The 42,802-nt window shown below is 69.7% G+C and carries 33 protein-coding genes and 3 pseudogenes; 10 read left to right on the top strand and 26 right to left on the bottom strand.

Annotation, left to right across the window (positions count from 1 at the left end; translation table 11 throughout):
• Positions 1-558, bottom strand: a 558-nt coding sequence (locus GA0115254_RS26840; protein ID WP_305137739.1) for a formyltransferase family protein, incomplete at its 3' end; no start/stop codon positions are given.
• A 592-nt stretch (positions 559-1,150) separates the two neighbouring features.
• Here GA0115254_RS26840 and GA0115254_RS26835 point away from each other — a divergent pair.
• Both GA0115254_RS26835 and GA0115254_RS26830 read left to right on the top strand, forming a co-directional pair.
• Complete coding sequence (locus tag GA0115254_RS26835; protein WP_093897867.1) at positions 1,151-3,184, top strand: transglycosylase domain-containing protein; 2,034 nt, start codon at positions 1,151-1,153, stop codon at positions 3,182-3,184.
• Between the two features lie 44 nt (positions 3,185-3,228).
• The gene (locus GA0115254_RS26830; RefSeq protein WP_256102790.1) at positions 3,229-4,482 is read left to right on the top strand and encodes a polysaccharide deacetylase family protein; all 1,254 of its coding nucleotides are present in this window, start codon (positions 3,229-3,231) and stop codon (positions 4,480-4,482) included.
• A gap of 111 nt (positions 4,483-4,593) precedes the next feature.
• Here the strand turns inward: GA0115254_RS26830 and GA0115254_RS26825 are convergent, their stop codons facing one another.
• The 3 genes from GA0115254_RS26825 to GA0115254_RS26815 are packed head-to-tail and all read right to left on the bottom strand — an operon-like array spanning position 4,594 to position 7,354.
• Positions 4,594-5,631 (bottom strand): ABC transporter substrate-binding protein, encoded by a 1,038-nt coding sequence (locus tag GA0115254_RS26825; protein ID WP_093897865.1) that lies wholly within the window; start codon positions 5,629-5,631, stop codon positions 4,594-4,596.
• Positions 5,632-5,685: 54 nt separating this feature from the next.
• Complete coding sequence (locus GA0115254_RS26820) at positions 5,686-6,549, bottom strand: ABC transporter permease (RefSeq protein WP_093897864.1); 864 nt, start codon at positions 6,547-6,549, stop codon at positions 5,686-5,688.
• Entirely contained in the window at positions 6,539-7,354 is an 816-nt protein-coding gene (locus GA0115254_RS26815) for an ABC transporter ATP-binding protein (RefSeq protein WP_093897863.1), read from the bottom strand. Before GA0115254_RS26815 ends, GA0115254_RS26820 begins: the two co-directional genes overlap by 11 nt.
• Before the next feature lie 218 nt (positions 7,355-7,572).
• Between GA0115254_RS26815 and GA0115254_RS26810 the strand changes: the two genes are divergently transcribed.
• The 3 genes from GA0115254_RS26810 (at position 7,573) to GA0115254_RS26800 (ending at position 10,527) form a co-directional block, all read left to right on the top strand.
• Complete coding sequence (locus GA0115254_RS26810) at positions 7,573-9,171, top strand: ATP-binding protein (RefSeq protein ID WP_093897862.1); 1,599 nt, start codon at positions 7,573-7,575, stop codon at positions 9,169-9,171.
• Complete coding sequence (locus GA0115254_RS26805; protein WP_093897861.1) at positions 9,168-9,866, top strand: response regulator; 699 nt, start codon at positions 9,168-9,170, stop codon at positions 9,864-9,866. Before GA0115254_RS26810 ends, GA0115254_RS26805 begins: the two co-directional genes overlap by 4 nt.
• Before the next feature lie 322 nt (positions 9,867-10,188).
• Entirely contained in the window at positions 10,189-10,527 is a 339-nt protein-coding gene (locus GA0115254_RS26800) for a DUF779 domain-containing protein (RefSeq protein ID WP_256102789.1), read from the top strand.
• Between the two features lie 519 nt (positions 10,528-11,046).
• Here GA0115254_RS26800 and GA0115254_RS26795 read toward each other — a convergent pair.
• The 3 genes from GA0115254_RS26795 to GA0115254_RS26785 form a co-directional block, all read right to left on the bottom strand.
• Positions 11,047-11,241 (bottom strand): hypothetical protein, encoded by a 195-nt coding sequence (locus GA0115254_RS26795; protein ID WP_093897859.1) that lies wholly within the window; start codon positions 11,239-11,241, stop codon positions 11,047-11,049.
• Positions 11,242-11,380: 139 nt separating this feature from the next.
• Entirely contained in the window at positions 11,381-12,298 is a 918-nt protein-coding gene (locus GA0115254_RS26790; RefSeq protein ID WP_093897870.1) for a phosphatidylinositol-specific phospholipase C/glycerophosphodiester phosphodiesterase family protein, read from the bottom strand.
• A 464-nt stretch (positions 12,299-12,762) separates the two neighbouring features.
• Positions 12,763-12,975, bottom strand: coding sequence for a transposase (locus GA0115254_RS26785; RefSeq protein ID WP_093897858.1), 213 nt, complete (start codon positions 12,973-12,975; stop codon positions 12,763-12,765).
• A 425-nt stretch (positions 12,976-13,400) separates the two neighbouring features.
• Here GA0115254_RS26785 and helR point away from each other — a divergent pair, with 425 nt between their 5' ends.
• Positions 13,401-15,548, top strand: coding sequence for an RNA polymerase recycling motor ATPase HelR (helR, locus tag GA0115254_RS26780; protein WP_093897857.1), 2,148 nt, complete (start codon positions 13,401-13,403; stop codon positions 15,546-15,548).
• 224 nt (positions 15,549-15,772) lie between these two features.
• Here the strand turns inward: helR and GA0115254_RS26770 are convergent, their stop codons facing one another.
• From GA0115254_RS26770 to GA0115254_RS46495, 12 genes and pseudogenes are all read right to left on the bottom strand, one after another.
• A complete protein-coding gene (locus tag GA0115254_RS26770) occupies positions 15,773-16,465 on the bottom strand; it encodes an ABC transporter ATP-binding protein (RefSeq protein ID WP_093897856.1) in 693 nt (230 codons plus the stop codon).
• The gene (locus GA0115254_RS26765) at positions 16,458-17,375 is read right to left on the bottom strand and encodes an ABC transporter ATP-binding protein (RefSeq protein WP_093897869.1); all 918 of its coding nucleotides are present in this window, start codon (positions 17,373-17,375) and stop codon (positions 16,458-16,460) included. Before GA0115254_RS26765 ends, GA0115254_RS26770 begins: the two co-directional genes overlap by 8 nt.
• A 92-nt stretch (positions 17,376-17,467) precedes the next feature.
• The gene (locus GA0115254_RS26760) at positions 17,468-18,325 is read right to left on the bottom strand and encodes an ABC transporter permease (RefSeq protein WP_093897855.1); all 858 of its coding nucleotides are present in this window, start codon (positions 18,323-18,325) and stop codon (positions 17,468-17,470) included.
• Complete coding sequence (locus GA0115254_RS26755; RefSeq protein WP_176740300.1) at positions 18,318-19,283, bottom strand: ABC transporter permease; 966 nt, start codon at positions 19,281-19,283, stop codon at positions 18,318-18,320. Before GA0115254_RS26755 ends, GA0115254_RS26760 begins: the two co-directional genes overlap by 8 nt.
• A 23-nt stretch (positions 19,284-19,306) precedes the next feature.
• The gene (locus GA0115254_RS26750) at positions 19,307-20,911 is read right to left on the bottom strand and encodes an ABC transporter substrate-binding protein (RefSeq protein WP_093897853.1); all 1,605 of its coding nucleotides are present in this window, start codon (positions 20,909-20,911) and stop codon (positions 19,307-19,309) included.
• Between the two features lie 174 nt (positions 20,912-21,085).
• Complete coding sequence (locus GA0115254_RS26745) at positions 21,086-22,216, bottom strand: acyl-CoA dehydrogenase family protein (protein WP_093897852.1); 1,131 nt, start codon at positions 22,214-22,216, stop codon at positions 21,086-21,088.
• Positions 22,213-23,400 (bottom strand): acyl-CoA dehydrogenase family protein, encoded by a 1,188-nt coding sequence (locus tag GA0115254_RS26740; protein WP_093897851.1) that lies wholly within the window; start codon positions 23,398-23,400, stop codon positions 22,213-22,215. Before GA0115254_RS26740 ends, GA0115254_RS26745 begins: the two co-directional genes overlap by 4 nt.
• The gene (locus GA0115254_RS26735; protein ID WP_093897850.1) at positions 23,397-24,365 is read right to left on the bottom strand and encodes an NADPH:quinone oxidoreductase family protein; all 969 of its coding nucleotides are present in this window, start codon (positions 24,363-24,365) and stop codon (positions 23,397-23,399) included. Before GA0115254_RS26735 ends, GA0115254_RS26740 begins: the two co-directional genes overlap by 4 nt.
• 226 nt (positions 24,366-24,591) lie before the next feature.
• A complete protein-coding gene (locus GA0115254_RS26730) occupies positions 24,592-27,273 on the bottom strand; it encodes a beta-N-acetylglucosaminidase domain-containing protein (RefSeq protein ID WP_093897849.1) in 2,682 nt (893 codons plus the stop codon).
• A gap of 207 nt (positions 27,274-27,480) precedes the next feature.
• Positions 27,481-28,018 (bottom strand): annotated as a pseudogene (locus tag GA0115254_RS26725) (PIG-L deacetylase family protein); the annotation flags it as partial.
• A 966-nt stretch (positions 28,019-28,984) separates the two neighbouring features.
• Positions 28,985-29,221: pseudogene (locus GA0115254_RS46500) on the bottom strand (IS630 family transposase); the annotation flags it as partial.
• A 129-nt stretch (positions 29,222-29,350) separates the two neighbouring features.
• Positions 29,351-29,473 (bottom strand): annotated as a pseudogene (locus GA0115254_RS46495) (transposase); the annotation flags it as partial.
• A 171-nt stretch (positions 29,474-29,644) separates the two neighbouring features.
• Between GA0115254_RS46495 and GA0115254_RS44715 the strand changes: the two are divergent.
• Positions 29,645-29,815, top strand: coding sequence for a hypothetical protein (locus GA0115254_RS44715; protein ID WP_176740299.1), 171 nt, complete (start codon positions 29,645-29,647; stop codon positions 29,813-29,815).
• Here GA0115254_RS44715 and GA0115254_RS26715 read toward each other — a convergent pair.
• From GA0115254_RS26715 to GA0115254_RS26700, 4 genes are all read right to left on the bottom strand, one after another.
• Positions 29,805-30,521, bottom strand: coding sequence for a zf-HC2 domain-containing protein (locus tag GA0115254_RS26715; protein ID WP_093897847.1), 717 nt, complete (start codon positions 30,519-30,521; stop codon positions 29,805-29,807). The genes GA0115254_RS44715 and GA0115254_RS26715 overlap by 11 nt on opposite strands.
• Complete coding sequence (locus GA0115254_RS26710) at positions 30,518-31,090, bottom strand: sigma-70 family RNA polymerase sigma factor (RefSeq protein WP_093897846.1); 573 nt, start codon at positions 31,088-31,090, stop codon at positions 30,518-30,520. The genes GA0115254_RS26715 and GA0115254_RS26710 overlap by 4 nt, the downstream gene beginning before the upstream one ends.
• A 121-nt stretch (positions 31,091-31,211) precedes the next feature.
• Positions 31,212-32,210, bottom strand: a complete 999-nt coding sequence (locus tag GA0115254_RS26705; RefSeq protein WP_256102787.1) for a DUF1996 domain-containing protein — start codon at positions 32,208-32,210, stop codon at positions 31,212-31,214.
• Positions 32,211-32,297: 87 nt separating this feature from the next.
• The gene (locus GA0115254_RS26700) at positions 32,298-33,236 is read right to left on the bottom strand and encodes a CHRD domain-containing protein (protein WP_093897845.1); all 939 of its coding nucleotides are present in this window, start codon (positions 33,234-33,236) and stop codon (positions 32,298-32,300) included.
• A gap of 206 nt (positions 33,237-33,442) precedes the next feature.
• Between GA0115254_RS26700 and GA0115254_RS26695 the strand changes: the two genes are divergently transcribed.
• The 3 genes from GA0115254_RS26695 to GA0115254_RS26685 all read left to right on the top strand — a co-directional run bounded on the left by GA0115254_RS26695 (position 33,443) and on the right by GA0115254_RS26685 (position 35,121).
• On the top strand, positions 33,443-33,937 hold the full coding sequence (locus GA0115254_RS26695) for a COG4315 family predicted lipoprotein (RefSeq protein ID WP_093897844.1): 495 nt from the start codon (positions 33,443-33,445) through the stop codon (positions 33,935-33,937).
• Between the two features lie 141 nt (positions 33,938-34,078).
• The gene (locus tag GA0115254_RS26690; RefSeq protein ID WP_093897843.1) at positions 34,079-34,414 is read left to right on the top strand and encodes a hypothetical protein; all 336 of its coding nucleotides are present in this window, start codon (positions 34,079-34,081) and stop codon (positions 34,412-34,414) included.
• A gap of 80 nt (positions 34,415-34,494) precedes the next feature.
• Positions 34,495-35,121: a hypothetical protein gene (locus GA0115254_RS26685; protein ID WP_093897842.1), complete on the top strand. Its 627-nt coding sequence runs from the start codon at positions 34,495-34,497 to the stop codon at positions 35,119-35,121.
• A 197-nt stretch (positions 35,122-35,318) separates the two neighbouring features.
• Here GA0115254_RS26685 and GA0115254_RS26680 read toward each other — a convergent pair whose 3' ends face one another.
• The 3 genes from GA0115254_RS26680 to GA0115254_RS44710 all read right to left on the bottom strand — a co-directional run.
• On the bottom strand, positions 35,319-39,713 hold the full coding sequence (locus GA0115254_RS26680; protein ID WP_093897841.1) for an FtsK/SpoIIIE domain-containing protein: 4,395 nt from the start codon (positions 39,711-39,713) through the stop codon (positions 35,319-35,321).
• 96 nt (positions 39,714-39,809) lie between these two features.
• Complete coding sequence (locus GA0115254_RS26675) at positions 39,810-40,106, bottom strand: WXG100 family type VII secretion target (protein WP_093897840.1); 297 nt, start codon at positions 40,104-40,106, stop codon at positions 39,810-39,812.
• A 97-nt stretch (positions 40,107-40,203) separates the two neighbouring features.
• A partial coding sequence (locus tag GA0115254_RS44710; RefSeq protein WP_176740298.1) for a beta strand repeat-containing protein occupies positions 40,204-42,802 on the bottom strand: 2,599 nt, incomplete at its 5' end.

Below are 42,802 nucleotides of genomic sequence, written 5' to 3'. Positions count from 1 at the left end.
GATGCGACGGTGCTCCTGGCGCAGGTACGGCCGCGTACGGATGCGCGACTCCTCATCCCCGCCGGTCTGCGGTCGAGGAACGTACGTACCGGACGAGAAGCGCTCGACGGCGAGGTGCACGGCCTGCAACGCGGCATCGGAGACTTCGTTGCGGTACAGGTCGCTCTTGCCCACCGGGGGCACCGGGAAGGTGGCCGATGCCCAGATGTCCCCGGCATCCATCTCCTCGTCGGCCTGCAGGACCGTCACGCCCCATGTGTCCACGCCCTCCTGGATGGCCCAGTCGAGAGAGGAGGGCCCGCGGTCGCCCGGGGGGCCGGGATGGACGACGAGGCAGGTGTGCGCCGCCCAGACATCCCGGGGGATGGCGGTCTTCAGCAGCGGGGCCAGAATGAGGTCGGGCGCGAACTCGCGCACAGCCCGCCGCAGCGACTCGTCGCGCACGGATGGCTCCGGAGCTGCGAGTTCCACGGCCACGGTGTGGCCCCGGTCCCTCAGTTCCGCATGAACACGCTGAGTAAGGCTGTTGAATGCGCTCGCCATGAGCAGGATCTGCACAACGATCTCCCAACGCCGGCCGGATCCGGCTGGTTGCGATGGTGGGGCACTGCGGGCGGAGCTCCAGCGGCAACCGGCCGCGAAGTCACCCGAAAGCGAACACACCGGCGACCACTCAGTGGAACCCGTGCAGCAAGCCCCGCGCCCAGCGGATCGCAATGAACCGAGCAGCGACATGACGCGGAGCCGGGCATTCGATACGAGCCCGACTACGCATCCCACCGAAGCTGGTCGGCGCCGGTCGGCGTGATCCGCTCCGGCGGCCTGTTATCTTTACGTGACTTCGCGCCGCAACTCTCGGTCACGCTTTGGCCTTTGCTGTGGTGGAGTCGGCGAGGGGGAAGCGTGTGGCCGCCGTCTGGGCGTTTCGGTCCGATCAGCAGCCGCACGGCCTGAACTGAACCTGGGGATGCACATGCCATACACCGGCCGAGACGAATGACTCCGCCGCCCGCCTGACGCGGGCAGACGTCCGCAGGGCCCCGGGAGGGCCGGCCGAAATGGAGTGTGGCGGCGGACGAGCAATGACCACTACACGTGTACGGGCACGGTCGTAGTCTGCGGCCGGCCCGGCCTGTCATGGCTGGATGGAATGACACAGCACAACTTATTCAGCAGAACGGCGCACGCCGCTCGGTCTGCACTGCGCCCCGGGACGGGACGCCGGAATCAGGCGAAGCGACCGCGCCTGCGCCTGCCGCGCAAACCGGACTATCCGCGCACGGGCCGGCGCGGCTGGCGAAGATGGGTGCCCTCGTGGCGGCTGGTCGTGGGGTCGTTCCTGATGTTCATCGCAACGCTCACGACCGTGGTGGGCATCGCCTACGCGCGCACGGACATTCCCAAGGACCTCAACGCGTTCGCCACCCAGCAGGACACCGTCTACTACTGGGCCGACGGGACCCCCATGGCCCGCACGGGCTGGGTGAGCCGCCAGGAGATGCCCCTGTCGAAGATTCCCGATGATGTCCGGTGGGCCGTACTGGCGGCCGAGAACGCCGACTTCTACTCGGACCACGGCATATCGACGCAGGGAATCACCCGCGCGCTGTGGCGCACGGTCGGCGAGGGAGACACCCAGGGCGGATCGACCATCACCCAGCAGTACGTGAAGAACGTCTACCTCTCGCAGGACCAGTCCTTCTCCCGCAAGTTCACCGAGATGCTGCTCGCGGTCAAACTCGACCGCCATGTGAGCAAGGACGAGATCCTCGAGGAGTATCTGAACACCAGCTGGTTCGGCCGTGGCACCTACGGCCTCCAGCGCGCGGCCCAGGCCTACTACGGCAAGGAGGTCACCCAACTCAACGCCAGCGAGGGCGCGTTCCTCGCCTCGCTTCTCAAGGGGGCCTCGCTCTACGATCCCGCCATCAACCCCCGCAACCACGACCGCGCCGTCAAACGGTGGAAGTGGACGCTGGACCGCATGGTGGAGATCGGCAAGCTGAGCCCGGCCGAGCGTGCCCGGTACACCACCTTTCCCGAGCCCAAGCCCCCTCACAAGCCGAACGGCACCGCGGGGCAGGACGGTTACCTCGTCCAGCTCGCCGAGGCGTACGCCAAGCGTGCCGCACACATCTCCGACGCACGCTTCGACCTCGGCGGCTACCAGATCTACACGACGTTCGAGAAGCCGCGGATGACCGCCCTCACCCGGGCCGTGAAGGAAGCGCGCGACACGCTCGATCCCAAGCAGCGCAAGGCCGACCGCCATGTCCGGTTCGGGGCCTCGTCCGTCGCTCCGGACGGCCGGATCCTCGCCGTGTACGGCGGACCGGACTTCGAGCGGCAGGCCTTCAACGAATCCAACGCGGGCACCGTCCCGGCCGGTTCGGCGTTCACCCCGTTCGTCTACGCTGCCGGCCTGGAGCACGGCATCGCACGCGAGCGCAATGGCCCCCGGACCAGCGTGACGCCCTCGACCGTGTACGACGGTGACGACGACATTCCGGTCATGACGCCCGAAGGTCCCTACTGGGACCGCAGCGGCAAGATGGTCAAGGGCCAGAACGACGGCGACCACTCCTACGGCCGCATCAGTCTGCACGACGCCATGGCGAAGGCCGTGAACTCCCCGTTCCTCCAACTCGGTATGGACGCGGGACTGAAACAGGTACGCAGTACGGCCGAGGCATCCGGGCTGCTCCCATCCAGCTTCGGTCCACCCGTTCCCGCGTTCTCGATGGGCAACTCCACACCGAGCGCCATCCGCATGGCCGACGCGTACGGCATGTTCGCGGCTCACGGCATGCACACAGATCCGTACTCGGTACGAAAGGTCACGCGCAACGGCGAGCCGATCCGGCTGAATCTGCCGCAGGCGAAGCGTGCCGTACGGCCCGCCGTCGCCGACGAGGTCACCGCATCGCTCGCCCGGCCCGGTGGGGCGAGCGGCGTCGCCCTTGCCTCGCCGGTCGCCGCCAAGGCCGGAACCACCGAGGACGACACCGCGCGCTGGTACGTCGGCTACAACCAGGCAGCGTCCACGGCCGTCGTGGTGTATCGCATGGACCTGACGAAGAGTCTGGCGCCGCTGCCGCTGAAGGGGCTCGGCGGCGATTCGGCCGCTGGCGAGAAGCTCTCGTCCCAGATCTGGAACACATACACGGAAGCCATGACGAAGTGACAGTTACCGGAGAAAAATCTGCCGTTCGCCGAATACGGGCCCGCTTGACGCCCCGTATCGTCCTGGGGCTCGCGGCATGTGTGGTCGCGTCGGGTTCCGCCGCGCTCATCCCGCTGGCGTCCGACGGATCGGACAGCCGGACCCCTCAGCAGGGCACGAGCACCGTGGCCGCGCCGACGCCCACCGCCCGGGAACATCGCGCGGGTGACGGAAAGAAGACGGAAGAGGAGAAGTGGGACGGGAAGGTCAGGATTCTGGGAGACGGTTCCACGTCCTACACCGGGCCTCAGCCCGGCCAGTTGAAGCCCGAGCGACTCAAGCCGGGTGAGAAGCCTCCCCAGTTCGTGGTGTTCTCGTGGGACGGTGCGCTCGAAAGCGACGATCGCATGTTCTCGCGCTTCCGCCGTGCGGCGAAGGAGAGCAATGCACACATGACGTTCTTCCTCACCGGTATCTACCTGCTCCCGAAGGAGAAGAGAAACCTCTACGAGCCGCCCCAGCACAAGCCCGGAGCGGCCGCGATCTCCTATCCGACGCGCGAGCACATCCGCATGACGCTGGAACAACTCGGCGACGCCTGGCGGGAGGGCAACGAGATCGGGTCCCACTTCAACGGCCACTTCTGCGAGAAGAAGGGTGGCGGGGACTGGAGTACGGACGAATGGATCAGCGAGATCAACCAGTTCTACTCCTTCGTACAGAACTGGAAGACGAACACAGGCTTCAAGGACCTCGACCCGCTGCCTTTCGACCCCACGCGCGAGGTCGTCGGCGGGCGGGCCCCCTGCCTCGAAGGCCAGAAGACCCTTCTGTCGGCGACCAAGCCCTTCGGCTGGCGATACGACGCGAGTTCCCCGGGAGACTTCCAGATCTGGCCCTCCAAGAAGAACGGCATCTGGGACCTCCCGCTGCAGATGCTGCCGTTCCCCGGCAAGGACTTCCAGGTGCTGTCCATGGACTTCAACTTCCTCTACAACCAGTCGGAAGGCAGCACCGAGGGCGACCCCGCGCAGTACCGGACGTGGCGCAAGGAGGCACGGGATTCCTATGTCGCCGGATTCGATCGGGTGTTCAACGGCAGCCGGGCACCGCTGTTCATCGGTAATCACTTCGAGGACTGGAACGGCGGGATCTACATGGATGCCGCCGAGGAAACCATGCGGGAGGTCTGCCCGCGCAAGGAGGTGCGCTGTGTGTCCTTCCGCGAACTGACCGACTGGCTCGATGCGCAGGACCCCAAGGTCCTCGCGCAGTGGCGGACACTCGATCCCGCCCAGCCGCCGAACTGGAAGCACTAGGCGGATGAACGCGGAAAGCGGAGCTCCGGCTGAACAGCTCGTACGACTTGACGAATCGTTCAGGCCGGGGCTCCGCGGTCCGGTGTGCCCGGGCGTCGTCGACGCCCCCCGTCAGCCCGCCTTCTTGACGAACTCCGTGGTGAACGTCTTGGCGAGGTCCACCTTCGCGTTCTGCAGGTTCGGGTTGAAGGCCTTCAGGACCCGCTCGACGGTGGCGGGGCCGTCCGCGGGCATGACGCCGTCCGTGGTGAACATGGGCAGGGTGCTCTTGATGGCCTGTGCGTAGAGCGCCTTCCCGCCGCCCTGGGCGTAGTCGGCAGGCATCTTCGCGGCGATCTCGTCGGCGCTGTGCGTGGACATCCACTTCAGCGTCTTGACGAAGGCGTTGGCCAGCTTCTGGACGGTTTCCTTGTGGCTGTTGACCCACTCGGTCTGCATGTAGAGGCTGGAGGACGGGTAGAGCCCGCCGAGCGCCTGCTTGGAGCCCTCAGGGGTCCGCATGTCGATGAGGATCTTGCCGAGCTTCTTGTCCAGGATGGTGGCGACGGTCGGGTCGGTGGTCATACCTCCCTGGATGGACCCCTGCTGAAGGGCGGAGATGAACGTCTGTCCCGCTCCGACCGCCACGGGCGTGAATTCGCTGGTCTTCACATCGTTGCTCACGGCGAGGTACTTCGTCAGGAAGTCGGTCGACGAACCGATGCCGGTCACGCCGAGCTTCTTGCCCTTGAAGTCCTTGGCCGACTTCATGTCGCCCGCCGCCTGGTTGGAGACGATCTCGACCTCGCCGGGAGCCTGGGAGAACTGGACGACCGACTCGACCTGCTTGCCCTTGACCTGAAGGTCGAGGGTGTGGTCGTAGAAGCCGACCGTGCCCTGGACGTCCCCGGAGACCAGTGCCGTCTCGGCCTGGACGCCCGCGGGCTCGGTCAGGAGCTGGACCGACACTCCCTCCTCCTTGAAGTAGCCGAGCCGCTCGGTCAGCATCGCAGGCAGGTAGATGACCTTGTCCAGGCCCCCGACCATGATCTTGACCTTGTCGTCCTTGCCACCGGAGGCCGAGGTGGAGTCGCCGCCACAGGCGGTCAGGGTGGTCAGGGCGAGCGCCCCTGCGACAGCGACGGCCGAGATCCGGGTGGATGTGCGCATCTGATTCACGTCCTTGTGAAGAAAGAAATCGGGTGTACGGGTGTGCGGCGGGCGTCAGCGGGCGGTGTCGGCGTCGGCCGGTTTCCAGCGGAAGAGCCGCTTTTCGAGGAAGGTCAGCAGGCCTTCGGCCAGCAGCGCGACGATCGCGAGGATGACCATTGCGGCGTAGACACCGGCGGCGTTGAACGTGCCCTGGGAGGCGGCGACCAACAGTCCGAGCCCCTTGGTGGCACCGATGTACTCACCGACAATGGCGCCGATGAGCGCGAAGCCGAAGCTCACATGCAGGCTGGTGAAGATCCACGACGTGGCCGAGGGGATGACCACCTGAAGGGTGACCTGCCGGTTACTGGCGCCCAGGATGCGGGAGTTGGCGACGAGGTTGCGGTCGACCTCCCTGGCTCCCTGGAAGGCGTTGAAGAAGACGGGGAAGAACACGAGGACGACCGCGGAGGCGACCTTCGAGGCCGGCCCGAGGCCGAACCAGATGAGGAAGATCGGCGCGAGCACGATACGCGGCAGGGCGTTGAGCACCTTGATGTACGGGCCGAGGACATCGGCGGCGAACCGGACACGACCCAGCGCGATTCCGAGCAGCACACCGGCGATCACACCGATGACCCAGCCGAGCAGCGCCTCGTAGAGGGTGTACCAGATCTGCTCCCACAGGGAGCCCTGGGCGGTGCCGTCGACGACCCAGGTGCGGATCTGGTCCCAGATCTTCGACGGCATGGAGAAGTTGAACGGGTCGATGACCGCGGTCCGGGCCAGCCACTCCCACAGTCCGATGACCACGAGGAGCACCGCGACCCGGCTGCCGAGCACCAGGTACTTGCGGTTCCGGGCGGCCCGCGCCCGGGCCTGGGAGCGCTCGGTCTTGGTGACGGCGGCATTCATGGTGATGGTCTCAGGCGACATCGAGAGCACCCCTCTCGCGGGTGATGCGGACCTCTTCGCCGAGCGAGGACCAGATCTCCCGGTAGATCTCGACGAACCGGGGCTCCAGACGCACCTGCTCGACCTTGCGGGGGCGGGGAAGGTCGATCTCGAAGACCTCCTTGACCGTGGCCGGCCCCGCGGTCATGACCACGACCTTGTCGGCCAGCGCGATGGATTCCTCCAGGTCATGGGTGACGAAGACGACGGAGGAGCCGGTGCCGGCCCACAGTTCCAGGAGTTCGTCCGACATCAGGGCCCTGGTCTGCACATCGAGCGCGGAGAAGGGTTCGTCCATGAGCAGGATCTCGGGGTCGTTGACGAAGGTGGCCGCGAGGGCGACCCTCTTGCGCTGACCGCCGGACAGCTGGTGGGGATAACGGTCCTCGAAGGAGGAAAGACCGACCCGGGCGAGCCATTCCCTGGCCCGCTCCTTCGCCTCGGGCTTCGGCACGCCACGGAAGCGGGGCCCAGCCATCACGTTGGAAAGCACGGTCCGCCACGGGAAGACCGCGTCCTGCTGGAAGACGAAGCCGACCTTGTCGCCGATGCCGCGCACCGGCTCGCCGCCGACCAGCACCTCCCCCTCGGTGGGCTCTTCCAGACCGCTGACCAGGGTCAGCGTGGTCGACTTGCCGCATCCGGTGGGGCCGACCACGGCGACGAACTCGCCGCGCCCGATCGTGAGGTCCAGATCCCGTACGGCGGTGTGGAGCGTCCCCGACGGAGTCCGGAACGCTTTGCTCGCCCCCCGCAGCTCGATGGCGGGGCTCGTTTCGCTGTTCATGGAGCGGGACGCTAAGGGCGGCCCGGGGACGTGGGCACCCTTGCGCCCACAACTCCTGCTTCTGCCCATAACCCGCGGTTCTGCTCGTTCTGCTCTCACTGCGGCAACGAATGCGCCACGAGGACTGGTCATCGGCGTCGGCGACGTTTACGTTGCGTTCACACAAGGACGAAACGGAGCATCAGGTTCCTGGCCGGCGGAAGGCAGAGAGCAAGCACATGCGGATTCACTGGCCCCGTCGTGTCTTCGCCCAGGTGCTCCTCACCCAGGTGGCCATCACCACCGGCGTGATCATGCTCGTGACAGGTCTCTTCCTCGCCCCCCTCAGCCATCAGCTCGACGACCAGGCGATGCACCAGGCGCTGTCCATCGCCCAGACCGCCGCCGCCGAACCCGGTCTGGTGCACAACCTGACCAGTACCGACCCCAGCCCCACCGGGCCGGTGCAGGCCGAGGCGGAACGGATCCGGCGGGCCACCGGAGCGCTCTACATCGTGGTCATGGACACCCGCGGGGTGCGCTGGTCGCACACCGACACCGCGCAGATCAGCAGACACGTCTCGACCGATCCCAGCACGGCTCTGGGCGGCCGCGAGATCATGCAGATCGACAACGGAACCCTGGGCCGCTCGGCACGCGCGAAGGTTCCTCTGCGCGACAGGGACGGGACCATCGTGGGTGCCGTCTCGGTGGGTATCGCCTACGACAGCGTCCATGAGCGGCTGCTCGGGGCCATTCCCGGTCTGCTGCTCTACTCCGGAGCCGCGCTCGCCGCAGGCGTGCTGGCCGCCCTGGCCGTCTCGCGGAGGCTGCAGCGCAGCACCCATGGACTCGCCTTCGCCGACATCTCCGCGCTGCTGGACGAGCGCGAGGCCATGCTGCACAGCATTCGCGAGGCCGTTCTCGCCCTCGACGCCCAGGGCCGGATCCGGTTGCTCAACGACGAGGCACAGCGTCTGCTGGAGCTGGACCAGGACGCCGTCGGACGGGCGCTGGGCGAGGTGCTGCCGCCGGGCCGTACCACGGAGGTGCTGGTGGGGCGGGTCGACGGGGACAACCTGCTCACCGTCTGCAATGGACGCGTGCTGATCGCCAACCGTATGCCCACCGGTGACGGCGGAGCCGTCGTCACCCTGCGCGACCGTACCGAGCTGGAGCTGCTCGGCCGTGAACTGGACTCCACTCACGGCCTGCTGGATGCGATGCGCGCCCAGGACCACGAGCACGCCAACCGGCTGCACACCCTGCTCGGGCTGTTGGAACTCGGTAGGCACGATGCCGCGGTGGAGTTCGTCGCGGAGGTGGCCAATGGCCACCGGGCCTCGGCGGAGCAGGTCGCGGAACGCGTCAACGATCCTCTGCTGTCGGCGCTGTTGGTGGGCAAGTCGGCCATCGCGGCGGAGCGGGGCGCCTCCTTGCACATCTCACCGGCCACCCGGCTCCCGGACGTGGTGGTGGACCCGCGCGATCTGGTGACCGTCCTCGGCAACCTCATCGACAACGCGCTGGACGTCGCCTCGTTCATCGAGGTCGAGCTTCTCGCCGAGGGCACCACCGCGGTCCTGCGGGTCAGCGACAACGGTCCCGGGGTACCTCCCGGCATGCGCGAGCAGATCTTCACCGAGGGCTGGTCCACCAAGGAGTCACCCGCGCATCGCGGACGCGGTCTGGGGCTGGCGCTGGTGCGCCGGCTGGCCGAGCGCTACGGTGGCGCGGCTCGTGTCACGGCCCGGGCCGGTGGCGGCGCGGTCTTCACCGTCGTCCTGCCAGAGGCACTCAGTGTCCGGCCGCTGTCCGAAGTAGGAGAGTTGCGATGATCGATGTCCTGGTGGTGGACGACGACTTCCGGGTTGCCGAGATCAATGCCGCATATGTCGCCAAGGTCCCCGGCTTCCGTGTCATCTCGCGCGCACACACCGCCGCGCAGGCGCTCGCCTTCCTGGAGCGAGACCATGTCGACCTCGTTCTTCTCGATCACTATCTACCGGACGAGACGGGGCTGACACTTGTACGACGGCTGCGCCAGCTGGGCCACCCGGCCGATGTGATCATGGTGACCGCGGCCCGTGATGTGTCGACCGTCCAGACCGCCATGCGGTACGGCGCCCTGCAGTACCTGGTCAAGCCGTTCAGCTTCGCCGGTCTGCGGTCCAAACTGGAGAGTTACGCGGCCCTGCGCCGCACCCTCGAAGGCATGGGAAACGGCCGCGGCGAGGCGGGACAGGAACAGGTCGACCAGATCTTCGGCGCCCTTCGCACCGCGGATTCCGGTCCCGCGGCAACCCTGCCCAAGGGCCACTCCGCACCCACGGCCGACGTCATCCGCCATGTGCTGTCGGCTGCCGACGAGCCACTGTCCGCCCATGAGGTCGCCGCCCGGGCCGGGCTGAGCCGCTCCACCGCCCAGCGATACCTCAAGTACCTGGAGGGCGCGGGCCGCATCAGCCTCAGCCTCAAGTACGGCGACACCGGTCGGCCCGAACACCGTTACGCGTGGGCGAAGGCGAGCTGATCAGCGTACGGGCGCACTCGTAGCGATGTGACCTCCGCGCCCGGCGCCCGGCACTCCGCGCTCGGCGCACTCCCCCCGTGATCACCGATACCTGCGGCGAACGGGGGCTGCTGATCGGACCGCTGCGTTCGCACACCTCTTGCTGAACGGAACCGGACTGGTAGCGTTCGCCCATATCGTCCCAGCCGACCGGTGCGCCATCCGATGCGACAAGGGCTGATGCATGATGCGAGATGAGACGAAGAATCCGCTCCCTGGCCAACTGCGAGCCGATGAGCCGCCGTTCGGGACATCCGGGACGAGTCCGCAGGACGCGCCGCTCGTGGAGTTCACCCCTGCGGCCGCCGATCTGGTGCGTCGACTGCGGGACACCCACGGTCCGTTGATGTTCCACCAGTCGGGTGGCTGCTGCGACGGAAGTGCGCCCATGTGTTACCAGTACGGGGAATTCCGTACCGGCGGCTCCGACGTGCTGCTGGCCTCGCTCGATGTCGACGGAGTGGCGGAGAGTGTCCCGTTCTGGATGTCGAGGAGTCAGTTCGAGCTGTGGGCGCACACCCGCCTGATCGTCGATGTGGTGGAGGGTCGGGGCAGTGGTTTCTCTCTGGAGGCTCCGGAGGGGGTGCGGTTCCTGATCCGGTCCCGGCTCGTCGGACCTTGAGGCGGCACCGCACAACGCGGGTTTGCCGTAACGGCAGGAATCCTTGTCGGCGGGATGGCGGTGGCCGAATGATCGGGACACAGGTGGCACCGATGGACGAGTCCCGGGATCGACCGTACCCACTCTGCCGAGCCGGGTCGCCCACCAGATGCGTCCCTGCCAGTCGGGCATCACGGAGGTGCCGGGGTCGCAGATGCCGTCATGCCCGCTTCACGGCATCTGCGACACGGTGCGTCGCGCCACGGCCGGCCAGGTACGGGACCGAGGCCGTGGCGTCGCCCACGGTCGCGGTGGTCGAGCATCGCCCGTCGGATCTCGGCGGCCGAGGCCCGTGCGTGGTCCGAAGTGACGGCCGGTCGGCGGCCGGGGGAATCGAAGCGATGCTCAGGCCTTCGGCATTGCGTACATGCGGTGCAGGTGGTGACGAGACAGCCGCCCTCGCACTGCCATCCGGTATCCGGGCAGTCCGCGTGACCGTGCCCGCCCCTGGGGCCCCGGTCACCGAACGGGCTGCGAAGGTCAGGGCTTGAGGCTGCTGACGACGTCGGCCGTGGCCGTCAGGCCGTTCTGAATGGTCGGCGCCATGCTCGTACCCGCCAGGAAGAATCCGAGCATGGCGCAGACCAGCGCATGCGAGATCTTCAGCCCCCCGTTGCGGAGGTAGATCACCGCAAGGATCAGCAGAAGCAGCACCAGTGAGATCGAAATGGCCATGGCCAACCTCCTCCGCCGCGCCGGAATGCGGCATTCGGCGGCCAGTGTGGCGTAGCGGAGAGGCCATCCGGCGGACTGGCATGTCCGCCATATGGGTGTTGACTGGCTGTCACGGTCCGGACGGTGTGCCCGCGTCCGGTCAGCGGTCGAAGCGAGCGGCCTCGGTCCTGGCGTCCCTGTCATGTGTGCGCAGGAACTGTTCAAGCCCTGCCAGGTCGTCGGTGTTGAGATGGTCGACCCCGGCGGCCAGCAGTTCGGTCCATACGGCGTCCCGCTCCGGTCCCGCGACATCGGGCGTGGCCCAGAAGCGGACGCGTTGGCCGCTTCGGTGGGCCGTAGCGACGAGCGAGCGCAGTTTGTCCCGTTCGGCCACGGGGAAGGGCCCCGCGCCCAGCCAGCTGAAGTTGTCGCTCCAGCTGCTGCTGATGAGCGGGATGAACGAGGCGGTGGCTGCGGTCCCGAGGTCGTCCGGCCGGCCGTCGTAGAACGCGTATCGCGTGCGCTGCGCCTCCATCGGGACGCGAGCGGCGCGGTCGCCGGAGATGACGGGCGTGATCGCGCCGGGCCGCACCCGGCCGTGGTGGTACGCCGTCAGCATCTGCCGGTATCGCCCGAGCTGCCGGTCGAGTTCGAGGTAGGCGGCGGCCCCGTCGGTCTTGATGTCGATCAGTAGCTGGACGGGTTCGCGGTAGCCGGGGTGGACCGCGCCGTGGTTGGCCCGGACCCTGGCCAGCAGCGGGTCGAGGTAGAGCGAAGCAAGGGTTCGGGTGGGGTCGAGGTCGGTGGCCTCATGGGCGACCAGCAGTTCCCCGTCCACAAGGAAGATGTCTGCCTCGACGCTGGTGAAGCCGTGGGCGAGCGCGTCGTGGAGGGGGTGCGTGTGCAGGTAGTCGTTGTGCGCGTGGGCCCGGCGCAGCGGGCGCGGACGGTGGCGGCCTGCGACCGAGGGCGCGGCGAACGCCTCGGACGCGACGGCCGTCTGCAGGGACAGCACTGTGCCGGCGGCGACAGTGGCGAGCGCGGTGGTGACGACGCTTCGGCGGGTCGGGAACGCCATGGATTCTCCCGGGAGCGAGGGGCGGATCGGACGGTCGGACGCGTCCGAGTATGCGGCCGTGATCGCTTCAACGGGCAGGCTCTTCACAAGAGTTGATCGGATTGTCGTCCGCTCGTCGGCTGCCGTTCCCCTTGCCGGGCCGGCATCGGTCCAGCGGTGGTGGACGCCGCCACTGCCGGCGTCGGTGCCGGGCGGGCATCGTCGGCGCAACGGCGCGCAGGTGGTACGCGCAGCACCTGTCGCCGAGCAGGGCGTCGGGGCGCCTGCGCGGACGGCCACGACGACCGGAGATCGGCGGTTGTCGACCAGGACGAGGGTCGGGGAGACATCGTTGACGTTGACCGCGGTGGTGATGACCTTGAGCAATTTGCCGCGTCCGTCACAGATCAGGTGGTGCCTGCTGCCTGTCTTCCGGCGGCCGACCGGCGACGGACCGGTGTCGGCACCCCTCCTTCGCGCGGACGTCAGACCCGTCCACGCACGTCCCTGCGGCGTCGGCAGATCTGTCCGGAGCCGAACCCGGGCTCGGGTGGCAGCAGTTGCCAGGCGATGTCGTTGTGCGGGACGTGCAGGATGCCCTGCGTGCGGAGCCGGCCCGCCGCCGGCCGGGTCCCGGAGCCTTGTCCGGCCAGGCCGGTGACAACGGCTCGATCAATCGCCCACAGGTCATCGTCCACGATCCACGGCTGCCTACTCGCAGCATGCGAACGACCGGATCGTCACACCGATCACGCCCCGCCAGGACACTCCTACAAGATCTTGTGGGAGAACCTCCTGGACCGGTGGTACCGGCGTACGCGGCGCGCCGCCACTTCGCGAGGAGATTGTCCGTCCACAGCGGACGAGAGAGGAGGGAAAGGGGAGTACCCACTCCTTTCCACTCTCAACTTATAGCGCATGGGGGGCCTTGCGGCAAGACCCGGGTCATGCCGCAGAATCGTCGGCCGAGGCCAGAGCCGGAGGACCGACAACCGGGTGCTGTGGGACCTGGACGCCCAGAGCAGGCGGTGCGCTGCTCGCCATGGCCACCGTGTTCGTCCCGCCGGTCCCGACGCCTTGCCGCGCGCGATGGTTGCAAGCGGCCTCTATTCGGAGTGATGACGTGAACCCCCTGACCACCAGCGCATTCAACCTTCCCCACAGCCTCTCCCCCAAGGCCGACCCGACGCTGATCGCCGGCGATGAGCAGCACTTCGCGGCCATCGCGGAGTGCCTCGGGCAGTCGATCGCCGAACTGTCCGACCGCCTCGATGCCGAGCGCAGGGCGCCCGGCGGCATCGGCCGGCAGGCGATGGACCGGGACATGGAGATCCACCGGCTGACCGCTCGCCTGCGCGCACTGCGTCGCTTCGGTCTGGACCTGTGCCTCGGACACATGGTCGGCGCGGACAGCTCCGAGCCCGTGTACATCGGACGACTCGGCCTGACGGACAGCGCGGGTCGTCGGCTGCTGCTCGACTGGCGCTCTCCCGCGGCTGAGCCGTTCTTCGGAGCCACCCACGGCAACCCGATGGGGCTGGCAAGCCGCCGCAGGTATCGCTGGACCCGCGGCCGGATCAGCGACTACTGGGACGAGGTGTTCGCCGCGGACGGGTTTGCCGGGCACGCCGCACTCGACGACCAGTCCGCCTTCATCGCCGGCCTGGGCAGCAACCGGTCACCACGGATGCAAGACGTGCTCGGCACCATCCAGGCCGACCAGGACGCCATCATCCGCGCGGGATCCCGCGGCGCTCTCGTCGTCGACGGCGGTCCGGGTACGGGGAAGACCGTCGTCGCTCTGCACCGCTCCGCCTACCTCCTCTACTCCGACCCTCGCCTCGGTCACCGCCGGGGCGGCGTGCTGTTCGTCGGTCCGCACCAGCCCTACCTGGGCTACGTCGCCGATGTCCTGCCCAGCCTCGGAGAGGAGGGCGTACAGACCTGCACCCTGCGCGACCTCGTCGCCGAGGGAGCCGCAGCAACGCTCGAGGCCGACCCGCACGTGGCCCTGCTGAAGTCGTCCGCGAACCTGGTGAAGGCGATCGAGACGGCCGTCAGGTTCTACGAGGAGCCGCCCACCGAGGGGATGAGGATCACGACCCAGTGGTCCGACATCTGGCTGAGCGCCGACGATTGGGCCGTGGCGTTCGAATCAGCAGGACCCGGTGCTCCGCACAACGAGTCGCGCGACCAGGTCTGGGAGGAGCTGCTCACGATCCTGGTGGACAAGCACGACGGCGAGGTCTCGGCCGACCTGCTCCGCAAGTCGCTTCTGCAGAACAGGGAGCTGCTCATGGCCTTCGACCGCGCGTGGCCGCTGCTCGAAGCGGCCGACCTCGTCGGAGACCTGTGGTCGGTGCCCGCCTATCTGCGGAAGTGCGCTCCCTGGCTCAGCCCCGATGACGTGTCGCAGCTGCAGCGCGTGGACGCCCAGGCCTGGACGGTGTCCGACCTGCCGATCCTGGACGCAGCACGGCAGCGGGTCGGCGACCCGGAGGCGTCGCGCCGTAGGCGTCGGCACAACGCCTCTGTCGCCGCCGAACGCGAGCACATGGCCAACGTCATCGATGCCCTGCTCGAGGCCGATGACGACGGTGAAGGTGCGGTGACGATGCTGCGCGGACAGGACATTCAGGACACACTGGTCGACGGGACGGCATCGCCCGGCACCGAACCGGACCTGCTGGCCGGCCCGTTCGCGCACATCGTCGTGGACGAGGCTCAGGAACTGACCGACGCCGAGTGGCAGATGTTGCTGCTCCGGTGCCCGTCCCGGAGCTTCACCATCGTCGGGGATCGTGCCCAGGCCAGGCACGGGTTCACGGAGTCGTGGCAGGAGCGGCTCGAGCGGATCGGGCTCGACCGGATCAACCTGGCTTCTCTGAGCATCAACTACCGGACGCCGGAGGAAATCATGGCGGAGGCGGAGCCGGTCATCCGGGCCGTGCTCCCGGACGCCAACGTGCCGACCTCCATCCGCAGCAGCGACGTCCCCGTCGTACACGGATCCGCTTCGGATCTGAGCTCGATCCTGGACACCTGGCTCACAGCACATGCGGACGGGGTCGCCTGCGTCATCGGCGATCCCGCATTCCGGGCGACGTCCCGCGTCCGGTCGCTGACCCCGGAGCTGTCGAAAGGGCTCGAGTTCGACCTGGTCGTCCTCATCGACCCGGAGGCGTTCGGCAAGGGCATCGAAGGAGCGGTCGACCGCTATGTCGCGATGACCCGGGCGACCCGGCAACTCGTCATCCTCACAAGCTCCTGACGTCGGCCGGACGCGTCGCTGATCGGCTCCACCTGCATACCGGTAGAGCTCGCCCCCTTCCGGAATGTCGGCGGCAGCTCCTTGTTCAACTCGTACAAGGTGCGGCACCGTTCCGGCGTATCACCCAATTCGGCAAGGGTGGTCGGCCGGATGCCGCCGACGCGACACCTCGTCGCGTACTTGCCCCAGGACCCTCATCGTCGAGTGCGCCAAGGGCATGGGCCTCATCCGGTCGGACTCGTGGACTCCTGCGTCGCGACGCAACCGGAGATTTCCTGCCAGCCGACTGTACGGTCGCACCAGCGTTCCAGCAGCACCCGGTCGTGGCCGACGGCCAGCAGCCCGGCCCCGGAGTCGCGTCGGTAGGTCTCGACCACCGCGACCAGAGCGGCGGTCGTCGACGCGTCGAGCATCGCGGTCATCTCGTCACAGATCAGCCAGCCAGGCCGCAGGACCAGCGCCCTGGCCAGACAGGCGCGCTGCAACTGGCCGTCGCTCACCTCGTGGGGACGCCGGTTCAGCAGTTCGGCCGTGAGACCGACGGCCGGTGCCAGCTCGGCCACCCGGTCCGGCACCTCCGCGCGCCGCCCTGTCGCCCGCAGCGGCTGGGCGATGAGTTCGCGCAGGCTGAGCCGGGGGTCGGCCGAGAGCCGGGGCTGTTGGAAGACGACGCCGACCGCGGTCCGCTGCGCCCGCGGGGCGCGGTGCCGCCAGCCCCGTACCGGCCGGCCGTCGAGTACGACCGTGCCCGCGTCCGGGCGATGCAGCAGGGCGGCGACCTTGGCCAGGGTGGACTTGCCGCAGCCGCTCGGGCCGAGCAGTCCGACGGATTCCCCCGGCGCGATCGTCAGGGACGCATCGCGGACGACGGGGTCGCGGGGGTCGTATCCGGCGGTGATGCGGGTGAGTTCAAGCATGGGCGGACTCCTCCGCGCCTGCCCGCGCACCGTGGTGGCACGCGAGATGGCCGTCGAACGGGGGTGGTACGGAGCACCGGTCGTCGGCGCGGCTGCAGCGGGCCGCGAACGCGCACCCGTCGGGGAGGGCGCCGAGCTCCGGCGGCATTCCCGGGATGGGGGCGAAGGCGCGCTCGGGCAGGGCGTCGAGGAGGCCGCGCGCGTACGGATGGCGTGGCCCCGGCTCTCCGAAGAACCGGTCGGCGTCGGCGAGTTCGACGATGCGGCCCGCGTACATCACGGCGACGCGGTCGGCGATCCGCTCGGCCGCGGCCAGATCGTGGGTGATGATCAGCAGCGCCCTGCCCCCGTCGGTGTGGCGGCGCAGTTCGTCGACGGTTCGCTCGACCAGGTCGCGGTCGAGTCCGGTGGTCGGCTCGTCGGCCAGGAGGAGAGGTGCGTCGCCGATCAGGGCGAGCGCGGTTGCGGCGCGCTGGGCGAGACCGCCGGAGAGCTCGTGCGGATACCGGTCCAGGTGGCCGGCCGGGAAAGCTGCGCGCGCGGCGGCTTGCTCCGCCGCGGCGCGCAGCGTGGGCTTTCGGATGCCGGTCAGTTCACGCAGGGTCTCCTCCAGTTGGGCGCGCACCGTTCGGACGGGGGTGAGATGGGCTGCGGGGCTCTGCGGTACGAGTCCGACGCGGCGGCCTCGTACCGTCCGGGCGAGGGTCCGTTCATCGGCGGTGAGGAGATCGGTCCCGTCAGCGAGCAACGCCGAACCCTCGGTCTGTGCATTGCCGGGCAGCAGCCCCAGCAGCGCCGAGGCGAGTACGGATTTGCCGCAGCCGCTCTCACCGACCAGGGCCAGGCACTCCCCCGCAGCGAGGTCGAAGCGTGCGTCGCTGACGGCCGCGATGTGCCGCCCGCCGCCCATCCGGAAGCGGACGGAGAGCCCACGGACGGAGAGGACCGGGGTCTGCGGGTTCGGGGTCTGCGGGTCCGGGGTCTGCGGGTCCGGGGTGGGCTTCACAGCATCAGCTCCGATCGGCGACGCGGGTTGATCCGTTCCCGCCAGGCGCCGGCGAGGCCCGCCAGAGCGAGTGTCGGGATGATCAGGAACAGGCCCGGGAAGAGCGTCGGCCACCAGTCCCCGGCAAGCAGCGAACCGCGCGCGGTCTGCACGAGGTTGCCGAGGCTCGCCTGGTGGGTGGGGAGTCCGAGTCCCAGGAAGGAGAGCGCGGACTCGTGCCACATGGCGTGGGGCACCATGAGCACCGCGGCGAGGCCCGCCTGCGGAAGCACGGCGGGCAGCAGATGCCGGACGATGACCCGCCCGCGCGAGGCGCCGCCGGAGATCGCCGCGTCGATGAACGGGCGCGAGCGCAGCGACAGCACTTCGGAGCGGACGATCCGGGCCGTCGAGAGCCAGTGGGTGAGGGCTACGGACACGATCACGGGGCCGACGCCGGGCCGGAACATGGCGACGATGAAGATGCCGAGCAGCAGATGCGGTACGGACGAGAAGGTGTCCACGAGCCGCATGACGATCCGGTCGGTCCAGCCCCCGAACGCGGCGGCGAGCGCGCCGACGGCGGTCCCGATGACGGTGGCGGTGAGCCCGGCGACGATACCGACGAGCAGTGAGACGCGGAGCCCGTAGACACAGCGCAGCAGCAGGTCACGGCCGACGTCGTCGGTACCGAAGGGGTGTTCCCAGGAGGGTGGTCGGAGTTTGGCCGCGAGGTCGACGGCCTGCTGGTCGAGCTGGACCAGCGGCGGTACGAGGAGCACCGCGAGGAGCACCGCGGCGACGATCCCGGCGGAGCTGACCAGGCGGATACGGCGGGACATGCGGCGGGCAGGTCCGAGGACGAGTTCAGCCATCGAAGCCCACCCTCGGGTCGGCGATCGCGTACAGCAGATCGGAGAGGAGGTTGCCGAGGACGACCGCGGCGGTGGCGAGCACCGTGAGCGCCGCGAGCAGCGGGAAGTCGACCGAAGTTGCGGCCTGCACGGTGGCCGCGGCGATGCCGGGCCAGCTGAAGACCGTCTCGACGAGCAGGGCGCCGGTGATGAGTTCGGGGACGCGGGAGCCGATGAGGGTGAGCATCGGCAGCATCCCGCAGCGCAGTGCGTGGCCGAGCAGCACGGTGCGTTCGCGCAGTCCACGGGCGCGTGCGCCGCGCACCGGGTCCTCGTCCAGTGCGTCGGCGACGCCCTGGCGTACGTAGAGGAAGAACCACGGTAGCTGGGAGATCCCGAGCACGGCCGCCGGGAGCACCAGATGGGTGGCGACCTGGCCGAAGGTGACCGTGTCGCTGGCCGCGTCGGTGAGGCCGCCGGCCGGGAGCACATCGAGTTTCAGGGCGAAGAACCAGATGGCGAGCAGGCCGAGCCAGAAGGCGGGTGCGGCTTCGAGCGTGTAGGCGGCGGAGCTGACGCACCGGTCGAGCAGGCCGCCGGGCCTGCGTGCGGCCAGCACACCGAGGCCCGTACCCAGGACGACGGCGACGCCGAAGGCGCTCGCGGCGAGCAGCACGGACCAGCCCAGGCGTTCGCCGATGACATCGGCGACCGGCTGGCGCATCACACTGGAGTCGCCGAGGTCGCCGCTGAGCGCGGAGGTCAGCCAGTTCCACCAGCGGGTCACCAGGGGCTGGTCGACACCGAGGTTGACCCGCAGCTGGTCGAGGTTCTCCTGCGAGGCGGTGAGGCCGGCGGTGCCCGCGTACGCCTTGACCGGGTCGAAGGGGGAGGCGGCGGCGACGGCGAAGACACCGAACGTCACGGCGGCCAGGACGGGGACGGCGAGCAGCGCCCGCCGTCCCGCCATCCTGCCCATCGGCCCCCAGGGGAGGCGGTGGTTCACTTCTTCGGCGTCCAGTCCTCGACGTTCCACCACGGGCCGGATGCCAGACCGTGGTCGTGCGGTTCCACCTGGGTGGTGAGCGCACCGAAACGGTCCTTCACGACGTAGAGATGGTCGATGTGGGTGAGGAAGGTATAGCCGGGGTTCTTCACCAGTTCGCGCTGGACGGTGTCGTAGGCGGCCTTGCGCTCGGCCGTGTCACCGCTCCTGCGGCCCGCTTCGAGGGCCTGGTCCACGGCCTTGTTGTCGTACCACGCCATGTTGTTGAAGCCGTCGCCCGCGAGCGAGGACTTCAGCAGGGTGTACTGGTCGAAGTCGGGGTCGGCGGGCGATCCGCCGCCGGCGAGGACCGCGTCCTGCTCCATCCGGGGTTCGATGACCTCCCAGGTGCCGGCCTCGGTGGTGATGTCTATGCCGGCCTTCTTGGCGTCGGAGGCGTAGGCGAGCGCGTGGTCCTGACGGAGCTTGTCGCCGGTGAGGTACCAGAGCGGGAACGCGGCGCGTACGCCGTCCTTGGCGCGGATGCCGTCCTTGCCGGGCTTCCACCCGGCGTCGTCGAGGATCTTCTTCGCGGCGTCGAGGTCGTGGGTGCGTTCGGTGCCCTTGGCGAACCACTCGCTGTCGGTGGGGACGGGGCCATAGGCGGCCCTGCCCTCGCCGTTGAGTATGGAGTCGACCATGGCCTGCCGGTCGACGGCGACATCGAGAGCGCGCCGGATCGCGGTGTCGCCCGCGACCACGTTGTGGGTGGGCAGGGTCACGGTGCGGTAGTCGTACGTCGTGGCGGCGTACGTGCGCGTGCCGCTGTCGCGGGCGAAACCCTTGGCCAGGTTGGGGGGCAGGATCGCGCCGTCGAGCTCGCCGGAGCGCAGCCGGGTGACGCGTACGTCGTCGTCCTTGATGATCGCCATGGTGAACTTCTTCACCTTCGGTGCGCCGCCCCAGTAGTCGGGGTTGGCCTTGAAGCTCAGCTTCTCGCCCTTGGACCACTTGGTGAGAACGTAGGGTCCGGTGCCGATGGGGTGGGTGGTGAAGGCGCCGGTGTTGACGTCCTGCCTGCCCGCGACGTGTTCGGGGGCGATGGGCAGGACGGTGCGCTGGGCGAAGGGCGCGTAGGGGTACTTGAGCGTGAAGACGACGGTGTCGTCGCCGGACGCTTCGACGCTCTTCACCGCGTCGAGTTCGGTCCGGGACGCGTTGTTGGTCTTCTCGTCCAGGATGGTGCGGTAGGTGAAGACGACGTCCTCGGCGCCGAACGGCTTCCCGTCACTGAATTTCACGCCGCGGCGGAGCTTGTACGTGTACGTCAGTCCGTCGTCGCTCACCTCGGGCAGGGCGGTGGCGAGCGCGGGCCGCAGCTTCATGTTCCCGTCGAGGGCGAGCAGCCCGTCGAAGATCTTGGAGTTGCCGTCCTTGCCGTAGCCGAGGAGCGGGCTGAGGCTGTCGGGCTCGTAGGCGATACCGACCACCGCCGTGTCCCCGGCGCCCGAACCGGAGTTGCTGCCGTCCGAGCCACCCGGTTGTGAGCAGGCTGCCGCGGTCAAGGACAGCACGGTCGCCATTGTCGCGGCGGCCGCTCCCCGTATCGATCGGGCCGTCATACTCTGCACATCCCTTATTGAAGATCGACTGTTATTGCGAGTTAGTCGCAATTAAACAACAGGTAAAGGGATGCTCGGTACCCCGCCGGGCGAGGAAACGGCGGAGCGGAGGTGCGTGAACACGCACCTCCGCTCCCAAGTCCCGCTGTGTCGCGGGGCGTTCCCCGCGTCCGGTTACGGTGCGGGCAGTTCCACGAGTTCGGCAATGGCCTCGCGATGGTGTCCGGCCGTGCCGTACGCGATCGAGTCGGCCTTGGCGCGCTTGAGGTACAGGTGCGCCGGGTGCTCCCAGGTCATGCCGATGCCGCCGTGCAGCTGGATGCACTCCTCCGCCGCGTGCACCGCGACCTTCGAGCAGTACGCCTGCGCGACGGCCACCGCCAACGGCGTGTCGGGACTGCCGGTCGCGAGGGCGTCCGCGGCGTTTCGCGCGGCGGCGCGGGCCGACACGACCTCCAGCCAGAGCTGCGCCATGCGGTGCTTGAGGGACTGGAACGAACCGACGGGCCGGTTGAACTGGTGTCGTTCACGGGTGTAGCGGACCGTCTCGGTCAGGCACCACTCGGCGAGTCCGAGCTGTTCGGAGGCGAGCAGTCCAGCGCCCGCCAGCAGCCCTCGGCGCACGGCGGAGACCGCGGACGCACCGTCGGCCAGGCGGGTTCCGGCCGCTCCGGCGAGGTTGACAGTGGCGAGCGGGCGGGTCAGATCGAGCGAAACGAGCGGCTCGACGGTGACACCGGCGGAGCCGGTCTCCACCGCGTACAGACCGTCGGTCGTCGGCACCAGCAGCACATCGGCCGCGGCCGCGTCGGCAACCCCGGTCACCATCCCCTGCACCGCGCCGGCCACGACACCGGCCGGTTGCGCCGCGGCGGGCGCCGGGGCGGCGAACGGCACGGCGAGGACCGCGATCCTGCGTCCGGTGGCGAGGTCGCCGAGGAGTTCGACGACCGGTCCGTCCAGCGCCGCAAGCGCGAGGAGCGTCTCGGTGGCGACGACCGCGCTCGTCAGATACGGCGCGGGGGCGACGCTGCGGCCCAGCTCCTCCAGCACCACCGCGGCCTCCCGGTGTCCTGCACCCTGCCCGCCCAGCTTCTCCGGCACCAGCAGCCCGGCGGTGCCGATGCCGGCGGCGAGGGCTCTCCAGAGCTGCGGGTCGTACGGCGTGTCGGACTCGACGCGGGCGAGCACCGTCGGCGCGTCGCACCGACCGGCGAGCAGCGAACGCACCGCTGCCCGCAGATCGTCCTCGGCCTCCGAGTACAGCAGATCGGGTGCCTGGGTCTCTTCGGTCGGTGCGCTCATCGGGCCAGGTCCTTCCAGGCGACGTCCTTGTCGTTGCGCGGCTCGACGGGCAGGCCGAGGACGCGCTCGGCAACGATGTTGAGCAGCACCTCACTGGTGCCGCCCTCGATGGAGTTGCCCTTGGAACGGAGGTAGCGGTAGCCGGCATCACGTCCGGTGAAGTCGACGAGCTCCGGGCGGCGCATGGTCCAGTCGCTGTACAACAGACCTTCCTGGCCGAGGAGTTCGACTTCCAGGCCGCTGATCTCCTGGTTGAGGCGGGCGAAGGCGAGCTTCATACCGGAGCCTTCGGGACCGGGCTGTCCGGCGACGAGCTGCTGGCGCAGCCTGGTGCCGGTGAGCCTGGCCACCTCGGCCTCGACCCAGAGGGTCAACAGTCGCTGATGGAGGTCGTGGGTGCGCAGTTCGGGACGCGCGCGCCAGGTGCGGGCCACCGGGCCGATCATGCCGCCCTCGCGTGGGATGCGTGCTCCGCCGATGGAGACCCGCTCGTTCATCAGGGTGGTCCGGGCGACCTTCCAGCCTTCGCCGACCGGGCCGAGGCGCCTGCTGTCCGGGATGCGCACGCCGGTCAGAAAGACCTCGTTGAACTCGGCCTCGCCGGTGATCTGGCGCAGCGGCCTGACCTCGACGCCGGGGTCGGTCATGTCGCAGATGAAGTAGCTGATGCCGCGGTGCTTGGGCTGGTCCGGGTCGGTGCGGGCGATGAGGATCGCCCAGCGGGCCAGATGGGCGCTGGACGTCCAGACCTTCTGTCCGTCGACCACCCAGTCCTCGCCGTCGCGTACGGCCCGGGTGCCGAGTGCGGCGAGGTCGGAACCGGCGCCCGGTTCACTGAAGAGCTGGCACCAGACCTCCTCGCCGACCCACAACGGGCGCAGGAAGCGCTGCTTCTGCTCGTCCGTGCCGTAGCCGAGGATGGTGGGGGCGGCCATGCCGAGGCCGATGCCGATCCGGCGCGGATCGTTGTCGGGGGCGCCCGCGGCGGCGAGTTCGGCGTCCACGACGGGCTGCAGGGAGCGCGGCGCGTCGAGGCCGCCGAGGCCGGCCGGATAGTGCACCCAGGCGAGTCCGGCGTCGAAGCGGGCCTTGAGGAACTCGGTGCGGTCGGTGGTGACCGGGGGGTGCGCGGCCAGCAGGTCCTGGGTACGGCGGCGGATTTCGTCCGCGTCAGGGGTTGTCATCGGGCGGCTCCTGTCGGGAGGACGACGATCCGGCCGGTGCTGATGCCGTCGGCGACCCGCTGGACGGCCACCGCGGCCCCGGCCAGCTCGACCCGCTCGCTGATCAGCGGCTTGATGACGCCCTGAGCCGCGAGCCGGGTGAGTTCGTCGTGGCAGGCGCGGACCGCGGCCGGGTCCTTGGTGTTGTACAGGCCCCAGTGGAGTCCGAGGATCGAGTAGTTCTTGACGAGGGCGTGGTTCAGCGCCGGGGTGGGGATGGCGCCGCTCGCGAAGCCCACGACGACGACCCGGCCCTCGAAGGCGATGCACTTCACGGACGTGGCGTACGCCTCGCCACCGACCGGGTCGTACACCACGTCGGCGCCGCGCCCGCCGGTGGCTTCCTTGACCGCGGCGACGATGTCCTCGCTGCGGCGGTCGATGACCAGGTCGCAGCCGAGTTCTGCGGCGATCTTCGCCTTCTCGGAGCCGCCGACGACCCCGATGACGGTGGCTCCGGCCGCCTTGCCGAGCTGCACGGCCGCGCTGCCGACACCGCCGGCCGCGGCGTGGACCAGGAGGGTCTCGCCCGCCTGGAGGTGCGCCCTGCGGTGCAGGCCGAACCAGCCGGTCTGGTAACCGATGTGCAGGGCAGCGGCCTCGGCGTCGTCGAGGGCGTCCGGGGCGGGCAGAAGGGCCGACTCGTCCGCGACGACGTACTCGGCGAATCCGCCGTTCGGCAGGGCGGGGGTGGCGAGCACCCTCCGTCCGTCCGCCGTCCTGCCGCAGATCTCCACGCCGGGTGTGAACGGCAGCGGCGGCCGCACCTGGTACTGGCCGCGGCAGAGCAGCGCGTCGGGGAAGTTGATGTTCGCCGCGAGCACCTCGATGAGCACCTGCCCGTCGCCGGGCGTGGGCCGGTCGGTCTCTTCGAGCCGCATCACCTCGCTCGGCTCGCCGTTCCGGTGCACTCGCCATGCCTGCATGAGGGGCCTCCACAACACTGTCGGCATTACCACTGCTCCGGCGCATACTAAGCGGTCGCTTGCCCCTCTGGGAACAACCCGCCGATGCCGGTTTCGGCCTGAGGCGGACATGGATGCGCCCGTTCCGGCCCGAAACACTTCGGGCCGGAACGGGCGTGGAACGGGTCCACGGGCACGACCGGGAAGGAGGACGGCGCGATCCCGCCCGCGATCCGCCCGTCAGGCCTCAGTCCTGGCCGACCACCACTTCGGCGATCTGCGGCGCCGCCGGCCCCGCGCTCCAGACCAGGCGTACCGCGTCGGCCTCACGGCCCGCGGTGGATACCTCGGTGTACGGGCCGACGAGCGCGCCGACGGTCTGCCACGTTCCGTCGGTGCCCCGCAGCTGGATGTCGGCCCGGCCCGCCGACCCGGTCGGCCGCAGGACGGTGACGGACCGCACGGGACGCGCGGCGACGAGCCCCATCTCCAGCGCCTCCCCGGCCTCCGGAGCGCGAGCGGCCCGGTAGACGGTGCCCGGGTCTCCGTCGGACGCCGCCCGCAGCGAGGACCCGTTCGCGGCGGGCGGTCCGCCGGTCACCGCCCCGTCCTGGGTCAGGACGTTGAACTCCCGTACGACGAGCCAGTTGTCCTGACCCGCGGTCGCCCGTGCCCGCACATAGCGGGCCTTCGTTCCGGCGGCCACGGTCGCGGTGACGTCCGGCTTCCCGGAGAAGGCGGTGAGCTGCTGCCAGCTCTGCCCGTCGGCCGAGTACTCGAGCACCCCTGCGTGGAGGTAGTCGTCGGTACTGCCCGGCTTGGCCATGGCGAGCGTGATGTCGCCGATGTCCCGCGCCCGCCCGAGGTCCACGGTGATCTGGTCACCTGCGGCGGGCGCGCCGTCGCTCCAGAAGTAGGTGGAGTCGTCGCCGTCCAGCATCCGCGCGAGCGTGTTGCTCTGATACGTGCCCAGGCTCGTCGATGCCGAGAGCCGCCCGCTCACTCCGAGGATCCGGTCGTGCTCGGCGTTCGCCGCGTCGATGAACCGGTCCAGCACCCCGTCGCCGACAGCGACCGGCACCTTGCGGCCGTCGAGGCCGGTGTACGTGAAGGACTTCGCCGCGGCGACCTGTGCCGGAAGCTGCTGCCGGAGCTCCCATGCCTGCGCTCCCTTTCCGGCCCGGGCCGCCTCGACCATGCGCAGGGCAGTGCGGGCGGCGGTCGCCCAGGACTCGGTCGCATCCAGCCAGGGGCCGGAGTCGGCGATGAAGCCGCGGTCCGGGAGGCTGCTGCGCAACCGGTCGGGCGCCGAGCCGAGCGCACCCAGGACCGAGGAAAGCCGGGTGGTGTCACCGGACTTCCAGTAGTCGGCGATCTCCGCCGCCAGTTCGGGGGCCTGGTCCTTGTTGAGTGCCGAGCTGTAGTTGACGTCGGCGAAGGCCCGCAGCGCCTTTTCCGTGCGAGGGTCGCCGCCCGCGTACTCCTTGAGTCCCTCGCCCCATGAGGCGCGGGGGTCGTACGCGGCGTCGTTCCAGGCATAGTCGGCAACGGTATGGAGCGCGATCTTCGAGGCGTACGGCTGGATCATCGGGTTGGCGGTGATCCCGGCCAGCTTGCCGGGCAGACCCTTCTCCCGCCCGTTGAACGGGCCGAGCAGCAGCCGGTTGGTCGCATAATCGTTGACCGGGTAGTTGTCCCACGTCAGGATCGGGTGGTTGAAGACCGTGCGGGCGGCGTCGGCCTGTGCGACGGTCATGGTCGGCGCGACAACACCGACACCGGTCCATTCGACGAGGACATCGGGGTCGAGCTGCTCGGACAGCGCCTTCTTGTACGGCGACGCGGAGACGTTGTAGTACTCGGTGGGGACCATCTGGAGCGGCTGGGCGCCCGGGTGGGTGGAGATGAACTCCTTGTTGACCCGGTTGAGCAGATAGGCCTGCGCCGCGCCTGCCGCAGCGCCGCCGGTCCCCCACTTCGCCTTGTCCTCGGCGCAGTTCCAGTCGGTGTAGCTGATGTCGTCGAGCGGCACGGCGAAGGTCCGTACGCCGATGTCCCAGATCGTCTGGAACTTGTCGACCAGCGCCTTGGCATCGGCGTCCGAGCTGTAACAGACGGAGAGGCCGGGCGAGAGCGCATACGTGAACTCCACATGCCGCTGGACGGCCCGGTCGGTGAGTTCCTTGATCTGGGCCAGCCGGTCGGCGGGGTAGGCGTCGCGCCACTTCGCGCGGAGATACGGGTCGTCCTTCGGCGAGTACACATAGATGTTCATCTTGTGCTCGCCGTAGTAGTCGAGCTGGTCGAGCCTGGCCTCGTGCGACCACGGGGTGCCGTAGAAACCCTCGATGACGCCGCGCAGTGCGGTGCCGGGCCAGTCGCGTATCGCAAGTCCGGCGACCTGGACACCCGGATGCTTCACCTGCGGCAGGACCTGCCGCAGGGTCTGCGCGGCGTAGTACGTGCCGGTGGTGTCCTTGCCGGCGAGGACGATGCGACCGGCGCCGATGCCGAGGACATAGCCGTCGGCGGGCAGCGCGGACGGGCCCTCGATCCCTTGCGCGGTGAGCGCGGCCGCATCACCGACATGGACGGTGAGCCCGGTCCGGGCGGGTCTGTCGCTGCGGACGACGCGCTGGGCGCCGGCCCGGCGCAGCGCGCTCTCCACGACCTGGAAGGCGGATTGGTCGGAGGTTCCGCCCGCCACCACGGTGACGGTCGGACTGATGGTGATCCGGTCGGCCCGGGTCTTCACGGACTGCGGGGTCGGCGTGATGGCGGGGGCCGGCCGGGCGGCCGCGGCCTTCGCCGGGGAGTCGGTGCGGGCACTGCCTGCCGCCTGGGCGGACGGCACTGCGGTCAGCAGACCTCCGACGAGCAGGGTCGCCGCCGTACCGAGCGCGGTGAGACGGGGTGGGCGAGGCGTCACTAGTCCTCCATTGATCACTCAAGTCACCAGAGTCGCGCAACACAACAACACCGAATTCAACAGCATGGCGCTTACATGTCAATGGTCTGGACAACATCAACACGTGGACCTGCGGTTTTGCCCCCAGAAGCCGTACCCGTGCATGAGCGGTACCGAACATGCGGAGCCGGAAGGCGGAACGGAGCCCGGACCGGACCCCGACCCGACTCAGCGGGTGAAGAGTTCGAACGTGACGGCCGGACGCCCGCCGAACCGCTCCCCCTCGACCCGCGCATGGTCGGCCAGGAAGGTGCGGCAGTACGCCTCGGGGGCGTCGTCCGTCAGCCCCTCGATGTACGTACGGTGCGCCAGCAACGCCTTCACCGAGCGCTCCAGCCCGGCCGTCGCGTCGACGGCATGGGTGGGGACGCTCGGCCCGGCGACACGCCCCACCGCACCCCGTTCCACGGCCGGAGCCCCGGCACCGCGAGTTCCGGAAAGATCCAATGATTACCCGCGTCGGCGGCGCCGTCCAGGGTGGCGCGGCCGACCGCCCGGCGATCGGGGGTGTTCCAGACGACACCACCCCAGGTGTCCGGTGATTGAGCGTCACGACCAACTCGGGACGGTACGTGCGGATGGCTGCGGCGATGTCCCGGCGCAGTGGCAGGCCGTACTCGATCACGCCGTCACGGTGATCCAGGAAATCCACCTCGCGGACACCGACGACGGCGGCGCGCGCCCGCTGCTCGCGCTCGCGCAGCGGCAAGGAGACCGCACGGGGCGGGCTCGCGGCGGACATCGTTGAGCACTGACGCCGTAGGCCCTGACGAGCGCTTCCCATCTTTCACCGCCGTCAGGGCCTTCCCTGCTTACTCGACGGAAAGTCCCTGGAACCTCCCTGGGACAGATGTGAATGTCCCTGAGAAGTCCCTGGAATGTCCCAAGCCAGTTCGCGGCGGCACGGCTCCCCTTTCTGGCCAGACCAGCCGCCCCTGAGCCCAGTCCCGCGCGCTGAGTTCACGCGAGCCCGACCGCCGTATCTCCACGCGCGCCGGGTTCTACGCCGACAACCTCGCCGAGGGCTGCTCCCCATGAGGGACTGGGCTTTCCACTGCGCCCGACGCCTCAACCTGCGTGGGAATATCCAAGGCGCCCTCGGCATGAACCAGCAAACCTCCCGGGCTGCGACGGCTGCCGCACACGCAGTTCTCATGCGGCGTGATACCGGGAGTAGGCGCTTCCCGACGCGAATGGCCCGGGCCACCGGGCGGCTTGCCGCAGCCCGTGCCGCAGGGACGTGTACTGGAGCCTGTTCTGCCCCTCGCGCCGAATGCCCTCAGTGGTTTGCAGCGGGCCGCGGCTGGCAACTGTCGCGCCCACGAACGGCCTGGTGGATCAGTTGGTTGACGGCACAGGCCACGCCGGCATGGTCGGCTCAGCCCTGCCAATCGGAAGGGAAGAGGGGCTGATCAGGCGCCTGCAACAGATGACGTGATCCGTGTCGCCATGGAGAGGTTCACCGTTCTGCTGGATCATTCGACCGCGGCAGCTGTGTGCCAACGACGACGGCCCTGACACCAGTGGGGTGATCAGAGCCGTCACACGCGACTCCTGGCGTGGTGCGCCAGGTTCCTTGTGTGGTGAACTTACCCACCGACGTGGGAGAAGAGGTGGCGCGCCGCGCAGGTTGTTCTGGCGGGCAGCCTGCTGGTCGGCGGGGCTGCGGTATCGGTATCCGGTCCGGTCTTCCCTGCTTGGCCCAGCAGGAGCCGGCGGTGGGGCGGATGCCCAGCGGGCCGAACTCGTCGAAGGCGAGGACGCGGTCGGGAAAGTGCTCGATGGCCTGCTCGATTCGGTCGAGCTTGGCGTCGAAGTCGGGGTCGGTGGACTCCTTCCAGGTCTTGGTGCCCTGGAAGGTGATGCCATGCCGCTTGAGTAGCATCCGCAGGGCCTCGCGGCCGATGCGGCCGGGCCCCTTCTTCTGGGCCGCGGCCGCATGTTGGTGAGCACGTACGACCGTGGAGTCCACCGACACGGCCCAGGTCAGGTCCTCATCGGCATCGTCCTGTGCCATCAGCACGATGAACACGCGTTCCCAGGTGCCGTCGAGGGCCCACGTCCGCAGCCGGTTGTAGACACCACACCAGTTGCCGTACTTCTCCGGCAGGTGGACCCACTGCGTGCCGGTTTGAAACTTGAAGACGATCGCGTCGATCACCTCACGATGGTCTCGTCAGCGGCCACCCCCGTTTCGGCGTACGGTCCGGAAGCAACGGCTCAATCCGAGCCTACTGTGCATCAGTCAACGGCACACCCAGGCCAACAACCGGCTGATCCAAACGAAACCGCCCCGGGGTGATCGGCATGAACGCCCACCGACGGACTCATTGTGACAGCGGCTCTGAGCGCCCAGCTCGGTGAGGCCATTCCGACGGGGAACGGCCTCACTGATCTGGGCGCCACAGGGCGGGTCACGATCTGCGTCCGGATCCGCGCCGTCACCATCAACATCGTCATGGAGTCGTGTATCGCGTCCGGGGCCGAGGGGTTCAGACCTTGACGGACACGTACTCCTTGCCCTTGTCGTTCTCGATCACGACCTTCTGCACGTCGTCCATGGGGACGGCCGCCGAGCCGTCGAGGTTGGCGCCCTTCTCCTCATCGGCGACGAGCCAGCTGCCCGCGATCTCGCGGCTGCCGTCCTTCGCGACGACCACCACACGGCAGCGCTCGCCCGCCGGGATGCCCGTGACCGAGGCGTTGAGGCGGATCCAGTCGACGGCTGGGGTCACCCGGAGCCTCATCTCACTGCCGGTCGAGGCGCTGCGGCCCTCAAGGACTTTCATGCCGACCGGCGGCGCCGGTGGCACGGTCGCCCCGGCCGAGGGGGCCGGAGGGATCGCCTCCGGGATGCGCTCACCAGTGTTCTGGCCGATCAGGACGCCGCCGCCGAGGACGGCGACCGCCGCGACCGCCGCGACCGCGCCCAGGACCGCTCTTCGCCGCAGCGTCTGCCCGGCGCGTTCGCTGCGGACCTGCCTCAGCGTCCGCTGCAGCAGCAGGTCACCACCTTCCGGGGGCCCGTCGAGGAACGCCTCCGGGGGTACTTCGCCGAGTGCGGACTCCATCTCCCGCAGCCCGTCCAGTTCGTCGCGGCACTTCTGGCACGACGCCACGTGTACGTCGACGGTTCGCACCTCCTGCTCATCGAGCGCGCCGAGGACATAGGCGCCGAGCAGTTCGCTGTCGTGTTCCTTGGTGCTCACACCGCCACCCCCTTCAACGCCACCAGATTTACTGCCTTCGGTCTGTCTGCGTACATGTCCCGCAGGGCCTTCAACGCATAGTGTGACCGGGACTTGACCGTCCCGGGTGGTATCCCGAGTTTGTTCGCCGCCTCGGCGACGCTCCTGCCCTGGAAGTAGATTTCCATGAGCACGTCCCGGTGGTCCGGGGAGAGCCGGTCGAGCGCCTCCATGACGACCATCGAGTCGACCACGGCGTCCGCGTGGTCCTGCTCGACGGGCTGGGTGGTCACCGACTCGGCGACCTCCGTGGGGCGCGCGGCCTTGGCCCGGTACCGGTCCGTGACGATGTTGCGGGCCACGGTGAGCAGCCAGCCACGTACCGAGCCCTTGCCGTTGACCAGCGCGTCCGGGTGTTTCCAGGCCCGGATCAGGGTTTCCTGGACCACGTCCTCGGCGGCGCTGCGATCGCCGGTCAGGCGTTGCGCGTACGCGAGCAGGGCTCTGCCGTGTTCCTCGTAGAGGGACCGGATCAGTGCCTCGTCACCGGTGTCCTGTCTCTGCCGGCTGCGGGACCACAATGCCGCCATCCACCTTCTCCGTCCTCTCCTGGGCCGATGCGCTGAACACGGACGGCGGGCCGGGCCGGTTCAATCCCCGGCGAATGTGAGCTGAATCACAAGCCGGTCGGGGTCGCGCGAGGGGTCCCGGTCACCCCGCCTTGCACTGCCGGTCCTCGTTGATGCAGCGCACCAGCTCCGCCATGCGGTCCCCGGTCATCACGTTCACGAACATCGCGTGGTCGGTGATCGGATCGCGCAGCTGCTCCGGGAAGGAATCGACGGCGAACGGCGTGCCCTCCGGGAGTTCATAGGTGAGGGTGACGCGCAGTTGCGGCACGGGGAACGTGGCCCGCGGGCAGGTGCCGTCGCCGGCGGGGAACTGCGCGTGCGCGCGGTGGTCGGGGCTGTCGGTGGCGAGGCCGTTCCAGCAGCTCGGGAAGTCCAGGGTGCGGGTCGGTCCGCTGCCCTGCGGGCAGCGTACGTAGTTCCGGGTGAACCGGTCCGGGTAGCCGGAACAGCCCCACTGGGCGCGGACGTTCGTGCTGTCCGTGGTGGCCGCGACCGGGTCGCCCGTGATCAGCCGGATGAATCGGGGCATGCCGACGACCGAGCTGACCGGGTTGCCGCGGAACTCCACCCGTACCGAGGAGGCGGTGACGGCCTCGCCGGTGTTGCCGTGGGCACCGAGGCCGGCCTTGTGGGCCTCGCCGGTGCGGTCGAGTCGGCGCAGCACCGGCCAGTAGTACGTGGACCGGTCGCCGCCCGCGCAGGTGGTCTTGGCGGCGGCCAGACTCCGGTCGGTGGAAAGGGCGTTGGTGGAGAGATTGCCGACGTAGTCGTGAGTGTGATGGGCGCCGTTCACGACGCCCGGGGAGGTCACGACGTTGTCCATGTTGTAGTGGCCCTGTTCGTTACGGCCGCAGTCGACGGTGTACGAACCGGTGGACGCGTCAGGTCCGGCAGCGGGCCTCTGGGCCGGTGGAACGGTCCCGATGTCCACGTACTTGCTGTCGGCGGGCGCGTTGGACACCCTGACGACCCCGTCGGCGCCGAACGTCATGACGCCGAGGAACACGACCAACCCGAGCAACACGGGCAGAATTCCCCAGAACAGACGGGAGTTGGAGAAGGGCAGCTTGATCCGCACGGAAGCAGAGTGACACCAGGGGCCGGGTCAGGCAAGATTGCCCGCAAGCCGCCCGCCAAACCTCCATCAGCCCCATTCCGGTGAACGTCAGAGGAACAACTGCCCCCGTACGGCGCCGTCGGGGAACTCCCGGGTCTGCACGTTCGAGTAGAAGTTGGTCGGGCTCCCCTTGAGGCGCGCGATCAGCTCGGCGTCGGGGGTGCTGACGCTGCCGGAGATCGCGAAGACGTTCTTCGGTACGGGAGTGACGAACAGCGGGAGCCGTATGTCGCCGTTCTCGCCGAGCACCCCCTCGTGGATGCGTCCGGCCAGCGGCGCCCCGATGTTCACCCAGGCCATGGAGTAGTCGACGCGGTCCGGCCTCGGGTGCAGGAAGGTGGTGCTGTGCCCGTCCGGGTCGCCCGCCTTTCCGGCGTCGTCGGCCGGGATCTCCTGGCCGCCGTCCGCGAGTGCGCGCAGCTTGCCGCCCCGGATGATGGTGAGCGGGTTCACCGGCTTCGCCAGGAGCCGGAGCTGGCCGCGCACCGCGCCGCCGGGGAACTCCTCGGAGTGCAGGTCGATGTAGAAGCCGCCGGGGTTGGTGCGCAGCTGTCGGGCGAGCGCGGCGGAGGATATCGAGGTCTGCCCGGCGGCGGAGTTCACCGAGGCGGGCATGGCCGTGCCGAACAGCTCGGCCTTCACCCCGCCGTCGCCGCTGGTCCGGCCCTGGTGGAGGTGGCCGCTCGTCGGCCTGCCGATGCCGTTCCAGGTGAGGGCGAAGGTGACCCGGTCACCCTTGACCTTGATGAGCGCGACGGCCTTGCCGTCCTTGTCGCCCACCGCGGACCCGTCCTTCTTCTTCTGTACTCCCTGGTCGCCGGTGAGCCGGGCGATCAGGGAGACGGCCGGTGCCCGCGCCGCTTCGGCGGCGGCCGTCGAGACCCGGGCGCCGGGGCCGTCCTCGGCCGACGCCGGGGCCGTACCGGCGAAACCGGTGAGAGCGGCGACGAGCACGGCGACGCCCGCCGCGACAGTGAGCCTGCGCATGTCTTTCGTCCTTCCGGGAGTTGGGCTTCCAGGGCCCTTCGCGTCGACCAACGGACGGACGGCCGAAGCGGTTCAACGCCCCTCGTGATTCGTGGTGTCGGACGCCGAGAGGGCGGCGTGCACTGAACCCGTACGGCGGGCGGCACGTGTGGGCCACGGGGAAATCGCCCCGCCGCTTTTCACGACGTACGAGAGAGGTCATCACCATGCACGCACGCAAGGCGCTGTTCGCCATCCCGCTGGCCCTGGGACTTGTCGCCTGCGGTACCGGGAGCGACGGCGGCACCGGCAGCACCAGCAGCCACAAGGCGCCTGCCAAGGCAGCGCCGGGCAGGGCCGCATCCGGCACCGAGGTCACCGTGGCGGATGCCGAGCTCGGCTCCATCCTGGTCGACGGACAGGGCCGCACCCTGTACGCCTTCACCAAGGACAAGGAGGCCACCAGCAACTGCGACGCGGAGTGCATCGCCGTGTGGCCCGCGCTGACCAGCCCCTCCCCCGCCGCCGCGGGCAAGGGCGTCGAGAAGTCGCTGCTGCGCGAGGCGAAGCAGTCCGGGGGTGCCGTGCAGGTCACGTACGGGGACTGGCCGCTGTACTACTACGTCGGTGACATCGCGCCCGGTGACGTCAACGGGCAGGGCCTGGACGGCGAGTGGTTCGCCGTGTCGCCCGACGGAAAGCTCGTCCGCAAGTCCGCGTGACCGTCTCCGCAGCCCGGTCCTGTGCCGCTCCGCCTCCCGTACTCACTTGATCCGGCGGGCCGTTGAACCGTCCCGCGTCCACGGTCGTTCCTGGAGCGGGGCGGGACGTGCCCGCCGGACGACGCGTACGAGGGAGGAGCCTTGGCCGAGATCGAGATGCCGGGAGACGAGGTACAACGTCTCGGTGAACTGCTGGGCCGGGTGGTGGAGCTCATCGACACCCGGCCGTCGGGCTACAACCCCGCGGACGTCGGCCCGCCACTGGTGCGCGCCGGCACCAACTTCGACGACGCCTGGAAAGACGGGCGCGTCCAGGTCAAGCGGAACAGCAAGGACCTCAAGGAAGGCTGCGACGCCATCGTGAAGGCCTTCGCCGAATTCGACACCAAGATGGGCTCTTCGCTGAAGGAAGGCGGCAGCCAGGGCGGTGGCGGCGACGCCACACCCGCCGGGGGCGGCCCCCGGCCGTCCTCCTAGGACGACGGCCTCATCGCTTCCCCCTTGTCCGCCTGGCCCGACACGAGCCCGGCCCGAAACGAACTGAGGAGAACGGTCCCATGACCACTGGTTCGCACACCTTCGGGATCGCCATCCCGGAGAACTGGACGGAGTACGACCTGCACGGCGAGACGCTCGCCGAGCGCCGCGCCGAGATGCTGCGGCACGCTCCGCAGAAGGAGACCCGGGACGCCATCAACCACACGTTCCGCAGCGCACGGCGCATCATGGAGGGCGCCCGCATGCGCGGCGCCGTCTACGCGGCGGGCACCACCGCCATGTACGAGGACGGCCTGCTGATGGCCGGGCTCATGATTTTCAGCGTGAAGCCGCCGCCCGGTGAGGACTTCTCCGCGAAGGGCATCGCCGAGCAGTTCTCGGCCACCGGGGGCCGCCGCCGCGAGGGCACCAGCCGGACCCTCTCGACGGTGACGCTGCCGGGTGTCGGTCCGGTCGGCCGGATGTCCGGCATCGAGGAGACGGAGATCTCCGACGGCATCTCGTACAAGATGGTGGTGACGCACACGTTCGTGCCGGTTCCCGGTGCTGAGCGGGTCCTGATCATCACCTGCTTCAGCCCGAACCTCCCGCTCGCCGAGCCGCTGTGCGACCTCTTCGACGCCATCACCTCGACGTTCGCCTTCGGCGATCAGGCTCCGGTGGCCGCAGGCGCGGCGGCCACCTGACCGGCGCCGGCCTCGCAGAGGGCCCGGCCGTTCCTGGAGGAACGGCCGGGCCCTCTTCGTGTGCGTGTGAGGAAGGCCATGTGTGCCGAAGGCCGTGTGCGTACCGAAGGCCGGAAGGCCTCCGCTCCCCCGTGACCGGAGGGGAGCGGAGGCCGTCCGGCCTTGCTCTGTGGTGCGGTGGTACGTCGTGCTGCCGGTCAGTCCACCGTCGTCGCGGGGACGCGCACCGTGGTGAAGCGGCCGTCGCCGAGCTGGAGATGGGCGCGGCCGGGTTCGCTGTCCTGGCCCATCAGACCGCGTGGCAGCCGCGCGCCGACGAGTTCTCCGTCGCCCATCAGGCGGGGCGCGAGCAGGGCGCCGCAGCGGTTGCGGCGTACGGCGGCCTGCCAGCCGCCGATGCCGCCGAGCAGCGCCTCGTTGTTGCCGGCCACGATCAGGCCCCAGCCGTCCCCGGCGCTGCCACGGGCGAGCGCGACGAAGTCGGTGTCGAGCTCGGAGTTGATCATCATCTCGGCGTCGTCGACGAGGATGGCCCCGGCCGGGCTGTCCACCTTGCCGAGCGCGGCGCGGAAGTCGGCGACCGCGACATCGGTGTCGGTGAAGACCTCCACGACGCCAGGCTGTCCGGCAAGGCCGCGCAGCGGCGAATTGCGCGGTGCGATCACCACGATCTTCGTGCCGGACTCGGTCAGCGACTTCGCCATGGTGAGCAGCACCGTGCTCCGCCCGGACCTCGGTGGACCGGCCACCACGAAGGACGGCACCTGTGACAGGTCGGTGCCGATGGCTGCGAGTTCGTCGCCGCCGACGCCAATCATCGCCCACAGCGGGGAGGTGGTCCGCGGCTTACGGGCGAGGGCCTGTGCGAAGTCCAGCTCGTCGGGCAGCACGTCCACACGGAACGGCCTGCGCTCGGCGGGCACGTCGGCGTCGCGTTCCGCGACGCGTTCGGCGAGTGCGCCCAGTGCCTGGGCCTGGCCCGCGCCGGTGGCGTCGGTGCCGTCGGTGCCAGGGATCAGCGCGACCTGGGCGCTGTTGGTGTCCCTGGTGAGGACACCGCGTCCGGCCGGGAGTTCCTCGGGAACACTGCGGGCGTTGAGGCCCACCATGGAGTAGTCGGAGCGGTCGTTGAGGCGCAGGACCAGCTTGTCCTCGGTGGTGGCGGAGAACCGGCCCTGGCCGAGGATGCGGTCGCCGGACAGCACCAGGTGCACACCGACGCTCGCGCCCTCGCGCATCAGGAGGGTCATGGCATCCATCAGGCTGCCCTGGTCGTAGTTGGCGTAGTCCCGCTCGAACGCCTCGAAGCGGTCGACGAGCAGCAGGATATGCGGGGGCCGCTCCGCCTCGGGCAGGGCGCGGCGCAGCTCGGTGAGGTCGGCGACGCCCCGCCTGCCGAGGAGTTCACGGCGCCGCCCGACCTCGGCGACCATGCGGTTCAGCAGCCGGGCCACCCGCTCGACCTGGCTCCGGTCCACCACCGCGCCGCAGTGCGGCAGTCCGCTGAGGGCCTGGAGGGCTCCGTTGCCGCAGTCGAGTCCGTACAGGTGGACGTCGGCGCAGCCGTGCGCTCCGGTGAGAGCGGCGGCGAGGGTGCGCAGCGTCTGGGACCGGCCGCTGCGCGGTGAGCCGACGATGTGCAGATGGCCCATCTCGTCCGGGTCGAAGGCGAGTTGACGCTGTGCCTGCTCGGTGGGTACGTCGATGAGGCCGTACGCGACCGGGGTGAGCCGGCCGTCCTCGGCCGCCTCGGGCGGCGTGGGCAGATCGGTGAGGGTGAGGGTGAGGGTGTCGGGCAGCGGGGGCAGCCAGGGGCGGCGGGCGGGCGGTACGGCGAGCTGGGTGGCCGCGTCGCGTACCGCGTCGACCAGCACCGACAGGTCGGTGACCGGCTGGAAGGTGTCCTCCTCGGTGTCCGGCCTCGGCATCGGTGCGCCGAGGGCCTCCCAGTGGAGTTCGGTGAGCACCGGCACCGGGACGTCCTCGTCCGTGGCCGAGGCGTCGAGGCGGCGGCCGCCGATCCGGCCGGTCTGGAACGGGAGCAGCGCCGCGTGGCCGAGCCTGGCGTGGGCGCGGCCGGGGGTGCGGGGCGAGAGCTGCCCGGAGTCGGGGGCGTCGATGATGTCGCGGCTCTCGCTGGTGTCGGTGGTGCGCAGCGCGATCCGCAGGTTGGTGTTGGCGCGGATGTCGGCGGTGACCGCGCCGGAGGGCCGCTGGGTGGCGAGGATCAGGTGGATGCCGAGGGAGCGGCCCCGCTGGGCGATGTTGACGAGTCCGGAGACGAAGTCGGGGAGTTCGCGCACCATCGAGGCGAACTCGTCGATGACGAGGACGAGCCGGGCCATGGGGGCGAGTTCGGGGCGGCGGGTGCGCTTGTCGGTGTAGTCGTCGATGTCCTTGGCCCCGGCCTCGGCGAGGATGTGCTCGCGTCGCTTCAGTTCGGCGCCGAGGGAGACCAGGGCCCGCCCCACGAGGTGGGTGTCCAGGTCGGTGACCATGCCGACGGTGTGCGGCAGGTCCTCGCACTCGGCGAAGGCGCTGCCGCCCTTGTAGTCGACGAGGACGAAGTTCAGCTCGTCGGGCCGGTTGGCGACGGCGAGGCTCGCCACGAGGGACTGGAGCAGCTCGGACTTGCCGGATCCCGTGGTGCCCGCGATCAGGCCGTGCGGCCCGTCGGCGGCCAGGTCGACGGCGAACGGGCCGTCCACGCCCTCGCCGATCACGGCGCGGGTGCTGCGGGCGGCGATCACCCAGCGCGCGGCGAGGGCGTCGGGGGTGGGCGGTTCGAGGCCGAGTACGTCGAGGAGGCGGGCGGAGGCGGGCAGCAGGTTCTCGTCGGCGTCGTCGCCCACGTCGCGGATCGGCGCGAGCGCGCGGGCCACGCCCACGCACCAGGAGCGGGTGGGCGCGTCCATGCGGACCTCGTCGACGGGGTCGGCGTTGTCCTGCTCGGCGCGCAGCCACTTCGGCCCGGCCACGGCAACCGCGCGGCACTCCTCGGGCAGGAGCCGGGCCTCGTCGTCCACGCAGAGCGCGTACACGCCGACGGCCGGTCCGTCGCGGAGGATCTGGATGACGCCGGGCAGGGAGCGCAGTCTGCGGGCGCCGTCGAGGACGACCAGGACATCGGGTTCGCCCACGGCGCCGCCGCGCGGTGCCCGGTCGCCGGCCTGCTGGCGGGCGGCGATCACGGTGGTGAGTTCCGCGATGCGGCGGCCCACGGACTCGGCGCTCGCGCCGACCAGGGAGATGGTGTCCTCGCCGAGCGGCGCGCAGTGCGGCAGCCAGTGCACCCAGGACCAGCGGTCTGCGCCGCCGGTGCCGGACAGTACGCAGATCCGCAGGTCGGAGGGGCTGTGCAGGACGGCGGCCTGGGCGATCAGCCAGCGCACCAGCGGCTCGGCCCGGTCGCCTCCGGCGACGCCCATGACGCCCGAGGAGCGCAGCGGCACGGTCACGGGCACGGAGTGCGTGGTGCGGTCGACCCGGCGGCGGTGTTCCGGCTCGGCGGGGTCCTGGAGCTCCACGTAGGCGGGGAGGTCGGCGACGCCGAGCCGCATCAGCAGGAAGTCGTCGTCGCGCCAGCGGCGCTCCCACAGCCGCTGCCGCGGGCCGGTGGCGATCAGCAGGGCCGATGCCGGGTCCGGGGCGGCGAGGCGCCGGGATTGCTGTTCGGCGAGCACCGCCTCGTCCACGTCCTGTTCCAGGACGGCCTTCTTCTCCTCGTACTCCTTGAGCTGGTCCTCGTAACTCTCCTTGCCCCGGCGCTTGTTGGAGAACTGGGAGACGAGGGCGATGACCGGCGAGAGGACACCGAAGATCAGGAACCTGGGGTTGTTGAAGAGGATGAACGAGACGCTGGCCATCATCAGCGGCGCGAAGATCAGCATCAGCTGGAGCTTGTTGCGGGCGGGTTTGCCGGGCGGTACGGGCAGCTGGAAGCGGTTGTTGACGGGCGGGGGCAGCAGCCGGGGCGGCCGGTTGTAGTCGAGCCCCACGCCGTCGTCCGAGGGCTGGAGGGCGGCGTCGGGTACGGAGGGCGCGGCCAGTTCGAGCAGGGCCGGGCCGACGGTGAGGACGCCGCCGAGCGGCCAGTCCGTCCAGTCCTTCGCCTCGGTGCCGTCCCGTGTGACACCGTCCTGATCGACGGAGCGTACGGTCGCGGTGCCGTCGGCGTGCACCTTCAGGCGCGCCGCGGTCTTCGCGAGCCCTTCGGCGCGGAGCTGGATGCGGCAGGACGCGGCGGAGCCGATCTCGTAGTCGCCGGGCGACAGCCGGAACACCACTCCGGCGTCGGCGCCGCCGATGCCGCGCAGCTCCACGACGCCGTCCGGCTCGGGGCCCGCCTCGGGTGCGGGGGCGTCCAGGGACAGCAGGCTGCCGGAGCGCAGGGCGGCGGCGGCCATCGGCTGGTCGGCGGGGAGCGGGGTGGCCCCGTGGTACAGGACGGGCGGGGTGTCCGGGGTGCCGCCGCGCAGCCGCCGGTGCAGTTGTGCGGCGAGTTCGCCGGCGGGGGCCTCGGGGTCGGCCTCGATCATGATGTCCGCGGTCTGACCCAGCTCCGGGTCGACGGCGGTGACGGTCAGACGCATCGTCAGTGCTCCTTGGGCACGGGGGTCACCAGGCTGTGCGGGACATCGGCCGGGCCGGACCGGGGAGGGGCCGGCCCGGCCGATGTCCGGGCGGGGTCACTTGCGGAGGCTCGCACCCATCTCGGAGTCGAACTGGGTCATGCCCTCGCCGTACTTCTTGATGTACTCGGAGATGCCGGTGAGGCCCTCGGTGACCTTGCCGTAGTTGTCCATGTACTCCTGCACGAAGGGCTGGAAGTCGTCCCTCGCCGACGGGGTGTTGTAGCCGTCGGCGGTGAGCGCGTCCAGGTCGGTCTTGATCTTGTTGAGCTGGGCGACAGCGATCTCGTACTCGTTCATGGTCTGCGTGGCGGCGGCGCTGGTCTTCTCGTCGTTGACGATGTAATCGGCCATGGGAATGTCTCCTGTTTCCAAGTCGGTGGTGCGGATGGGTATTTCATGGACCGTTCGTGGACCCGCGCCCTACACACGCGGGGTGCGGTCATTCGGTTCAGACCTTGATGGGGATTTCTTCCGGCGGGTTCGCCAGATCGGTGTCCTGGTTGGAGTTGACGGCACCGATGGTTTTCGTGGGAATCGAGGAGAGCGGCACCTCGGGGCCCTTGGTCTTGAATCCGTGGTCGTTCTCGACCTTCTTGCCGGCCAGCGAATTGCCCACGCCGTAGCCGAGTTTGATGCCCGCGTTCTCCAGCGTGGTCTGCGCGTCGGCGCCCTTGGCGCCCACCTCGTAGCCGACGCTGACGGCCTGGCCGACGGCGCCCTTGAGGATGCTGGTGAGGGCCTCGTAGCCGTATTCGTGGAGCTCGGTGACGGAGGTGGGGCCGCCCGCGTAGGCGTGGTAGTCGTGGATCGCGGTGTGCTGCTCGTTGAAGGAGCCGTTGGCGTCGACCTCGGCGACGGTCTTGCCGTTGGCGTCCTTCACCTGCACGGAGCCGTTGTTGTTGACCTTGACGTCGAACGTGGCCGGGTTGCCGTTGTTGTCGGTCGTGGTGACGGTGCCTTCCACGCCGTCCTTGGTGACGGTGAACGTGGTGTTCTCGCCGCCTGCGTTGTTGCTGAACGTGGTGGTGCCGTCCGGGTTCTGCGTGATGGTGACGTTGCCCGCCTGGTCGGTGGTGGTGGCGGCGCCGCCCGCGAAGGTGGTGGTGGCGCCGCCACCACCGTCGGGGGTGACGGCGGGCGCCGCGCCCTGCCCGCCGGTGACGGTGGTGTTGTTGCTGAAGGTGACCTGCGGGGGCCCGGCGGGCCCCTCCTGTCCTGCTCCGGGCTGCGCCGGCTGGGTTACGCCGGGCCCGGTGAGGCTGCCGTCCGGTCCGACGGTGACTGTGTCGTTGGGCTGGTTGCTGCCGGGCACAGACACGTCGAAGCTGCCGTCGCCGTTGGCCTTCACCTCGAACGGGCCGCCGTTGACGGTGGAGTTGCCCTTGCCGCCGACCGGGATGTCCGCGGAGGGGCCGCCGTTGTTGCCGCCGACCGTGAAGGTCTCGGGGCCCGGCGCGGGGCCGCGGTTGTAGGGGTTGTTCGGGCCGTCCAGGATGTCGGACTTCTGGCCCGGCGTACCGGCGTTCTCCACGTCGCCGGGGCTCTTGCTGACGTTGGTGTTGTTGGTGTCGACGTTGGTGTTGCCGCCGAAGAAGCCGTCGTGGTGGACGACGGGGCCGCCGCCCGGCGTGGGCACGGTGATGCCGCTGTTGCCGTCGCCGGTGACGGTGCTGATGGTGGTGTTGCCGGGGTTGTTGCCGATGGGGTTGCCCGCCGTGTCGATCGGAAGGTTGGTGTTCGGGTCGACGTGGGTGCCGGACGGCCCGAGGCTGGTGACGCCGCCGGGGGCGAAGGTGCCGGTGGCCGGTCCGTACGTGACGGAGAACTCGCCGTCGGGACCGCCCGGGTTCGGGCCGTGCACGACGGTGCTGCCGGGCTCGTGGACCGGGTCGACGCCGTGCGTGGTGATCGTGGGTCCGTTCGGGCCGTTGGACAGGGTGTTCTGGCCGCCGGTCATCTCCGGTGAGCCGAACAGGCCCAGGCCCTCCTGCTGCGGGGTGTTCACCGTCACCTGGGTGTTGGTGCCGGTGATGCCGGCGCCGCTCGGCGAGTTGTTGACCGTGGCCTGGCCGTTGTTGTCGATGGTGTGGCTGACGCCGGAGTCGTGGTGGACGGTGGTGGTGGCGGGGCCGTTGCCGTCGTTGCCGATGGTGGTCGTGAACCCGTCGCTGGTGAAGGTGGTGGTCTGTCCGTCCGACGAGATGGTCGCGCCGTTGTTGTTGGTGATCGTGCTGGGGGCCGGTGCGGGCACCGGTCCGCCGCCCGGGGCGTTCGGGGGCGGCGGCGGCACCTTCGCCTCGGCACCGTCGGGGGTCTGTGTGGTGATCGTGCCGTCGGTGCCCGAGTTGACGGTCGTGGGCGGACCGCCGGGTGCCTGGCTGTGGGTGACACTGACATCGCCGCCCGGGTTGACCGTGGTGTTGATGCCCTGGGTGCTGACGCCGTTGGCGCCGACATTGGCCTGCGCACCGCCGGCCGAGGTGTCGGTGAAGGTGGCCACGGGGTTGTTGTTGGCGTCGGTGTTGGCGGTGATGGTGACCGGGCCGTTGTTGACGGTGCCGGTGTTGTCCACGCTGAAGTTGCCGTTGTTGTCGGCGACGGTGGTGCCGTTCGCTCCGGTGGTGACGGTGCTGTTGGGGCCCGCCGGGGCGTTGTTGGTGATCGTGCCGTCGTTGTTGATGGTGCTGTTCGCGGTGTTGTTGCCGTTGACGTCCGTCTGGGCGCCGTTCGCCGTCAGGGCGGTGCTGCTGCCGCCGGAGGTGGTGACATGCGTCGGGGTGCCGCCGTCGGGCGCGTTGACGGTGACCGAGGCGGGCCCGCCCTGCGGTCCGACCGTGGTCGGGCCGTCGCCGCCCGTACTCACCGACGTACCGTTCTGGCTGACGGTCGTGACGCCGTCCGGGCTCTGGCTGACCTGGACCGGGTTGACGGTGCCCACGCTGCCGCCGGTGCCGTTCGGGCCGTGACTCGCCTGGATCGGACCATTGCTGACGGTCGTGGTGCCGTTGTTGTCGAGCGTGACCGTGGTGTTGCCCGGACCGCCCGTA

The organism is Streptomyces sp. Ncost-T10-10d (assembly GCF_900091955.1).
In the GTDB taxonomy this organism is placed as follows: Bacteria; Actinomycetota; Actinomycetes; order Streptomycetales; family Streptomycetaceae; genus Streptomyces.
The sequence above is the reverse complement of the archived record's forward strand: the minus strand, read 5'-3'. Positions and strand labels throughout refer to the sequence as shown.

Excerpts from the sequence above, each read along its gene's own strand:
- GA0115254_RS26835 (WP_093897867.1), top strand. The coding sequence starts at position 1,151 with ATGACACAGCACAACTTATTCAGCAGAACGGCGCACGCCGCTCGGTCT.
- GA0115254_RS26825 (WP_093897865.1), bottom strand. The coding sequence starts at position 5,631 with ATGCGCACATCCACCCGGATCTCGGCCGTCGCTGTCGCAGGGGCGCTC.
- GA0115254_RS26820 (WP_093897864.1), bottom strand. The coding sequence starts at position 6,549 with ATGTCGCCTGAGACCATCACCATGAATGCCGCCGTCACCAAGACCGAG.
- GA0115254_RS26815 (WP_093897863.1), bottom strand. The coding sequence starts at position 7,354 with ATGAACAGCGAAACGAGCCCCGCCATCGAGCTGCGGGGGGCGAGCAAA.
- GA0115254_RS26810 (WP_093897862.1), top strand. The coding sequence starts at position 7,573 with ATGCGGATTCACTGGCCCCGTCGTGTCTTCGCCCAGGTGCTCCTCACC.
- GA0115254_RS26805 (WP_093897861.1), top strand. The coding sequence starts at position 9,168 with ATGATCGATGTCCTGGTGGTGGACGACGACTTCCGGGTTGCCGAGATC.
- GA0115254_RS26795 (WP_093897859.1), bottom strand. The coding sequence starts at position 11,241 with ATGGCCATTTCGATCTCACTGGTGCTGCTTCTGCTGATCCTTGCGGTG.
- GA0115254_RS26790 (WP_093897870.1), bottom strand. The coding sequence starts at position 12,298 with ATGGCGTTCCCGACCCGCCGAAGCGTCGTCACCACCGCGCTCGCCACT.
- GA0115254_RS26770 (WP_093897856.1), bottom strand. The coding sequence starts at position 16,465 with ATGCTTGAACTCACCCGCATCACCGCCGGATACGACCCCCGCGACCCC.
- GA0115254_RS26765 (WP_093897869.1), bottom strand. The coding sequence starts at position 17,375 with ATGGGCGGCGGGCGGCACATCGCGGCCGTCAGCGACGCACGCTTCGAC.
- GA0115254_RS26760 (WP_093897855.1), bottom strand. The coding sequence starts at position 18,325 with ATGGCTGAACTCGTCCTCGGACCTGCCCGCCGCATGTCCCGCCGTATC.
- GA0115254_RS26755 (WP_176740300.1), bottom strand. The coding sequence starts at position 19,283 with ATGGGCAGGATGGCGGGACGGCGGGCGCTGCTCGCCGTCCCCGTCCTG.
- GA0115254_RS26750 (WP_093897853.1), bottom strand. The coding sequence starts at position 20,911 with ATGACGGCCCGATCGATACGGGGAGCGGCCGCCGCGACAATGGCGACC.
- GA0115254_RS26745 (WP_093897852.1), bottom strand. The coding sequence starts at position 22,216 with ATGAGCGCACCGACCGAAGAGACCCAGGCACCCGATCTGCTGTACTCG.
- GA0115254_RS26740 (WP_093897851.1), bottom strand. The coding sequence starts at position 23,400 with ATGACAACCCCTGACGCGGACGAAATCCGCCGCCGTACCCAGGACCTG.
- GA0115254_RS26735 (WP_093897850.1), bottom strand. The coding sequence starts at position 24,365 with ATGCAGGCATGGCGAGTGCACCGGAACGGCGAGCCGAGCGAGGTGATG.
- GA0115254_RS26710 (WP_093897846.1), bottom strand. The coding sequence starts at position 31,090 with ATGGCGGCATTGTGGTCCCGCAGCCGGCAGAGACAGGACACCGGTGAC.
- GA0115254_RS26700 (WP_093897845.1), bottom strand. The coding sequence starts at position 33,236 with ATGCGCAGGCTCACTGTCGCGGCGGGCGTCGCCGTGCTCGTCGCCGCT.
- GA0115254_RS26695 (WP_093897844.1), top strand. The coding sequence starts at position 33,443 with ATGCACGCACGCAAGGCGCTGTTCGCCATCCCGCTGGCCCTGGGACTT.
- GA0115254_RS26685 (WP_093897842.1), top strand. The coding sequence starts at position 34,495 with ATGACCACTGGTTCGCACACCTTCGGGATCGCCATCCCGGAGAACTGG.
- GA0115254_RS26680 (WP_093897841.1), bottom strand. The coding sequence starts at position 39,713 with ATGCGTCTGACCGTCACCGCCGTCGACCCGGAGCTGGGTCAGACCGCG.
- GA0115254_RS26675 (WP_093897840.1), bottom strand. The coding sequence starts at position 40,106 with ATGGCCGATTACATCGTCAACGACGAGAAGACCAGCGCCGCCGCCACG.